41 protein-coding genes, 1 tRNA gene and 3 pseudogenes (1 of these 45 only partly in view) are annotated in these 57,671 nt (G+C 61.9%); 19 read left to right on the top strand and 26 right to left on the bottom strand.

Going from position 1 to position 57,671, the window contains the following annotated elements; translation table 11 throughout:
• The 13 genes from glgX to ACD590_RS18900 all read right to left on the bottom strand — a co-directional run.
• Positions 1-1,449: the 5' portion of a glycogen debranching protein GlgX gene (gene glgX / locus ACD590_RS18960; protein WP_439003162.1), read on the bottom strand. 531 nt of this gene lie to the left of the window's left edge; the window shows 1,449 of its 1,980 coding nt (coding positions 1-1,449); it begins with the start codon at positions 1,447-1,449; the stop codon falls past the left edge of the window.
• A gap of 13 nt (positions 1,450-1,462) precedes the next feature.
• Positions 1,463-3,094 carry an alpha-D-glucose phosphate-specific phosphoglucomutase gene (locus ACD590_RS18955; RefSeq protein ID WP_018446057.1) on the bottom strand — a complete coding sequence of 544 codons (1,632 nt, stop codon included), beginning with the start codon at positions 3,092-3,094 and terminating at the stop codon, positions 1,463-1,465.
• A gap of 6 nt (positions 3,095-3,100) precedes the next feature.
• Complete coding sequence (gene glgA / locus ACD590_RS18950; RefSeq protein ID WP_439003161.1) at positions 3,101-4,543, bottom strand: glycogen synthase GlgA; 1,443 nt, start codon at positions 4,541-4,543, stop codon at positions 3,101-3,103.
• A gap of 3 nt (positions 4,544-4,546) precedes the next feature.
• Positions 4,547-5,809: a glucose-1-phosphate adenylyltransferase gene (gene glgC / locus ACD590_RS18945; protein WP_018243568.1), complete on the bottom strand. Its 1,263-nt coding sequence runs from the start codon at positions 5,807-5,809 to the stop codon at positions 4,547-4,549.
• Positions 5,810-5,828: 19 nt separating this feature from the next.
• Positions 5,829-8,036, bottom strand: coding sequence for a 1,4-alpha-glucan branching protein GlgB (gene glgB, locus ACD590_RS18940; RefSeq protein ID WP_018446059.1), 2,208 nt, complete (start codon positions 8,034-8,036; stop codon positions 5,829-5,831).
• Entirely contained in the window at positions 8,033-10,495 is a 2,463-nt protein-coding gene (locus tag ACD590_RS18935; protein ID WP_439003160.1) for a glycogen/starch/alpha-glucan phosphorylase, read from the bottom strand. Before ACD590_RS18935 ends, glgB begins: the two co-directional genes overlap by 4 nt.
• 277 nt (positions 10,496-10,772) lie before the next feature.
• Positions 10,773-12,011 carry a vWA domain-containing protein gene (locus tag ACD590_RS18930; RefSeq protein ID WP_439003159.1) on the bottom strand — a complete coding sequence of 413 codons (1,239 nt, stop codon included), beginning with the start codon at positions 12,009-12,011 and terminating at the stop codon, positions 10,773-10,775.
• Between the two features lie 116 nt (positions 12,012-12,127).
• Positions 12,128-13,006 (bottom strand): transglutaminase family protein, encoded by an 879-nt coding sequence (locus ACD590_RS18925; protein WP_439003158.1) that lies wholly within the window; start codon positions 13,004-13,006, stop codon positions 12,128-12,130.
• Positions 13,007-13,011: 5 nt separating this feature from the next.
• Positions 13,012-15,429 carry a circularly permuted type 2 ATP-grasp protein gene (locus tag ACD590_RS18920; RefSeq protein WP_112906668.1) on the bottom strand — a complete coding sequence of 806 codons (2,418 nt, stop codon included), beginning with the start codon at positions 15,427-15,429 and terminating at the stop codon, positions 13,012-13,014.
• Positions 15,430-15,480: 51 nt separating this feature from the next.
• Positions 15,481-18,807 (bottom strand): DUF2126 domain-containing protein, encoded by a 3,327-nt coding sequence (locus ACD590_RS18915; RefSeq protein ID WP_439003157.1) that lies wholly within the window; start codon positions 18,805-18,807, stop codon positions 15,481-15,483.
• Between the two features lie 103 nt (positions 18,808-18,910).
• Positions 18,911-20,293 (bottom strand): sensor histidine kinase, encoded by a 1,383-nt coding sequence (locus tag ACD590_RS18910; protein WP_439003156.1) that lies wholly within the window; start codon positions 20,291-20,293, stop codon positions 18,911-18,913.
• Complete coding sequence (locus ACD590_RS18905; protein WP_017967883.1) at positions 20,290-20,967, bottom strand: response regulator; 678 nt, start codon at positions 20,965-20,967, stop codon at positions 20,290-20,292. Before ACD590_RS18905 ends, ACD590_RS18910 begins: the two co-directional genes overlap by 4 nt.
• Positions 20,968-21,064: 97 nt before the next feature.
• Positions 21,065-22,933 carry an adenylate/guanylate cyclase domain-containing protein gene (locus ACD590_RS18900; protein WP_439003155.1) on the bottom strand — a complete coding sequence of 623 codons (1,869 nt, stop codon included), beginning with the start codon at positions 22,931-22,933 and terminating at the stop codon, positions 21,065-21,067.
• Between the two features lie 434 nt (positions 22,934-23,367).
• Here ACD590_RS18900 and ACD590_RS18895 point away from each other — a divergent pair.
• The 8 genes and pseudogenes from ACD590_RS18895 to ACD590_RS18860 form a co-directional block, all read left to right on the top strand.
• Positions 23,368-23,679, top strand: a pseudogene (locus tag ACD590_RS18895) (ornithine carbamoyltransferase); the annotation flags it as partial.
• Positions 23,680-23,792: 113 nt separating this feature from the next.
• Positions 23,793-24,350 (top strand): annotated as a pseudogene (locus ACD590_RS18890) (ornithine carbamoyltransferase); the annotation flags it as partial.
• A 182-nt stretch (positions 24,351-24,532) separates the two neighbouring features.
• A pseudogene (locus ACD590_RS18885) lies at positions 24,533-25,054 on the top strand (GNAT family N-acetyltransferase); the annotation flags it as partial.
• Positions 25,055-25,148: 94 nt separating this feature from the next.
• Complete coding sequence (locus ACD590_RS18880; RefSeq protein ID WP_018446068.1) at positions 25,149-26,195, top strand: ABC transporter substrate-binding protein; 1,047 nt, start codon at positions 25,149-25,151, stop codon at positions 26,193-26,195.
• A 379-nt stretch (positions 26,196-26,574) separates the two neighbouring features.
• Positions 26,575-27,519, top strand: a complete 945-nt coding sequence (locus tag ACD590_RS18875; protein ID WP_018243556.1) for a Bug family tripartite tricarboxylate transporter substrate binding protein — start codon at positions 26,575-26,577, stop codon at positions 27,517-27,519.
• Positions 27,516-28,007, top strand: a complete 492-nt coding sequence (locus tag ACD590_RS18870) for a tripartite tricarboxylate transporter TctB family protein (protein ID WP_439003154.1) — start codon at positions 27,516-27,518, stop codon at positions 28,005-28,007. The genes ACD590_RS18875 and ACD590_RS18870 overlap by 4 nt, the downstream gene beginning before the upstream one ends.
• Positions 28,008-28,095: 88 nt before the next feature.
• Positions 28,096-29,613, top strand: coding sequence for a tripartite tricarboxylate transporter permease (locus ACD590_RS18865; protein WP_047622425.1), 1,518 nt, complete (start codon positions 28,096-28,098; stop codon positions 29,611-29,613).
• A 262-nt stretch (positions 29,614-29,875) separates the two neighbouring features.
• Positions 29,876-30,046: a hypothetical protein gene (locus ACD590_RS18860; protein WP_012758966.1), complete on the top strand. Its 171-nt coding sequence runs from the start codon at positions 29,876-29,878 to the stop codon at positions 30,044-30,046.
• A gap of 69 nt (positions 30,047-30,115) precedes the next feature.
• Here the strand turns inward: ACD590_RS18860 and ACD590_RS18855 are convergent, their stop codons facing one another.
• On the bottom strand, positions 30,116-31,207 hold the full coding sequence (locus ACD590_RS18855; protein ID WP_439003153.1) for a DUF475 domain-containing protein: 1,092 nt from the start codon (positions 31,205-31,207) through the stop codon (positions 30,116-30,118).
• Between the two features lie 352 nt (positions 31,208-31,559).
• Between ACD590_RS18855 and ACD590_RS18850 the strand changes: the two genes are divergently transcribed.
• Positions 31,560-31,790: a hypothetical protein gene (locus ACD590_RS18850; RefSeq protein ID WP_018243551.1), complete on the top strand. Its 231-nt coding sequence runs from the start codon at positions 31,560-31,562 to the stop codon at positions 31,788-31,790.
• 59 nt (positions 31,791-31,849) lie between these two features.
• A complete protein-coding gene (locus ACD590_RS18845; RefSeq protein ID WP_439020942.1) occupies positions 31,850-32,032 on the top strand; it encodes a hypothetical protein in 183 nt (60 codons plus the stop codon).
• A 57-nt stretch (positions 32,033-32,089) separates the two neighbouring features.
• Here the strand turns inward: ACD590_RS18845 and ACD590_RS18840 are convergent, their stop codons facing one another.
• Positions 32,090-32,602, bottom strand: coding sequence for an MgtC/SapB family protein (locus tag ACD590_RS18840; RefSeq protein WP_439003152.1), 513 nt, complete (start codon positions 32,600-32,602; stop codon positions 32,090-32,092).
• A 234-nt stretch (positions 32,603-32,836) separates the two neighbouring features.
• Between ACD590_RS18840 and ACD590_RS18835 the strand changes: the two genes are divergently transcribed.
• Complete coding sequence (locus tag ACD590_RS18835) at positions 32,837-33,562, top strand: hypothetical protein (protein WP_112906667.1); 726 nt, start codon at positions 32,837-32,839, stop codon at positions 33,560-33,562.
• A 156-nt stretch (positions 33,563-33,718) separates the two neighbouring features.
• Here the strand turns inward: ACD590_RS18835 and ACD590_RS18830 are convergent, their stop codons facing one another.
• From ACD590_RS18830 to cpdR1, 5 genes are all read right to left on the bottom strand, one after another.
• Entirely contained in the window at positions 33,719-34,213 is a 495-nt protein-coding gene (locus ACD590_RS18830; protein ID WP_026230610.1) for a hypothetical protein, read from the bottom strand.
• Between the two features lie 442 nt (positions 34,214-34,655).
• A complete protein-coding gene (locus ACD590_RS18825) occupies positions 34,656-35,699 on the bottom strand; it encodes a porin (RefSeq protein WP_112905131.1) in 1,044 nt (347 codons plus the stop codon).
• Positions 35,700-36,253: 554 nt separating this feature from the next.
• Positions 36,254-36,448, bottom strand: coding sequence for a hypothetical protein (locus ACD590_RS18820; protein WP_018446075.1), 195 nt, complete (start codon positions 36,446-36,448; stop codon positions 36,254-36,256).
• Positions 36,449-36,631: 183 nt separating this feature from the next.
• A tRNA-Val gene (locus ACD590_RS18815) sits at positions 36,632-36,706 on the bottom strand.
• A gap of 84 nt (positions 36,707-36,790) precedes the next feature.
• Positions 36,791-37,153 (bottom strand): response regulator CpdR1, encoded by a 363-nt coding sequence (gene cpdR1, locus ACD590_RS18810; protein WP_003542883.1) that lies wholly within the window; start codon positions 37,151-37,153, stop codon positions 36,791-36,793.
• A gap of 187 nt (positions 37,154-37,340) precedes the next feature.
• Here cpdR1 and ACD590_RS18805 point away from each other — a divergent pair, with 187 nt between their 5' ends.
• The gene (locus tag ACD590_RS18805) at positions 37,341-38,222 is read left to right on the top strand and encodes an N-formylglutamate amidohydrolase (RefSeq protein ID WP_011653502.1); all 882 of its coding nucleotides are present in this window, start codon (positions 37,341-37,343) and stop codon (positions 38,220-38,222) included.
• A 276-nt stretch (positions 38,223-38,498) separates the two neighbouring features.
• Entirely contained in the window at positions 38,499-39,272 is a 774-nt protein-coding gene (hisN, locus tag ACD590_RS18800; protein WP_018243544.1) for a histidinol-phosphatase, read from the top strand.
• A 39-nt stretch (positions 39,273-39,311) separates the two neighbouring features.
• Here hisN and ACD590_RS18795 read toward each other — a convergent pair whose 3' ends face one another.
• Positions 39,312-40,286 carry an alpha/beta fold hydrolase gene (locus tag ACD590_RS18795; RefSeq protein WP_018243543.1) on the bottom strand — a complete coding sequence of 325 codons (975 nt, stop codon included), beginning with the start codon at positions 40,284-40,286 and terminating at the stop codon, positions 39,312-39,314.
• A 426-nt stretch (positions 40,287-40,712) separates the two neighbouring features.
• On the opposite strand from ACD590_RS18795, the gene ACD590_RS18790 reads away from it, so the two are divergent.
• Positions 40,713-41,183 carry an Hsp20 family protein gene (locus ACD590_RS18790; RefSeq protein WP_018243541.1) on the top strand — a complete coding sequence of 157 codons (471 nt, stop codon included), beginning with the start codon at positions 40,713-40,715 and terminating at the stop codon, positions 41,181-41,183.
• A 163-nt stretch (positions 41,184-41,346) separates the two neighbouring features.
• Here the strand turns inward: ACD590_RS18790 and ACD590_RS18785 are convergent, their stop codons facing one another.
• A complete protein-coding gene (locus tag ACD590_RS18785) occupies positions 41,347-42,396 on the bottom strand; it encodes a bile acid:sodium symporter family protein (RefSeq protein WP_018243540.1) in 1,050 nt (349 codons plus the stop codon).
• Positions 42,397-42,441: 45 nt separating this feature from the next.
• Between ACD590_RS18785 and ACD590_RS18780 the strand changes: the two genes are divergently transcribed.
• Positions 42,442-43,296 (top strand): LysR substrate-binding domain-containing protein, encoded by an 855-nt coding sequence (locus ACD590_RS18780; RefSeq protein WP_028733984.1) that lies wholly within the window; start codon positions 42,442-42,444, stop codon positions 43,294-43,296.
• Positions 43,297-43,351: 55 nt separating this feature from the next.
• Here the strand turns inward: ACD590_RS18780 and ACD590_RS18775 are convergent, their stop codons facing one another.
• Positions 43,352-44,404: a threonine aldolase family protein gene (locus tag ACD590_RS18775; protein ID WP_130759011.1), complete on the bottom strand. Its 1,053-nt coding sequence runs from the start codon at positions 44,402-44,404 to the stop codon at positions 43,352-43,354.
• 538 nt (positions 44,405-44,942) lie between these two features.
• Between ACD590_RS18775 and gltB the strand changes: the two genes are divergently transcribed.
• The 3 genes from gltB (at position 44,943) to ACD590_RS18760 (ending at position 52,250) form a co-directional block, all read left to right on the top strand.
• Positions 44,943-49,667: a glutamate synthase large subunit gene (gene gltB / locus ACD590_RS18770; RefSeq protein WP_439020941.1), complete on the top strand. Its 4,725-nt coding sequence runs from the start codon at positions 44,943-44,945 to the stop codon at positions 49,665-49,667.
• Between the two features lie 227 nt (positions 49,668-49,894).
• Positions 49,895-51,349, top strand: a complete 1,455-nt coding sequence (locus ACD590_RS18765) for a glutamate synthase subunit beta (protein WP_026188524.1) — start codon at positions 49,895-49,897, stop codon at positions 51,347-51,349.
• Between the two features lie 268 nt (positions 51,350-51,617).
• Positions 51,618-52,250, top strand: coding sequence for a hypothetical protein (locus ACD590_RS18760; protein ID WP_018243535.1), 633 nt, complete (start codon positions 51,618-51,620; stop codon positions 52,248-52,250).
• Between the two features lie 37 nt (positions 52,251-52,287).
• Here the strand turns inward: ACD590_RS18760 and ACD590_RS18755 are convergent, their stop codons facing one another.
• Positions 52,288-53,520 (bottom strand): SGNH/GDSL hydrolase family protein, encoded by a 1,233-nt coding sequence (locus ACD590_RS18755; RefSeq protein WP_222284683.1) that lies wholly within the window; start codon positions 53,518-53,520, stop codon positions 52,288-52,290.
• A gap of 174 nt (positions 53,521-53,694) precedes the next feature.
• Positions 53,695-54,918, bottom strand: a complete 1,224-nt coding sequence (locus tag ACD590_RS18750; protein WP_247265487.1) for a lytic murein transglycosylase — start codon at positions 54,916-54,918, stop codon at positions 53,695-53,697.
• A 204-nt stretch (positions 54,919-55,122) separates the two neighbouring features.
• On the opposite strand from ACD590_RS18750, the gene galU reads away from it, so the two are divergent.
• A complete protein-coding gene (galU, locus tag ACD590_RS18745; protein WP_018072820.1) occupies positions 55,123-56,010 on the top strand; it encodes a UTP--glucose-1-phosphate uridylyltransferase GalU in 888 nt (295 codons plus the stop codon).
• A 71-nt stretch (positions 56,011-56,081) separates the two neighbouring features.
• Here galU and ACD590_RS18740 read toward each other — a convergent pair whose 3' ends face one another.
• Complete coding sequence (locus tag ACD590_RS18740; RefSeq protein WP_247265488.1) at positions 56,082-57,629, bottom strand: outer membrane beta-barrel protein; 1,548 nt, start codon at positions 57,627-57,629, stop codon at positions 56,082-56,084.
• Between the last annotated feature and the right edge of the window lie 42 nt (positions 57,630-57,671).

The following is a 57,671-nucleotide window of genomic DNA, read 5'->3' as shown; positions in this document are numbered from 1 at the left end:
GCGACGCTTGCGGATCGTCGGATAGACGGTTTCCCCCTCGACGCCGTTGTTCCAGGAGTGGTTCTCGTTATGGCCGTCACGATTGTGTTCGCCGTTGGCGTCGTTGTGCTTTCCGGCGTGGGAGACGAGATCGATCAGCGTGAAACCGTCATGGGCGGCGAGGAAATTGACGCTGCGTGTTTCCTTGCCGTCGTTGCGGGAGAAGATGTCGGAGGAGCCGGCGAGGGCGGTTGCCAGCGAGCCGGTCTTCCAATCGTCTCCGCGCCAGTAGCAGCGCAGGTCGTCGCGAACCCGGTCGTTCCATTCAAGGAAGGGCAGCGGGAAATTGCCGAGCTGGTAACCGCCCGGGCCGATATCCCAGGGTTCGGCGATCATGATCCGGTCGGCCAGCACTTCGTCGGCCAGGATCGCGGCAAGTGTTTCGCCGTCACGCTCGAAGCCTGTCGCGGTGCGTCCGAGCACTGGGGCGAGATCGAAGCGAAAACCGTCGATGCCGGCGTTGAGCACAAAGTGGCGCAGACTGTCGATGACGAGGCGGCGGACCTTAGGATGATCGCAGGCGAGCGTGTTGCCGGTGCCTGTGTCGTTGACGAGTTCGCCCGGCCAATTCTGGGCGTGGCGATAATAATGCAGGTTGTCGAGGCCGCGCAATGACAGCGTCGCGCCGTAGCGGTCGCTCTCGCCGGTATGGTTGAAGACGAGGTCGAGGATGACGCCGATGCCTTCGACATGGAGAGCCGCGACCGTCTCGCGCAGCTCGGTCATGCCGCCGGGGACGAGCCGCGGATCGAGCGCCATGAAGGCAACGGGATTGTAGCCCCAGCCGTTGGTAAGGCCGAGCGGCGGCAGGTGGCGTTCATCGATCCAGGCGGTTATCGGCATCAGTTCGACGGCATCGACCCCGATCCGCTTCAGATGCGCGACGACGGAGGGATGGGCAAGCGCTGCGACCGTGCCGCGCTGGGCCTCCGGCACGTCGGGATGGAGAATGGTGAAGGGCCGCACCGCCACCTCATAGATAAAGCCGCCCGGTTTGAAGAGCGGCTTGCTGATCGCGGCTGGGGTATCGGTGGTGACGATCGCCTTCGGCATCAGATCCTGGCTGTCCTCGCCATAGATGCCGAGGCGGGGATCATAGCGGAACGGCCTATCGATCTCCTTGGCGTAGGGATCGATCAGCAGTTTGGAAGGATCGTACCAGAGGCCGTTATCAGGGGCGTAGATACCGTCGGCGCGATAGCCGTAGCGAGCCCCGGCCTTCAGTCCATCGACAAACAGATGATGGATGTGGTTGCTGTCGCGCGCCATCGGCAGGCGCGCGAATTCCCTGTTGCCGTCATCCTCGAAGAGGCAGAGTTCGATCTGTGCGGCATGATGCGACCACACGGCAAATTCGACGCCGGTCTCGAAGACGATCGCGCCGGCTTGCGCCGAACTGCTTCCCCGCATGTTCCCCCCCGGATCAGGTGATCACGGTTGGCGCGTCGCGTCCCGTGCGTTCCTGAATGCTGGCAATGCTTTCGGCGGCGGCGATCAGATCGGCGAGCGCTTCCTGCGTTTCGATGTTGTGGCGAGTCGAATCCGGCTCGTAGCGCTCGATATAGACGCGCAAGGTTGCGCCAGACGTGCCGGTGCCGGACAGGCGGAAGACGACGCGGGAGCCGCCTTCGAAGAGCACGCGGATACCTTGATGCTCGCTCACCGATTTGTCGATCGGATCGTGGTAGGCGAAGTCGTCGGCCTTCTCGACCTTCAGGTTGCCGAAGCTCTTGCCGGGCAGGGTGGAAAGCTGGCTGCGCAGATTGTCCACCAGGCCGTTTGCGGCATCGGTGTCGAGGCCTTCGTAGTCGTGGCGCGAATAATAGTTGCGGCCGTAGGTCTGCCAGTGCTGGGTGACGATATCGGCGACGCTCTCGCCACGCACGGCAAGAATGTTCAGCCATAGCAGCACGGCCCAGAGGCCATCCTTTTCGCGGACGTGACTGGAGCCGGTGCCGGAGCTTTCCTCACCACAGATCGTCGCCATGCCGGCGTCGAGCAGGTTGCCGAAGAACTTCCAGCCGGTCGGCGTTTCATACATGCCGATGCCGCGCTTTTCGGCGACGCGGTCGGCCGCGCCTGATGTCGGCATCGAGCGGGCGATGCCGGCAAGGCCGCCCGAATAGCCGGGGGCGAGATTGGCATTGGCGGCAAGGATCGCCAGGCTGTCGGAAGGGGTGACAAAGATGCCGCGGCCGATGATGAGGTTGCGGTCGCCGTCGCCGTCGGAAGCGGCGCCAAAATCGGGCGCGTCATCGCCCATCATCTCATCGAAGAGTTCCTTGCAGTGAACCGGGTTCGGATCGGGATGATGGCCGCCGAAATCCGGCAGCGGCATGAAGTTGCGCACCGAGCCCGAGGGAGCGCCGAGACGATTTTCGAAGATTTCCTTGGCATAGGGACCGGTGACGGCGCTCATCCCGTCGAAGGCAATGCGGAAGCCGAGGCTGATCAGATTGCGGATGGCGCCGAAATCGAACAGCTCTTCCATCAGCGCAGCATAGTCCTCGACCGGGTCGATGACTGAGAGGATCGTGCCGCCGGGAAGCTCGTCCTTGCCGATGCGGTCGAGATTGACGTCCGCGAAATCAGCAATCTTGTAGCTGTCGATCGTCTTGGAGCGCGCATAGATCGCGTCGGTGATCTTTTCCGGCGCCGGGCCGCCATTGTTGATGTTGTATTTGATGCCGAAGTCTTCGGTCGGGCCGCCGGGATTGTGGCTGGCGGAGAGGATGATGCCGCCGAAAGCCTTGTATTTGCGGATGATGTGGGAAGCGGCCGGCGTCGACAGGATGCCGCCCTTGCCGACCATGACCTTGCCGAAGCCATTGGCGGCGGCCATCTTGACCGCCTTCTGGATGACCTCGCGATTGTAGTAGCGTCCGTCGCCGCCGATGACGAGGCACTTGCCCTGATAGCCTTCCAGCGAATCGAAGATCGACTGGATGAAGTTCTCCGCATAGTTCGGCTGTTGGAAGACCGGAACCTTCTTGCGCAGGCCCGACGTGCCGGGTTTCTGGTCCAGATAGGGCGTGGTGGGGACGGACTTGATCATTTTAGTTCACATGCCTTTCGAGACGAGGCTTGAATAGAGGGCAGCGTAGCGTTCGGCGCTCTTCTCCCAGGAGACATCCGATTTCATGCCCTGCTTTTGCAATTGGGTCCAGAGTTTTCGGTCCTGATAAAAATGCATCGCACGGCGGATTGCCTGTAGCATGCCTGTTTCGGTTACGGGCGCAAATTGTATGCCGGTTGCGACTTTCGCCGCAAGTGCGGCGTGATTGGCGTCGATCACCGTGTCATTCAAACCGCCGGTGCGGGCGACGATCGGCACGCAGCCGTAACGCAGGCCGTAAAGCTGGGTCAGGCCGCAGGGTTCGAAGCGCGAGGGGATGATGATCGCATCGCAGCCGGCCTGCATCAGGTGCGACATCGGCTCGTTATAGCCGATCGAGACGCCGATGCGGCCGGGATGGCGGCTGGCGGAGGCGAGCAGCGCGCCTTCAAGTGCAGCTTCGCCGGAGCCGAGCACGACGAGCTTGCCGCCCATGGCGACGATCTCATCGGCGACGTTGGCGACGATATCCATGCCCTTCTGCCAGGTGAGACGGCTGATGACACAGAAGATCGGGGCGTCGTCATTGTCGAGGCCGAAGAATTCGGCGATCGAGCGACGGTTCTCCTCGCGGTTCTTCAGCGTCATCGGGCCGTAATGAGTGTGGACGACAGGATCGGTCGCCGGGTTCCAGATATCGGTGTCGATGCCGTTGACGATGCCATGCAGATCGTCGATGCGGCTGGCGATGACGCCCTCCAGCCCCATGCCGAATTCCGACGTCAGGATCTCATCGGCATAGGTCGGGCTGACCGTCGTGATCGCATGCGCAGTCTTCAGGCCGCCTTTGAGGAAGCCGACAGTGCCGTAATATTCGATGCTTTCGGTGGCGAAGGCATGGGCAGGCAGGCGCAGGCCGGGAAAGATCTCGGAACCGAACTGGCCCTGGAAGGCGATGTTGTGGATGGTCAGTACGCTCGGAAGTTCCAGCGTCGGATAATAGCGCATATAGACCGACGTCAGCGCCGCCTGCCAGTCGTGGGTGTGGACGAGATCCGGCCGCCAGCCGGGCAGCAGGCCGGCGGCGATCTCGGAGGCAGCGAGCGACAGGGCGGCGAACCGACGCCAGTTATCGGGATAGTCCTTGCCGAGCGGATCGAGATAGGGCCCGCCCGGCCTGTCGTAATAGGCCGGCGCATCGAGGACGAGCAGATCGAGGCCCTCGTGCTGGACCTCGAGCACGGTCGCCCGCTCACCGAGCAGGTCGGGGAATTCGAGCCTGACGACCGGGTCGCGAATGACCTTCATGACGGCGGGATAGCCGGGTAGAAGGGTCTTGGTCTCGACCCCGAAGGCTTTCAGAGCAATCGGCAGGGCGCCGGACACATCGGCCAGACCCCCTGTCTTGATCAAAGGGAAGACTTCGGACGAAACCGAAAGAACTTTCATAAGTTAGATATCCAGCTTGTCGATCATCGGTTGGGTGATCAGGCAGATGCCGCTTTCCGTCCGCCGGAAGCGCTTGGCATCGAGTTCGGGATCCTCGCCGACGACCAGACCTTCCGGAATGACGACGCCATGGTCGATCACCACATTCTTGAGCTGCGCGCGCCGCCCGATCTTCACGTTCGGCAGGATGACCGCCCCTTCCATCTTGGAGAAGGAGTTGGCCCTGACACCCGTGAAGAGCAGGCTGTTGTTCAGCATGGCGCCCGAGATGATGCAATCGCCTGACACAACGGAGGAGGTGGCCGAGCCGCGGCGATCCTCGTCGTCATGGACGAATTTCGCCGGCGGGGTGATCTCGGCATAGGTCCAGATCGGCCAGGACTTGTCGTAGATATCAAGCTCCGGAACGATCGCCGTCAGGTCGATATTGGCTTGCCAATAGGCGTCGATCGTGCCGACGTCGCGCCAGTAGGGTTCGTGCTCGAAATCCGAACGGACGCAGGACTTGGCGAAACGGTGGGCGACCGCCTTACCGTTGTTGACGATATAGGGGATAATGTCCTTGCCGAAGTCGCGGCTCGAGGTCGGGTCGGCGGCGTCGCGGCGTAGCGCATCGAGCAGGAACTTGGTGTGGAAGACGTAGATGCCCATCGAGGCGAGAGCGAAATCCGGCTTGTCGGGAATGGGCGGCGGATCGGCCGGTTTCTCGACGAAGGCGATGATCTCGTCCTTGTCGTTGACATGCATGACGCCGAAGCCGACCGCTTCCATGCGCGGCACTTCCAGGCAGCCGATGGTGACGTCGGCGCCGGAATCGACGTGCTGCTGCAGCATCCATTCGTAGTCCATCTTGTAGACGTGGTCGCCCGCAAGAATGACCATGTATTCGACGCCGTAATCCTGGATGATGTCGATGTTCTGATAGACGGCGTCGGCCGTGCCCTCGTACCATTGCGTCTCGGAGACGCGCTGGCTGGCGGGCAGGATATCGAAGCTCTCGTTGCGCTCAGGGCGGAAGAAGTTCCAGCCGCGCTGCATGTGACGGATCAGCGAGTGCGCCTTGTATTGCGTCGCGACGCCGATGCGGCGGATGCCGGAATTCAGGGCGTTCGACAGGGCGAAATCGATGATGCGGGCCTTGCCGCCAAAATAGACGGCCGGCTTGGCACGCCGGTCGGTGAGTTCCTTGAGACGGCTTCCCCTACCGCCCGCCAGGACATAAGCCATTGCATCGCGGGCAAGTGGCTGAACGCGTTTTTCTACCATTTTCTCCTCCCACCAGTCACTAATTTTCAGGTTCAAGCATGATTGTCGCCAAGGGCGGCAAGGTAATCGAGCAGGTGATGTTGCCGCCGGCATCGACGGCCTGCACGCGCCCGCCGTTGCCCTTGCCGCTGCCGCCGTAAATGTCGGCATCGGTGTTCAGGATTTCCCGCCAGCGGCCTGCGGACGGCAGGCGGATCGAGTAGTTCTCGCGGTAGACAGGGGTGAAATTGGTGATGACGGCGACCGGTTTCTGGCCCGGCGCCTTGCGCAGCCAGGCAAAGACGGAATTCTGGTGGTCGTCGGCCACCAGCCATTCGAAACCTTCGCCCTCGCAGTCACGCTCATGCAGTGCCGGCTTGCTGCGATAGGTGAAATTGAGGTCGCGCACCAGACGCCGCATGCCCTCGTGCATGCGATACTGAAGCAGGTTCCAGTCGAGCGACTTCTCCTCGCTCCACTCGCTCCACTGGGCGAATTCCTGGCCCATGAACAGCAGCTTCTTGCCGGGATAGCCCCACATATAAGCGTAGTAGGCGCGCAGATTGGCGAATTTCTGCCAGTCGTCGCCCGGCATTTTGGCGATCAGCGAGCCTTTTCCGTGAACAACCTCGTCATGCGAGAGCGGCAAGACGAAATTTTCCGAATAGGCGTAGAGCAAGCCGAAGGTGAGCTCGTTGTGGTGGTGCCCGCGGTAGATCGGATCGCGGCTCATGTAGCTCAGCGTATCGTGCATGAAGCCCATGTTCCACTTGAAGCCGAAGCCGAGGCCGCCTTCATGGACGGGCTGCGAGACCTTCGGCCAGGAGGTCGATTCCTCGGCAATGGTCATGACGTTGGAATGATTGCCGTAGAGGCGGATGTTGAGATCCTGCAGAAAACGGACCGCTTCGAGGTTCTCGTTGCCGCCATATTCGTTCGGGATCCATTCGCCGTGCTTGCGGGAATAATCAAGGTAGAGCATTGAGGCGACGGCATCGACACGCAGACCGTCGAGATGGAATTTTTCGGCCCAGTAGAGCGCGTTGTTGACGAGATAGGAAACAACCTCGGTGCGGCCGAAATTGTAGATTGCCGTGCTCCAGTCCGGGTGGAAGCCCTTGCGCGGGTCTTCGTGCTCGTAGAGTGCCGTGCCGTCGAACCAGCCGAGGCCATGCTCGTCGGTCGGAAAATGCGCCGGCACCCAGTCGAGGATGACGCCGATGCCGACCTTGTGGCAGCCATTGACGAAACGGGCGAAACCTTCTGGCTCGCCGAAACGCGCGGTCGGCGCGTAGAGGCCGGTCGTCTGGTAACCCCAGGAGGGGTCATAGGGGTACTCGGTGATCGGCAGGAACTCGATATGGGTGAAGCCCATGTCGGCGCAATAGGGGATGAGGCTGGAGGCGAGCTCGTCCCAGGACAGCATCGTGCCGTCCTGCCGGCGTTGCCAGGAGGCGGCATGCACCTCGTAGATCGAGATCGGCTGGCGGCGCTTGTCGGTCTCGCGCCAGTGCTTCAGATGGGCCTCGTCTTCCCACTCCTGCACCAGTTCGGCGGCGGCGATGGAGGCGGTCTTCGGTCGGAGCTCGCTGCGGCGGGCAAAGGGGTCGGCCTTCAGCGGCAGCAATACGCCGTCCTGGCCGCGGATCTCGAACTTGTAGGCAACGCCGATCGGTACGTCAGGAGCAAAGATTTCCCAGATGCCGCTATCGGAGCGGAAGCGCATCACGTGGCGACGGCCGTCCCAATTGTTGAAATCACCAACGACGGAGACGCGCTGCGCATTCGGCGCCCAGACAGCGAAATGGATACCCTGGGCGCCGTCATGCTTGATGAGGTGGGCGCCCATCTTGTCGAACAGCCGCAGGTGCGAACCCTCGCGGGCGAAATAATCGTCCATCGGCCCGAGCACCGGACCGAAACTATAGGGATCGGTGACTGCCCATTCGGCATCGCCGCGCCGGGCGCGGTAACGCACCGGCTGGAGCTTTGTGAGGGAAACCGGGCCGGCAAAGACGCCGTCGGCATGAAGCTGTTTCAGCTCGCCGATGACGCTGCCGTCGAGCGTCATGGCGGTCACCTCCTCCGCGCCCGGAATAAAGCACCGGGCGACGAAGGCGTCGCCGGCCTGGTGCACACCTAGGACGGCAAAGGGATTGGAATGCGAACCGGCAAGGATCGCCGTGATTTCATCTGCCGAAATTTCCCAGGAAAGCTTTACTTCAGGGACGGTCTTCGGCGTTTTCATCCGGCTCTCCAGATTTCGTCTGCATATTGCCTGATGGTACGATCGGAAGAGAACCAGCCCATTCGCGCCGTATTGTTGATCGTCTTGGTGTACCAGGCGGACTGGTTGGTCCAGATCTGGTCGACTTCCCGCTGGGCCTGGGCATAGGCGTCGAAGTCGGCAGCGACCATGAACCAGTCATGCGAATAGATGCCGTCGATCAGCGCCGTGTAGCGATTGCGGTCATCGGGCGAGAAGACGCCGGAACCGATAGCGGCAAGCGCCTGGGCGAGTTCGCGCGATCCCTCGATGATGGCGCGAGGATTGTGGCCATCACTGCGGACCTTCGACACCTCGTCGGCCTTGAGGCCGAAGATGACGATGTTGTCCTCGCCGACATTGTCGCGCATCTCGACATTGGCGCCATCGAGCGTGCCGATCGTCAGCGCGCCGTTCAGGCCGAACTTCATGTTGCCCGTGCCGGAGGCTTCCATGCCGGCGGTCGAGATCTGCTCCGAGAGGTCGGCGGCCGGAACCATGACTTCGGCGAGCGAGACATTGTAGTTCGGCACGAAGACGACTTTCAGCAGGCCGCGTACCGACGGATCGTTGTTGATCGTGCGGGAGACGTCGTTGATCAGCTTGATGATGAGCTTGGCATTGTAATAACTCGGCGCCGCCTTGCCGGCGAAGAGTTTTACGCGCGGCACCCAGTCAAGCTCGGGATGCGAGCGGATCTGGTCGTAGAGCGCGACGGCCTCGATGATGTTCAGCAGCTGGCGCTTGTATTCGTGGATACGCTTGATCTGGATATCGAACATCGCCGACGGATCGAGCTTCACACCCATGCGGCTGGCGACGAGGTTGGAGAGTGCCACCTTGTTAGCGCGCTTTACCGCTGCGAACTTCTGCTGGAAAGCCGGATCGGATGAATGCACGTCGAGCGCGCGCAGCTTCTCGGCATCATCGAGGAATTCGTCGCCGATCGCCTCGCGGATCAGGCCGGTGAGGCCGGGATTGCACTGCTGCAGCCAGCGGCGCGGCGTGATGCCGTTGGTCTTGTTGTTGATGCGGTCGGGATAGAGCTTGTGCAGGTCGGCGAAGACGGTGACCTTCATCAGGTCGGTGTGCAGGGCCGAGACGCCGTTGATCGAATGCGAGCCAACGAAAGCGAGGTTGCCCATGCGCACACGGCGGTCGCCGCTTTCATCGATCAGCGAGATCGAGCGGATTTCCCCATCGGAGAAGTTCTTGCCCTTGCGGGCATCGATCAGGATCTTGGCATTGATCGCATAGATGATCTGCATGTGGCGCGGCAGCAGACGCTCGAACAGCGGTACTGCCCAGCTTTCCAGCGCTTCGGGCAGAAGCGTGTGGTTGGTGTAGGAGAAGGTATGGCGGGTGATTTCCCAGGCTTGATCGAAGTCCATGCCATGCACGTCACAGAGCAGGCGCACGAGTTCGGCAACCGAGACGGCGGGGTGGGTGTCGTTCAGCTGGATCGCCACCTTGTCCGGCAGCGAGGTGAAATCGTCATATTGCTGCAGATGGCGGCGCAGGATGTCCTGCAGCGAGGCCGACGAGAAGAAGAATTCCTGGCGCAGGCGCAGTTCCTGGCCGGCCGGGGTGGCGTCGGCAGGATAGAGAACCCGGGTCAGGCTTTCGGCCTTGTTGCTTTCGCGGAGCGCGCCAATGTGGTCGCCGGCGTTGAAGGCATCGAGCAGGATCGGATCGATCGGTTGCGCCGACCAGAGGCGCAGCGTGTTGACGCGCTTGCCGCGCCAGCCGACGGCCGGCGTGTCGAAGGCGGCGGCGATGACGCGCTCGGCCGGTTTCCAGACGTAGCGCGGCTGGTCGTCATGGGTCGTGATGAATTCGACGGCGCCGCCGAAGCCGATTTCATAGGAGCTTTCGCGGCGCTCGAATTCCCAGGGATTGCCATGGGCCAGCCAGTTTTCCGGCAGTTCCACCTGCCAGCCGTCGGCCAACTGCTGGCGGAAGAGGCCGTGAACATAGCGGATGCCGTAGCCATAGGCCGGAACGTCGACCGTCGCCATGCTCTCCATGAAACAGGCAGCCAGACGGCCGAGGCCGCCGTTGCCGAGTGCGGCATCCGGCTCCAGGCCGGCAATGACGTTGACGTCGACGCCGAGCGAGGCGAGCGCATCGCGCACCTCCTCCATCAGGCCGAGGTTGGAAACGGCGTCGCGCATCAGGCGGCCGATCAGGAATTCAAGAGAAAGATAATAGACGCGCTTGGCGCCGGTCGCATAAACCTCGCGAGTGGATGCCATCCACCTGTCGATGATGCGGTCGCGCACCACCAGGATCGTCGCCGTCAGCCAGTCATGCGGCTTTGCCACCTTGGCATCCTTGCCGATGCGGTAGGTCAGACGTTCGATGATTTCTTCAGCGAGAATTTCCGGCCTTGAACTGCGAGGGGCGGGGGAAGGGATGATCGGCTTGGAAACAGTGTTCATCGTTAGGTCTCGCCAATTTTAATTTTGTTTCAGGATGTTATGCCTGATTCAATCAATTTGTCGCTTGCGCAGCCGACAGTTTATGCATCGTTACTAAGCAGTTGCAACAAAGGATTTGGGCAAACGAAAAATTTGCGAAACCTTCATATTCACACGGGTTGAGGGGGTTGATTTCAATCGCTTTTCTCGATCTGATGGGCCGAACGAGGATAACGAAAAGCCGCTCCGGTTTGTTCCGGAGCGGCTATTTTGTTCGGCTTTTCGCCGGGACCGATCGTCAGTTCGTCAGGCGCGTCAGCTGTGCGGAGGCTTTCGCTCCGATCGCCTTGAAGGCGGCAAGCAGGTCTTCCATCTTTTCCGCCTGGAAATAATGGGCGTCATCGGAAGCGCAATAGTGCAGCAGCGCTTGCCCACCCTCGGGTGCCATGAAGGCAATGGTGTAGATTTCAATGCCCTTGGACTTGGCGGTGTCACATGTCGACTTGGTCAAGGTGTCGTATGAACGACCGCCACGGCTATCGTCGTTATTGTCGCCGTCGGTCATGAAGACGATGTACTTCTTCGGCACTTGCCCGGTTTTTTGCTTATGAATGGCATCCTCGGCGTCGTTTCCCGCAGCATTTTTGGCGGTCAGAGACGTGTAGGCCGTGCTCACTGCACCGCTTGAATTCGTCCCACCGCCAGACTGCAACGCGTTGACATAGCTCGAGACGGCCGCAGTTCCCCAGGCGAGACTGCTGGGCGTGTACTGGTTAATATCGTAGGACACTGCGCCGATGCGCGCATATTCCGCATTGGGATCGGCGCTGGTGATCTGGCCAAAGAGATTGCCGGCGGCGATCTTCAGCGCCTCTATCTTGGTGTAGTAGTTCGCGCGGCTGCCGGTGCATTTGTCGTAAACCCACTTATTATTCTTGCTGTTGTAGTGGAGGTTGCAGTCGTAGGTGAACGTTTCCGTTGGATCATCCGCGTTGACGGTCGCAGTCGGGTCTCCCATCGACCCCGATTTGTCGAGCGCGAGAAACATCGAAATGGAGCCCTGGGTTTGCGAATGGCCGCCGACCGTCGTGCTTGATGTCGAAAGATGCTGCGTGCTGAAGCCAACCGCCTGCATGAGCGGGTTAACCGCGAGGTCGTAACTGGGTGAAACCGTCACCTCATAGGACGTCGACTTGCCCGATGTCTTCGTCTGGACACCGACGCTCGTGGTGTTCTTGATATCGGCACCGCTCTGCAGGTAATTCGCCATTTGTCCGGCGACGAAATTCTGCGCGAAGGCCTCGGCCTGTGAGGTTTGGATCGTGCCGTTCGCCAGCGCGGTGGCGGTTGCGAGCGCCGCCGAATCGGCTGCTTCCTGCAACTGCTGTTTCGACAGCAGCATATCGCCCACCTGGATCGCCATGCCGGCCGCCCCAAAAAGGACGGGCAGCAGGATCGCCGTCATGATTCCGAAGTTACCGCCACGGTCGCCAAGCATGCGACGCAGGCAGGGAGTCTGTAGAAAGGAGGTGCTCATCATGTTCACCCGTATATGGAGGCCCTATGGGTGATATTAGGCACGCTCCTCCTTTCCGCTGTCCTTACGGCGTCAATAGAATTTTAACGAATCGTGGGATTTTTCCAGTTTTGGGATTATTTCAGGGGGATCACGTCGACCGCCTGGACGGCGCGTTGGCCGCCATAGCTTTTCAATACGCCGATGACGGGAACGACGTCGGAATAGTCGCGGCCGTAGGCGACGACGATGTGGTCCGTGCCGGCGGGGATGTTGTTGGTCGGATCGAGTTCGATCCAGCCGATCGTCTCACCGCACCAGATCCTGACCCAGGCATGCATGGCGTCCGCCCCTTCCAGCCGCTCCTTGCCGGGGGGTGGGATGGTGCGCAGGAAACCGGAGACGTAGCCGGCCGGAATACCGAGGCTTCTAAGCGCCAGGATCATGATGTGGGTGAAATCCTGGCAGACGCCGCGCTTCAACTTGAACGCCTCGAGCGGCGTCGTGTCCACCGTCGTCGCGTCGGGGTCGTAGGTGAAATCCTTGTTGATGCGGGCACAGAGCGCATGGGCGATCTGCATCGCCGTCAGATCAGGCATGGCGCAGCTTCGCGCATAGTCGGCGATCTCGCGCGCTTGGGTCAGGCGCGGGCTGTCGCCAAGGAAGTGGTGCGGCGAATCCGGCGCCAACGACCAGATGCCTGATATCTCATCCGGCAGGTCGGCAAGCAGCGGCGAGAAATCGGCGGCGATCGGCTGGCTTTCCACCTGCACGCGGGCTTGCATGCGAATGTCGAGCGTCTCGTGCGGCGCGCGCAGCATGAAGGAGGTGGTGGGATGATGGAAGAAATCGACGAAATGCGACTGCTCGTCCGGCGTCGGCGAGATGGTGATCGAGCCGGCGACCAGGCGCTGCCGGTTGGGCAGCGACAGCGGCATCAGGCGCATGACGTGGCGGGCGCCGGAGGCCGGCACGTCGTAGATGTAACCCATGTGGAGGGAGAGATCGTAGAGCATCGCCGTCACCCGAGATAGGTCTGGGCGAGCAGATCGGAAAGCTGCTCCAATTCGCGTTCGAGCCGCTGATAGACCTCGACCCCCATGCCCTCCGGCGTCATCACCGCCAGGCCGGAATGGAGCCGCATCGCCTCGCGGTAGAAGGGCGACATCTGGCCGTTGATAAGGGCATTCGGCAGCTGCTCGACCTCGTGGTGGATCTCGTTCACCTGGAAGAGGACCGAGCGGGGGTTAAGGGGGTCGAGAGCCAGCAAGTCGGTGACGGTCAGCCGCGCCGTGTTGACGTTGTAGCGGCGGCGGTGGGTCATGACGCTGTCGCCGATCTCGAGCAGCATGTCGAGGGCGCCGTCAGGCGCTTCCGGGCCGGACATGTGGCCGAGCAGGCGCGTCATGTGCAGGCCGCGCTCGATATAGCGTCCGAGCGAGAGGAAGCGCCAGCCGGTGAAGCGGTACATGTTCTCGTGCACGAGGCCGGCGAAGCCCGCGAGTTTACGCAGAAGGATCGTCATCGCATGGCTGGCATCGTCGCCGGCAGCGACGGTGACGTGAAAGCGGCGGGCGGTCTTGGCGAGATCGTTGAGTGCCAGCCAGCCGTCCGGCGAGAAACGGTCGCGGATGTTGCTCGCCGAATAGACGGCGCTGTCGATGTTGCGCAAAAGCGTTTCCGGCACGGCCTCGGCGGTATCGATATCGACGGCCGTGAGATACTCGGAGACATCGGCGAGCAGCGGCTGGTTCGGATCGGCAGCTTCGGCGTAACGCGCATGCCAGGCGCGCAGGATGCGCAGCGCCCCTTCGGCGCGTTCGATGTAGCGGCCGAGCCAGAACAGATTATCGGCTGCCCGACTCGGCAGGCTGCCCGGCATGTTGCGGGTAAAACTGCCCTCGGCCGGCAGCAGCGTGTGTCGCTCGACCGGCTTGTCGCTGACAATCCAGACGTCGGCGGCCGCTCCGCCGGACTGCATGGCGATTGCTGCGACATCGGCGCCGGAGCCGATGCGGGCAAAACCGCCGGGCATGATCTGCCAGCCGTTTGCTGTGCGGGCGGCGAAAACGCGCAGCGACATCGGCCGCGGCACGAGCTTGCCGTCCACCCAGGCGGGCGTCGTCGACAGCGTGACGACCTCCTGGCCGACCAGTTTAGGGCCGTCCGAACTCAGCCAGTCGGTGATGGAATCCCTGGCGGTCGCACGCAGCGACGAGCCGAGCACGGATTCGCCGTTGTCGTCGAAGAAGGGTGCCCGGGAATAGGCCGGGCCGATGACCATCTTCTCGATGTTCTTTGCGACGTGCTCGCGCTCTTCCTGCTGGCCGCACCACCAGGTGGCGATCGAGGGCAGTTGCAGATCCTCCCCCAGCAGACGGTGGCAGATGGTCGGCATGAAGGCCAGAAGCGCCCGGGTTTCGAGAACGCCGGTGCCGAGTGCATTGACGATGGTGACGCTTTCGGCGCGCAGCGCTTCCACCAGGCCGGGCGTGCCGATATGCGAATTCTGGTTCAGCTCCAGCGGATCGGCAAAGGCCGAATCGAGACGGCGCCAGAGTACGCCGATCGGCTTCAGACCGGCGACGGTGCGCACCATGACGCGGCCCTTGACGACGGTCAGGTCCTCGCCCTCGAGCAGCATGAAGCCGAGATAGCGGGCGATGTAAGCGTGCTCGTAATAGGTCTCGTTGGCGGGGCCGGGCGTCAGCACGGCGATGCGGTCGTCGCCCGAATGTTTCATGCCCTGAAGCGCGTCACGGAAGGCGCCGAAGAAGGAGGCGAGGCGGTGGACCGGGGTTTCGGCGTAGATATCCGAGAAGGCCCGGGTCGTCGCGACGCGGCTTTCCAGCGCGAAACCGGCGCCTGACGGTGCCTGCGTCCTGTCGGCCAGCACCCACCAGTTGCCGTCAGGTCCGCGGCCGATCTCGAAGGCGCAGAAATGCAGATAATGGCCGGAGCCTGGCCGGATGCCGGCGAGCGGGCGCTGGAATTCGGGATTGGCGGCCATCAGCGCCGGCGGCAGGACCCCTTCCTCCACCAGTCGGTTGTCGCCGTAGATATCGGCAACGATCGCCTCCAGCAGGTCGGCGCGCTGGACGAGGCCCGCCGACAGCGTCTTCCATTCGCGCTCGTCGATCAGCACCGGGATATGCGAGATCGGCCAGGCGCGTTCGCCGGTGCCTTTGCTGCCATAGGCGCGGTAGAAGACTCCCGCATCCCTGAGGTAGCGGTCGGCGCGGGCGAAACGCTCGGCGAGATCCTTTTCCGGCATCGTGCTCAGATGCGAGAGGAAACGCTGCCAGACGGGGCGAACCGCGCCTTTGTTGTCGACCATCTCGTCAGCGGTGCCAGGAAGCGGCGCATAGTCGAAGGCCGCATCCTTGACGATACGTTCCTCTGCCTCTCCCCTGCGCTCCGCTGCCGGCCTCTTACCCATCAAAACTGAAACCCTAACCCCCGGCCCTAATCCCGGCCTCAACCCTCGGCCTTAAATTCCGGCGGGCCGCCTCAGATCCAGCGTCAGCGGGAATTCAAGCGAACCCGTCTCGGCGCGCGGGATGTAACCGCCCGCCGTATGTCCCCATGGCTCGAAGCGGGCGAGCCGCCTTGCTTCCGCCTCGTTGCCGTTGACCGGGAAGGTGTCATAGGTCCGGCCGCCCGGATGGGCAACATGATAGATGCAGCCGCCGATCGAACGCTTCGACCATGTATCATAAATGTCAAACGTCAGAGGCGTGTTGATCGGCAGGACGGGATGCAGACCGGAGGACGGTTGCCATGCCTTGTAGCGGACGCCGGCGACCGACACGCCAGCGGTGCCGGTCGGCGTCAGCGGCAGGGTGCGGCCATTGCAGGTGACGGTGTAACGCGCGGTATTGCTGGTTTCGAGCCGCACCTGAAGGCGCTCGACGGAGCTGTCGACGTAGCGGACAGTACCGCCCGGCGCGCCTTCCTCGCCCATGACATGCCATGGCTCCAGCGCCTGGCGCAGTTCCAGCTTCGAGCCCTCATATTCGACTTCACCGCAGAAGGGGAAGCGGAATTCGAGCTGGGCCTTGAACCATTCCGGGCTGACGTCGAAGCCGTTTTCACGAAGGTCGGCAAGCACGTCGAGGAAATCGGCCCAGACGAAATGCGGCAGCATGAAGCGGTCATGCAGGGTCGTGCCCCAGCGGACGAATTTGCCGTCGACCGGGTTGACCCAGAAGCGGGCGATCAGCGCGCGCACCAGCAATTGCTGGGCAAGCGACATGCGTGCGTTCGGCGGCATCTCGAAGCCGCGGAACTCGATAAGGCCGAGCCGTCCGGTCGGGCCGTCGGGCGAGAACAGCTTGTCGATGCAGATCTCGGCACGGTGGGTGTTGCCGGTGACGTCGGTCAAGAGATTGCGGAACAGGCGGTCGACGAGCCAGGGCAGTGGTTGCTGGCCGCGGCCGGGGGCGGCGATCTGCGCCATGGCGATTTCCAGCTCATAGAGGCTGTCGTGACGAGCCTCGTCGATGCGCGGCGCCTGGCTGGTCGGGCCGATGAACATGCCGGAGAAGAGGTAGGAGAGCGAGGGATGGCGCTGCCAGTGGAGGACGACGCTCTTTAAGAGATCAGGACGGCGCAGGAAGGGGCTGTTGTTCGGATTGGCGCTGCCGACGACGACATGGTTGCCGCCGCCGGTGCCGGTATGACGGCCGTCGATCATGAACTTGTCGGCGCCGAGCCGGGTGGCGCGCGCCTCTTCGTAAATCGCCGTGGTGATGTCGACGCAGTCCTTCCAGTTCGAGGCTGGATGAATATTGACCTCGATGACGCCGGGATCCGGGGCGACACGAATGACGTTGATGCGCTCGTCCTGCGGCGGCGGGTAACCTTCGATATGGACCGGAAGCTTGAGTTCGGCGGCGGCGTTTTCGGCAGCCGCGATCAGCTCGAGATAATCCTCGATGCGCTCGACCGGCGGCATGAAGACGCAGAGCCTGCCATCGCGCGGCTCGACCGACATGGCGGTGCGCACGGCACCGCGGAGTTCACCGAGCGTCTGTTCGATCCGGCCGCGATTGCTCTCATCGGCATGGAAAGAGGCTTCCGGCATGGCTCGGCCGGCCGGTACGAAGACATCTGGCAGCGGTCCGCGCGGGATCGTCGGATCGGCGGGGTGGATATACGGGTAACGCGCCGGGGGGACATAGGGCAGCGTGCCGAGCGGCAGGCGATAACCGATCGGGCTGTCGCCCGGGACGAGGAAGATCTTGCCGCGGCGGGTGCGCCATTTCTCGCTGATCCAGACTCGGCTTTCCGCTGCCTTGGCGTTCCATGCCTGGACCGGAAGGACGTAACCGGTCGCGACGGTGAGGCCGCGGGCGAAAACGCGGGCGATGCGGTTGCGTTCCTCGGGATCCTTCAGCTTCGAATTTGCCGGATCGACATTTTCGGGAAGGTTGCCTTCCTTGATGATCCAGTCGGCCGGATCCTCATAGGCCGGCTGCACCATCTCAGGTTTGATCGCCAGTTCCTTTGCGATCGCCGTCAGGAGCTTCTCGGCATCTTCGGCGGTGACGCCGGTATCCTTGCCTTCGGCGGCGACAAGATCGAGGTTCTGCCAGACCGGCTTGCCGTCGCGACGCCAGTAGAGCGAGAAGGTCCAGCGCGGCAGGCTTTCGCCCGGATACCATTTGCCCTGGCCGTAATGTAGGAAGCCGCCGGGGGCGAAGCGTTCCTGCAGCTTGCGGATCAGGATGTCGGCCTTTTGGCGCTTGGTCGGGCCGACTGCGGCGGTGTTCCATTCCTCCGACTGGAAATCGTCGATCGAAACGAAGGTCGGCTCGCCGCCCATCGTCAGATGCACGTCCTCGGCTTCGAGGACACGATCGACCTTCTCGCCGAGTTCGTTGAGCTCCTCCCAGCTTTCATCGGAGAAGGGCTTGGTGATGCGCGGGTGTTCGGCGACGCGCGAGACCTTCATGTCAAAGGCGAACTCGGTTTCGGCCTCGCCGAAATAACCGCCGGAAATCGGGGCGGCGTTGCGGTAATGCGGCGTTGCGGCAAGCGGGATATGGCTTTCGCCGGTCAGCAGGCCGGACGTCGGATCGAGGCCAACCCAGCCAGCGCCCGGCAGATAGACCTCTGCCCAAGCGTGCAGATCGGTGAAATCGACTTCGGTGCCGGAGGGGCCGTCGAGCGCCTTCAGGTCCGGCGTCAGCTGAATGAGATAACCGGAGACGAAGCGGGCGGCGAGGCCGAGATGGCGAAGGATCTGGACGAGCAGCCAGCTGGTGTCGCGGCAGGAGCCCTTGGCGCTTTCCAGCGTTTCCTCCGGCGTCTGGACGCCGGTTTCCATGCGGATGACATAGCCGATCTGCCGTTGCAGGCGGGCATTGAGGCCGACGATCATATCAACCGTCGGCTGGTCGGGCGACCAGTCGAGCGTCGGCAGCAGCGCCTTCAGGCGCGGACCGGCCGGCTCCGGCGTCATGTAGATCGACAGATCCTCCTGGATCGTTTCAGGGTATCCGAAGGGCCACTTGGTCGCCTCTTCCTCGACGAAGAAGTCGAAGGGATTGTAGACCGTCATGTCGGCGACGAGATCGACCTCGATCTTGAATTCCGTCACCGGATCCGGAAAGACGTAACGGGCAAGGTAATTGCCGTAAGGGTCCTGCTGCAGGTTGACGAAATGATTGGAGGGCGTGACCTTCAGCGAATGGCTGAGCACCCGTGTCTTCGAATGCGAGGCAGGTTTCAGCCGGATGATCTGTGGGCCGAGGCGGACCGGCTTGTCATAGGTGTAATGCGTCAGATGATAGATGCTGGCTTTGATCGACATATTTCTCTTTTTATCCGGCGCGCATCGTCGTGCGGCTTGCTGTTCCCGAAAATCAGTGTGTGCAATGCAGCGAAAGAAAGCAAGGCGGAAAGGTCGACGGCTCTTACGCCGCCTTGGCAAAGGTGACGGCCGCTTTCAGGCCTTTGCCATCTGCGCCCGGTTCCAGTGTCAGGTCGGCGTTGAAAAGATTGGCGATTTCTTCGACGATCGGCAGGCCGAGGCCGGCACCGGGCGCACCGGACTCATTGCCGCGCGAAAAACGCTTGCGCACCGCCTCCAGCTTCTCGCGGGGAATACCGGGGCCATTGTCCTCGACTTCGAGGCGGATCGTCTCTGACGCGGCGATAATACGGACGGTGACCTCAGCTCCCTTGCCGGCATAGGCGATGGCATTGCCGGCAAGGTTGCGCAGCATTTCGCCGATCAGCAGCGGCTCGGCGCGGACCATCGCCGGGCTTTCGCCCTCGAAGCCGAGATCGATGCCGGCGACGGCGGCCGTCGGGATCTGCTCGCCGGTGATTTCCTGAGCGATGGCGGCAAGGTCGATGGCGGAGGCGGTCAGTGCCTCCTTGGCGGTGGCGGCGTCGATCTTGGCCATCAGCAGAAGCTGGGCGAGGATGCGTTCGGCATGTGCCACCGCCTGGTCGCCCTTCAGTGCCGCCGCCTGCGCCTCATCAAGCGAGCCGGCGCGGGCGGAAAGGGCAAGCTGGGTGCGGATGATCGCCAGCGGCGTGCGCAGCTGATGGCTGGCATTGCCGGTGAAATGGCGGAGCGCATCGAGCGCCGATTGCAGGCGGACCATGAAGGAATTCACCGTATCGACCAGCGGCTCGACCTCGCTCGGCACGGTCTGCTTAATCGGATGAAGGTCATCAGGGCTGCGTTCGCCGATGGCGTCGCCGAGCTTGTAGAGCGGGCGCAGAGCCACCGTGACCGAGATCCAGACGATGACGGCCGCGCCGGCGATCATGAAGGCGAGGCGGAGTGCGGAGCGGACGAGGATCGCCTGCGCCAACTGCCGGCGGCCGATGGTGGTTTCGGCGACCGTCACGGCGAAGGGCACGGAGCGGATGCCCGTCGAGGCGGAGCGCTCGAGGGTGGCGACGCGGATCGGCTCGCCGCGGAACGTGTCGTCGGCGAAAGCGGCCACACCGCCTGGCGTCTTCTTCAGCACCGGCAGGGACTGGTAGCCGGTGATGAATTGGCCCGGCGGGCCGTCGACGCGGTAGAAGACGCGATCCTGCGCGGCCGAGGTCAGCATTTCAAGCGCGACATAGGGGATATCGACCTGCAGCGTGCCGTCTTCGGCGACGACGACGCGCTCGGCGATCGCCAGCGCTGAGCCGGCGAGTACGCGGTCGGAGACGATGTTCGAGGTCTGGACCGCCTCGCGATAGGTATCGGCGAGCGCCAGCGTGCCGATGACGGCTGTCGAGACGAGCAGCCAGAAAAGCAGCCGGCGCCTGAGGGAATAGGCGGCTTTCATGAGGCCTCGGGCAGCTTGTCGAGATAATAGCCGATGCCTCGGGCGGTCTTCACGGTCAGGCCGTGCGGCGAGAGGCGCTTTCGCAGGCGGCTGACATATTGCTCGATGGCGTTTGCGGAAATGTCGTCGTCGAAGGCGGTCAGCGATTGAATGATCGCCTCTTTGGCGACGACCTTGCCGGCCCGCATGAAGAGGATTTCGAGCAGGCCGAGCTCGCGAGCGGGAATATCGAGGGGCGTGGCGCCCGATGAAAAGGTGCGGGAATTGAGATCGAAGGAGATGCCGCCGAAGCTGACCGTCGCCGAGCGCAGCCCGGCCTGGCGGCGCAGCAGCACGCGCACGCGGGCCTCGAATTCGGCAATATCGAAAGGCTTGATCAGATAGTCGTCGGCGCCGAGATCGAGGCCCTTCACCCGTTCTTCCGGCGTGCCGCGCGCGGTCAGGATGAGAACGGCCGCCTGGTTCTGCCGGGCGCGCATGGCGCGCAGCACGTCGAGCCCGTCCATCTCGGGCAGGTTGAGGTCGAGGATCACCAGATCGAAATTTTCCGCGGCGATGACCGCATTGGCAGACGCCCCATCATGGACGACATCGACGGCATGACCCGTGCCGCGCAAGATCGCCGACAGGCCGTCGGCCAGCGCGATATTGTCTTCGGTGAGCAGGATGCGCACGGATGTTTCCCCTGTTTTTCAAAGGAGATTACAGAGGTGGCGGAGCGATGTCACAGCGATTTTGAAGATTCGGTGAACGGCCGGGAAAACCTCGATTTCAGCTCCCGGTTCTTTCGATCCGCTCGCGCTGTGTCATCGCGGCGGCGAGGAGTTTCCGGAAGCGGGGATCGTCGCGGATGTTGTCGAGGTCGGAATCATTGTTGAACCATTTGATATGGTAGACGGAGCTGTTCGGCAGCAGCCTCTCAAGAAGGTCGATCGACTGGTCGACATCGCCGAGGACGGAATGGACGCAGGCGAGATTATACTGCGCGACGATGTCATCGGGATCGATGGCGATCGCGCGGGCAGCCCAGTCGCGTGCCCTCGCCGCGTCGCCGAGATGGGCAAGCGCCAGCGCGCCGCGATGGGCCGGGCCGGAATTTTCCGGATTGAGGTTCAGGGCGCGTTCGGCGCGCAGCAGGCCGAGGCTTGCCCAGTTTTCCGTGTCCACCATACGGCCGAGCGAGCGGTAGGCGGACATCAGATGGATCGGTGAGACATAGTCATCCGGACGGATTTCGGCAGCGCGGGTGAAATATTGAACGGATTCAGCAAAGTTACCCCGCATGAAGAAGAACCGGGCATAGTGGAAATTCGCCTCGAAGAGGTTCGGGTCGAGCGCCAGGGCACGTTCGAAGGCCGCCGCCGCCCTATCGTCATAACCGCTCTGATGTAGGGCCAGGCCGTGCGAGGCATGGGCCTCGGGGAGGTCGGGATCAAGCGCCAGGGCACGAGCGCTCATGTCGAGGATGCGCCGCAGCGGCACGTCATCAGGAGCCCAATCGCGGATCGCCGCGTCGCAATCGGCAATGCCGGCATAGGCGCGAGCATAATCCGGGTCGAGCTCGACCGCCTTGCAGAACATGCGCCTTGCGAGCTGGAGATAGGACTTGGTCCAGGTGTGGGAGAGCTGGCGGCCCCTGAGATAATAGGTGTAGGCCTCGACATTGGCGGTCGGCTCATTGGCGATCGCCTTCTTCTCTTCCGGTAACAGACGCACCTTCAACTGGCCGACGATCGCATGGGTGATCTCGTCCTGGATCGCGAAGATGTCGGTCATGTCGCGGTCGTAACGCTCGGCCCAGAGATGGTCGCCATTGGCGGTGTCGATCAGCTGGCCGGAAATGCGCACGCGATTGCCGGAGATGCGGACGCTTCCCTCGAGCACGTAGCGCACGCCAAGCTCCTGGGCGAGCCGCTTCACCTTCACCGATATGCCCTTGTAGGTGAAGATGGTATTGCGCGGCACGACGTGCAGGCTGGAGATCTTGGAGAGATCGGTGATGATGTCTTCGGTAATGCCGTCGGAGAAGTAATCCTGATCGGCATCACCGCTCATATTGGTGAAGGGCAGTACCGCGATGAAGCAGGTATTGCGGTTCTGCGCCACCAATCTGGCGGAGGTGGGCGGCGCCAAGCTGACGGTATAGACCTGAACGGGCTGCCTGATGTTCTTCAGCATATGTTCGCCGATGAATTCGAAGCCGAGATTGAGGCGTGAGCCGACCTGATCGCGCACCGAGGCCGACACGGCGATGCCGCCCGGCGCTGCGATACGCTCAAGCCTGGCGGCGAGATTGACGCCATCTCCGAATATGTCGCCGTTCTCAACCACGACGTCGCCGAGATTGATGCCGATGCGGAATTCGACGCGCTCGTCCTTGGGCACGTTCTCGTTGCGGGCGGCCATGCTGCGCTGGATTTCGGCGGCGCAGGCGACCGCGTTCACCACGCTCTGGAATTCGGCAAGAATGCCGTCGCCGGTGAGTTTGACGATCCGGCCCTTGTAGTCTGAAATACGAATATCGACCAGCTCGCAGCGATGGCGGTTCAGCGCCTGCAACGTGCCGGATTCATCGATTCCCATCAGTCGGCTGTAGCCGACGACATCCGCAGCGAGAATAGCGCTCAGTCGTCGTTCCATGACCCCTCCCATGGATCTTCCCAGATTAGTCTAGCTTTTTATAGAGTTTTTGTCGCGTAGAGTCGTCCCCCGAATAAGAAATTCGGGCGGTTTCGACGTTTTTAATACGGCAGCGCGACCATATAACGTCGTCGATCTTCATCAATACTCTAAATGGGTGAAGGATGGAGCCATCCTCTAATCCTTTGTGATGAAAAGGGGATTCTAATCGGAGAAAGCGGGAGTGTTCTGCTTTGGTCGATGCTTCCGGGATCGGCATCATACAACCGATCGCGGATCGATTTAAGGCTTGAGCCGGACCCAGGGGCATGGCTTGGAAGACGAATCGCGAGGTATCCAACGCGGTATGCAATGTGATTCGCGGTTGCTTCGGCGATTGCCGTGAGGCCAGCGAAGGGTATTGTGGCGACGTTTCATGCCTGACGGAGATTTTAATGACAGCTTCGGCCCGGAATTTTCTGGAGTTTCATGATATTCCGGAGGCCGGGCTTCGATCGATTGTCGCTCGCGCCGGCGAGCTCGCCGAAGCCTGGGATGAGCGTGCGATGCCGCAGAGCCTTGCGGGAAAACGCGTCGCGCTGATTGTCGACGACGGCGGCTGGCGCAATACGACCGCCTTCGATCTCGGCATCCAGGCGATGGGTGGTATCTGCGTGCATGTGCCGATCGGCTTCAATACCAGGGAGGAAACCGGCGATCTCTCGGGTTATCTCGGCAACTGGTTCGACATGCTGGTGATCCGCCCTAGAACAGGATGATTTTAGGCCCGATCGGCCTAAAATCTGAATCCTGTTCTAAATTAAATAGTTAGAGCATGATGTCGTCCGAAAACCGCCGACACTTTTCGGCATCATGCTCTAGGGAGCTTGCGACATTGAAGGCGGTGGCGGCAGCCTCGCCCGTGCCTGTCATCAATGCGCGCACACGCTCCAACCATCCCTGCGAGACGCTCGGCGACCTTGCCTATATCAAGAGCCGGCGCGGCTCGATCGACGGGCTGAAGGTCGTTGGCGTGGCGGCGGACGCAAATATCGTCCGCTCCTGGGCCGAAGCGTCGATCGTATTGCCGATCGAGGTGGTGCAGGTCTATCCCGAACGCTGGCACATCTGTGACGCCGCGCTGTTCAACGGGCGCTTCCGCGTGAGTAGCGATATGGGCGAGCTATCGGATGCCGATGTCGTCATCACCGATTCATGGCCGGGCGATGGCCCCTCGGACGCACTCGCCAGGTATCGGATCGGGACCGACGTGCTCGATCGTTTGCCGGAGGATGCGATCTTCCTGCCGTGCCCGCCGGTGACGCGCAGTCAGGAGGTGACGGCCGCGGGGATGGAGCATCCGCGCTGCCTGAGCCGCGCCGCCAAGACCTTTCTGCTGCATGCGCAGAATGCGCTGATGGAGTGGGTCGCCGCCTAGAGCGGTTCAGCTTTAAGGGAAGCGCAGAACCGCTCTAGCCTTTTGTTTTTACGCAATTCCCGGCAAAACCGCTTCGCGCTTTGCCTGGGAAAACCGCTTCACACTTTTCCTGGAATTGCTCTAATCCGGCCTTCGATCTCCACTGCGCAACAGGATCGTGATAGAAGGGCGGGGATCGGGAGGTTGGGCGGATGGGAGAGTTGACGATCGAACTCGCGGAAAGCCCGACGGAGGTTGCCGCGGTGCGGGATCTCTGCCGATCATTCCGGCAATGGCTCTATGACAACTACCCCCAGCATCGGCCGGTAGTCGATCTCTATTACAATCCGCAAAAATTCGAGGCGTTGCTCGCCGGCCTGCCGCAGATTCACGAAAGGCCGAAGGGTGCAATCTTCCTGGCGCGGCTTGATGGAGAGCCTGTTGGCTGCGTCATGCATCAAGAGCAGGCGCCGGGCATTGCAGAGATGAAAAGGCTTTTCGTCTCGGCGGCGGCACGCGGTCACGGTGTCGCTGCGGCACTCTGCGAGGCATCGATGGCAAAGGCAAAAGCCGATGGTTATCTCTCGATGCGGCTCGATACCGGCATTCTGCAGACGGCAGCGCAGGGGCTCTATCGCCGCCTCGGCTTTCGCGAACGGGATGCCTATTATCCGGTCCCGCCGGAACTCGAGCAGATCCTGCTCTTCTTCGAGTGCGATCTCTGATCCCGCAAAACAGGCACGGGGCCACCGTCTGGTCGGCGCCCTTGCTCCTCCCGGCGCGCTCGGGCATTGTTGCTGCATGAGGAGAGTTTTCATCTTGCTGCTGGCGCTCTGGCCGGGCTTTGCCCTGGCCGATCAGGTGTTCTATCCGGCAAAATCCGGCAATGCCGATGCGCCGGTACTGACGGTTTATTCCTCGCTCGACGAGCCGTTGGCGCAGCCGATGATCCGGGGTTTCCTGGAGGCCAATCCCGATGTCGCAGTCAAATACGAGGACATGCTGACTGGCGACATCTACGACCGGATCGTCAAGGAGACGGATGCCGGCAAGAAGACGGCGGATTTTGCCTTTTCCTCGGCGATGGACCTGCAAGTGAAGCTTTCCAACGACGGATATGCGCAGGTCAGCAACCTGCCGATGAGCGCTGCATGGCCGAAATGGGCGAACTGGCGCAACACCGCCTATGCGCTCACCTTCGAGCCGGCGGTGTTCGTCTATCACAAGCCGAGCTTTGCGCATGAGCCGGTGCCGAGCTCGCGGGCTGAATTCGTCGATTATCTGAAGCGCAAGGGCAACGAGGTCTATGGGCGGATCGGCACCTACGATATCGAGCGCTCCGGCGTCGGCTTTCTTTTCATGGCGCGCGACCAGGAACAGTTCGGCGACATCTGGTCGGTGATCGGGGCGATGGGGGCTGCCGGCGTCAAGCTTTATTCAACGAGTTCGGCGATTCTCGAACGCGTTGCCGACGGGCGCTTCGTGCTCGGCTACAATATTCTCGGTTCCTATGCCGCCGACTGGGCCTCGCGGTATCCCGATGTCGGCATCGTGCTGCCGAAGGATTATACCGTGGTGATGTCGCGGATCGGGCTGGTGCCGCAGGCGGCCGCCGAGCCGGAGCTCGGGCGACGCTATCTCACCTTCTTCATGTCGAGGGAAGGGCAGACGATCCTGGCGCGCGAGCTGCAGATTCCGGCCGTGAGCCCCGAGGTCGCGGGGGAGAATACCGCCAATACGCTGCAGGAACTGCTCGGCGCCCAACTTCGGCCGGTGCCGGTCAGTCCCGGGCTGATGGTCTATCTCGATCAGGTGAAGCGGGCACGGCTGATCGCGCACTGGAACGAGGTTCTGCGGATGCAGTGAAGGCGTCAGCTTTCGGCGGGCTGGCCCTCCTTAGAGAGCTTTGGGTCGCTGCGCCCGTAGCTCTTATCAGAAAGCCTCGCGGCCATGCTTCGCGGCGGCCAGTGGTGCTGGCCATGCGGCAGCGAAGAACCGGAATGAGACCGCCGTCCGCCAATTACGGCAAAAAAGTGTCCTGTCCTTCTGGATATCTCGCCGATGTCAGCTAAATGACAGCTTGTTGTGGTCGCTTTGGCTACTTCTTCTCCGTGGAGGCGGAGAGCTGAAGCCTTGGGAGGTATTCCGCTCGTCATTCAGGACCCTTGCGTCCGCTGGCCGGCCCATTCCTCCCGATTCCCAGAGAACAACAGGCGGTCTGCTCAGCCGCCACGGAGGACACATCGTGAAGCATACGTTCATCGCAACTCTTCTTGCCGCGACTATCGCGCTGCCGGCCTATGCGGCCGATTACACCATCATCGCGCCGGCCGCTCCCGGCGGCGGCTGGGACCAGACGGCTCGTTCGCTGCAGACCGCGCTGCAGCAGGAGAAGATCTCCGGCAACGTGCAGGTCCAGAACGTCCCCGGCGCCGGCGGCACCATCGGCCTTGCGCAGTTCAGCAGCCAGGCTGCCGGCAACCCGAATTCGCTGATCGTCGGCGGCTATGTCATGGTCGGCGCGATCCTCACCAACAAGTCGCCGGTGACGCTCAAGGATGTCACGCCGATTGCCCGTCTGACCGGCGAGTATGAGGCCGTCGTTGTTCCTGCCGCGTCCGAGATCAAGACGATGGCCGATCTGGTCGCGGCGCTGAAGAAGGATCCGGGTGCGGTTTCCTGGGGTGGCGGTTCTGCCGGCGGCACCGACCACATCACCGTCGGCTTGATCGCCAAGGCTTCCGGCGTCGATCCGACCAAGATCAACTATGTCGCCTTCTCCGGCGGCGGTGAAGCGCTCGCCGCCATTCTCGGTGGCCAGGTCACGGCCGGCGTGTCGAGCTATAGCGAGTTCGAATCGCAGGTGAAGTCAGGCACGCTCCGTCTTCTCGCCGTATCCAGCGACAAGCGTATCGACGGCGTCGATGCCCCGACGCTGAAGGAAGCCGGCACCGACGTCACCATCCAGAACTGGCGCATGGTCGCCGCAGCCCCCGGCCTGTCGGCCGAGCAGGTGGCAAGCGTCACTGCCGATTTCGAGAAGCTGCACAGCTCCGCAACCTGGCAGGAAACCCTGAAGACCAAGGGCTGGGCCGACACCTATCTCTCCGGCGATGCCTTCAAGGCGCAGCTCGAGAAGGATGTCTCCGCCACTGAAGGCATTCTCAAAGATATCGGACTTGTTCAATGAGCGAGGACAACACCTCCTCGGCGACCGAGCGCCGCCCTGATTGGGCGGCGTTCATCATTGCCGTTTTCCTGTTCGTCGTCGCCGGCGTGATGGGCTGGGATGCCTTGCATCTGAAAACGATCGCGCAGTACGACCGCATCGGCCCGGCAACAGTGCCTCAAGTGGTGGCGTTCGGCCTCTTCTGTCTCGGGATCTGGACTGCCTTCGAAGCCTGGCGCGGCGATTTTCCCGAACGTGACCGGCAGGAAGTCGCACCCGTCATCTGGATCGTCGCCGGTCTTGCCGGCCAGATGCTGCTTTTGCGCGTCGCCGGCTTCTCGATCGCGACCGGCATCCTCTTCGCGCTGACGGCACGCGGCTTCGGCAAACGCAAGCTATGGATCTCGCTGCCGCTTGGCATAGTCCTCAGCTTCGTCGTCTGGGCGATCTTCTCGCAGCTGCTGCAACTGACGCTGCCGGCCGGCCCGCTCGAACATCTGTTCTTCTGACCGCGCGGACGCGCTGTCAGCTCTTTTGATTTTGCGCGGCGCCTGACCCCGAAATCGGATGGTCGGGAACGCCGCTTGGGACACCAAGATGAGCACATTCGAATTCCTATGGCAGGGTATCCTGGTTGCGATGCAGCCGATGAACCTGGTTTATGCGCTGGTCGGCGTGACGCTCGGCACCGCCGTCGGCGTGCTTCCCGGCATCGGCCCGGCCCTCACCGTGGCGCTGCTATTGCCCGTCACCTACAAACTCGATCCCGGCGGCTCGCTGATCATGTTCGCCGGCATCTATTACGGCGGCATGTATGGCGGTTCGACGACCTCGATCCTGCTCAACACGCCGGGTGAAAGCGCCTCGATCGTCACCGCGCTCGAGGGCAACAAGATGGCGCGCGCCGGGCGCGGCGGACCGGCGCTGGCGACGGCGGCGATCGGCTCCTTCGTCGCCGGCCTGATTGCGACGCTCGGGCTTGCCTTCATCGCTCCCTATATCGTCAAACTGGCGCTGGTCTTCGGGCCGCGCGAATATTTCGCGTTGATGGTGCTTGCCTTCGTCACCGTCTCCTCGGCCTTCGGCGACTCCGCCTTGCGGGGCCTGACCTCGCTGTTCATCGGCTTTGCGCTCGCCATGGTCGGCATCGACCAGCAGACCGGGCAGGCGCGACTTTCCTTCGGCATCCCCGACCTGCTCGACGGTGTCGAGGTGACGACGCTGGCGGTGGCGATGTTTGCGATCGGCGAGACGCTTTATATCGCCGCGCAGGGCAACCGGATCGCGGAGAAGGTCGAGGCGGTCAAGGGTTCGCTCTGGATGACCGCTGAGGACTGGTCGCGCTCGTGGAAGCCGTGGCTGCGCGGCACGTTGATCGGTTTCCCGATCGGTGCGATGCCGGCTGGCGGCGCCGAAATCGGCACCTTCCTCTCCTATGCCACCGAAAAGCGGCTGGCGAAGAACCCGGAAGAGTTCGGCCATGGCGCAATCGAAGGCGTGGCCGGTCCTGAGGCGGCGAACAACGCCTCGGCCGCCGGCACATTGGTGCCGCTTCTGACACTCGGCCTGCCGACGACGGCGACGGCGGCGATCATGCTCGCCGGCTTCCAGCAATACGGCCTGCAGCCGGGGCCGTTGCTGTTTGCCACCAATCCGCAGCTCGTCTGGGGACTGATCGCCAGCCTGCTCATCGCCAATGCGATGCTTTTGGTGCTGAACCTGCCGATGATCGGGCTCTGGGTGCGGTTGCTGACCATTCCAAAGCCGTGGCTCTATGCCGGCATCCTGCTGTTTGCGACGCTTGGGACAATCGGCGCCAATCCATCGGTGTTCGAGCTCGGCATGCTGCTCACTTTTGGCCTGCTCGGCTATGTGATGCGGCTCTTCGGCTATCCGATTGCGCCTACCGTCGTCGGCCTGATCCTCGGGCCGCTTGCCGAACAGCAGCTGCGCCGGGCGCTGGCGATCAGCCAGGGCGATGTGACGACGCTGGTGATGTCGCCGATCGCGGCGGGTCTGCTCATCGTTGCAGCCGCCGCCTTCCTCATCCCGCTGATTCTGCGGCTGCGCGGCAGGGGCCAGGTGCTGTCGCAGCTGGCGGCAAACGAAGACTAGCGCATCGGCCCGAAATCGGAATCGATTTTCGGAAAGCACGATGCGCAGATTTCAAAGTGTTAGAGCGTCCTTTGTGCGTCCGAAAGGACGCACGGCGGTCTAAGAAGAAAAAGACGACCCACCCCCTCCCTCGAGGCCGGCCATGGAGACATGTGCCGGCCTGCTGTTTTTTGCATGGCTGAGGTGATTTTCTGAGCATTGTGGAGGTCTGTGCGCGATGCCATCTATGAGTGGTCAATCATAGAGCAAAAGGAAAAGGACAATGTCCGCACTCCGCAATTCAATCCGTACGGGTTTCTTTGGCCGCGCATTCGCCGTCCTTGGTGCTGCAAATGCTGTCAGCGCTGCTGTCGAAGCTGGTCGCCGCCCGCGCGCCAACGATCTGACGAAACTCGGTATCGACCCAGCCTCCTTCGGTCAGGTCTCCCGCTAACACCTTCAAGCCATGCATGAATGAATTAGCCCGCAACCGGATGGTCGCGGGCTTTATTTTTGTCCGTAATCAGGCGTGAAGCTCCTCCTGCCGGGCGACGTGACCCTCGACCTTTTCGCGCCTGTTGTGGCGGATGGATGACCAGAGGGACAGGCCGATCAGTGCCGCGCCGCCGAGGCCGGTGATGACTTCGGGGATGTGCACCATGGTCTGCGCATACATGATCACCGAGAGGATCAGGATGGCGTAGAAGGCGCCATGTTCGAGATAGCGGTATTCGGCAAGCGTTCCCTTCTCCACCAGCATGATCGTCATCGAGCGCACGTACATGGCGCCGATGCCGAGGCCGATGGCGATGACGAAGAGGTTCTGCGTCAGCGCAAAGGCGCCGATGACGCCATCGAAGGAGAAGCTGGCGTCCAGCACCTCCAGATAGATGAAGGCGCCGAGGCCGCCCTTGGCGGCCGCACTCATCGTCTGCTGCGAGGCATCGAGCAGCCCGCCGACCACCTCGACCGCGAGGAAGGTGAGCAGGCCGTAGATGGCGCAATGGACGAAGACGGTAGCTTCCTCACCGCCGATCAGCCAGGAGAAAACTAGCATCAGCGCCAGCACGAAGGCGATCTCGATACCCTTGATGGTGGCGGAACGCGCCATCATCTTTTCAAGACCGCCTATCCAGTGCACCTGCTTCTCGTGATTGAAGAAGTAGTTGAGCCCGACCATCATCAAGAAGGTGCCGCCGAAGGCTGCGATCGGCAGGTGCGCGTCGTTCATGATGCGGGCATATGCGGCCGGCTCGCGGGCGGCAAGCACCAGAGCATCCCAGGGGCCGATCTGTGCCGCGATCGCGACGATCGCCAGCGGGAAGACGATGCGCATGCCGAAGACGGCGATGATGATGCCCCAGGTGAGGAAGCGCTTCTGCCAGACTGGCGTCATCTCCTTCAGCTTGTTGGCGTTGACGATGGCATTGTCGAAGGAAAGCGATATCTCCAGCACTGCAAGCACCGTGCAGATGAAGAAGACGGTCGCCATGCCGCCGATCGTGCCGGTCGTCTGCCAGCCGAGCACGGCGCCGAGAACGAGGCCGAGGGCAGTAACGATGAAAGCCCAGCGGAAATAGCTGAGCGAAGATTTATGGGTCACGGACTGGTTCATGGCCGCACCTCGCGGCCGCAAATCGCATTCAAGAGGGGTGATATATTGGAAAAACGCGACATGCCATAACGGGCATGCGGGTCAGGCATGGTGAGCTTGTTCATCGATGTAAAATCCGCCGGCTTAGCTGCAGGCGGTACCGACATCACGAGAGCGCCGTAAAACTCTCGCCAGAGGGGCCCGGCACCAAAGTTCCCCCGTCAGCCGATGTCTGGAAGGCTGCAGGATAGGCTCTAGGTAATGAGCTTCCCGGGCCAGTCAAGGCCGACAGGCATATCGAGATTGGGTAATTTTTTTGGAACCATCCTGATGCCCGTCCGTTAGGCACTGTTGAGCTTAAAAAAGGAGGCCGATGATGCACACTTCGACCCATGTTCCCGACAAGCGCACGGAGGCGTCCGACCGCATGAAGCGGGCGAAGCCAAACCGCATGCAGAAGGCGCAGGTGCTGCCGCCGCATCATGTCGATCTGACCCTGACGCCCGGCGTCTATCACGACATTCACGTGCCGGCCCATGTTACCGGCGCAGACCTTTCCAAGGGTGGTCCCGACATCAAAGGCAATGCTGACACCAAGAAATAACGGATATTCCGGAGGCCTCTTTGGCGCTGACGGTAGATTTGAAACAGGGTGAGGAACATATGACGATCGACTTTGTGCCCCGCGAGATCTTCATCCGGCACGAAAGTGAATGGCAGGCCGTACGCGAGGCGGCGGACGAGCGCATCAATATCGGCATCGGCGAACGCCAGAAGCCGCTTTCGTCCATCGGCGGTACGGCATCGGTTGGGAAAAACGATCCTTCGGCCGCACGCTCCGAATGACCAGCAGACAGTCACACTGATACGAACGCCCGGCATGATGCCGGGCGTTTTGTTTTTCTATTGATGGTCATCCCGATCGATACGCTGTCCGGAGTTAAAGCCGAACCGTTGCTCGAGCTTACCGAAAGCGAAGAGCACACAGATGGCGGCGAGCGTCGTGAAGAAGGCGATCGGCCAATAGCCGAAGCCCATGGCGAGGCCGATCGCGCCGGAGAGCCACATGCCGGCGCCCGTCGTCAGCCCGTGCACCCGACCTCTGGCAAAGACGATCATGCCGGCGGCGAGGAAAGCGACGCCGGCGGTTACGGCTTCGATGACACGCAGCGGATCGATACGCACCTGCTCGTCATCGGCGAAACCCGGCATGTGCACTGCCTCGATCGAGATGATGGCAAAGAGGGCCGCAGCAAGACTGATCAGAATATGGGTGCGGAAGCCTGCCGGGCGGTCGCGTGCCTCGCGCTCGAATCCAATCAGTGCGCCGAAGACGATGGCGCCGAGCAGACGAGCGAAGATGACCGGATAGTGGATGCGCGACGCCGGTATCATGTCGGCGATGATGAGTTCCATGGATTTTTCCCCTAGAATAGATGGAATTTTTCGCTGGCTAACGTGTAAGCGCGGAATTTGTTCAGCTTTTTCCTCGTCGTGTGTTTCAGGCGCCGCACGGGCCCCGCCGGTGCGCCCCGGCGCTTTCCTGTCATTGGAGGAAAAGATCGCCGAACCAGGCATCATCCTGTCGCCGCGCCAACCTTTCGGAAAGGATTGGGCAGCGATAATCCCGGCCTCACGGGAATCGGACAGATGGCCAAGACAGCGACACGCGGCCGCCGCAAGGCGCCGGCCAGAGGAAAGAGCAAAGCGCGCAGCAGCGGTGGCGGATTGCTGCCCTGGGCGGTGATCGGCATTGCCGCGATCGGCGGCATCGTCGCTCACGACCATTGGAAGAGCATCCAGCCGATGCTTGCAAGGCAATCGGCGCCGATCACGCGGGAAACGGCGGAGCCGAAACCCCTCGTCAGGAAGGACGTGCCGCCGAAGCAGGTGGCGCTTGCCGCACCCACGCCGGAAGCCGTATCGCCGGTGCCACAGTCGCAGCCGCTGCCGCCGGCCGCGATCCCGACGCCGATGATCCAGCCGATAAAGGCAGTGCCGTCCCCGGCCTCTCCCGCCGTTTCGGAAACCGGGAGGGTCGCTTTCGGTTATTGCGGGCAGGGCGCCCATATCAATTGCGTCGGCGATGGCGGCGTCTTCTGGTACAAGGGCGAGAAGATCGTGATCGCCGACATGGCAAGCCCTGTCGTCGACCAGGCCCGCTGTGACGGCGAACGCAGGGTGGCCTTTGCCGCCAAGTCACGGCTGCTGGCACTTCTGAACGCCGGACCGTTCACCATGAATGCCGCAGGCAAGACCGAGTCCTCAGGCGCACCGCGCGTCGTCTCGCGCGACGGGCGCTCTTTCGGCGCGCAGCTGATCAATGAGGGACTGGCACGCAAGCCGGGGGCTGCCGGCAGCGCCTGGTGCGCCTGACGGCAATTGAAAATGCTACAGCGTCCTTTGCGCGTCTGAAAAGACGCGCGGCGCTGTAGAGCATTTCCATTCTCGAATGCACGGAAAAGCTCTCGCTTTGTTTTCAGGCGATTCCCGACGCAAAACCGCTGCGCACTTTTGCTGGAGTTGCTCTGGCTATTTGCCTTTTTTCACCAGCTTGCCGCCGGTACGGAAGCTGCCGGTGAAGGAGGAGTCCTTGCTTTCTGCGGTGCATTCGATCGCAATCGGCTTGCCGGCATAGGGATTGCCGAAGGTGCAGAAGCCGGCAACCTTGACCTCCCCGGTCATCTTGTTACCGACACCCGTGGTGACGAGGCTGAGCGGCAGGCGGGCATTGCCGTTGGAGGCGGGCTTGATGCCGCCGCCGTCGCCCTGGAAGCCGAGCGCCTTGCCGTCCGAAGTGAAGATGAAGGTCACCAGGCCATTGACCAGGGTGACGCTGGCAAGCTCGTTCTTGCAGCCCTTGGTGGCGTCGAACTTGGCGACAACAAGCTTGGCGCATTTGCCGGAAAGCGTGATGACGCCAGGCGCGCCGGGAAAGGTCTCGGCGGGTGCGGCCGGCGCGGCAGAGGCCGGCAAGGCGAAGGCAGCGGAAAAAATTGCGGCGGCGGCAAGCGCGGATAACTTCATTTCGATCTCAAAACCCCATGTCCTGTCGAGGCGAATCACCACCTCATCCTCGGTTCGCCATGGCATGGCTCTGTGTCCGAATTTGGCTCCATTATTCCAGGGGGACAAAAATTCGTCGGCTGCCGGGCTCGCTCGGCGATCGGCGGCAGGTGAGTCAAAAGTTGGTTGAGCCTGCTGGTTACAGGGTCCAGCAATGACATAGGCTGCCGGACATCGGCAACGAACCGATGTGACGCGACAGTAGCAAGGCGCTCATCGCGCGCCTGCCATCTTGGACGCACTTCTGGTCAAGGGGAATGGGCCCAGGCAGGGAAGTCCAGGCCCATTCTTTCCCGATCGGAGGTCAGTCAGATCAGGAATTTGTAGCTGCCGGTCCAGAGCATGATGCCGAAAAGTGTGAGCGGTTTTCGGACGACATCCTGTTCTAGCCGGCAGCCTTTTATCAGAACGCGCGCTGCAGGCGGAAGTAGCCCGAGGTTACGTCTTCAGCATTGTCCGGATCGAGGTACTGAACCGAAACCTTTGCCGAGAGGTTTTCAACGATCTGGTAGTCGATCGTTACGCCGGCCTTCCAGGCGTTAACGTCGTCGTTGAACTCGCCAGCAGTGATGCCGTAGTTGTCGTAGTACTGAACGGCCGGGGTGATCTTCAGCTTGTCGGTCGCCTTGATGGCGTATTCTGCAGCGATGGCCCATTCAGCCTTGTTGTAATAGGCGTTCGGGTTGGTCGCGTAGACGACTGCGAGGCCGAGCGTGCCCGGACCGACAGCAACCGTACCCATGGCGCGGACGGCACCTTCTTCGTTGTCGGTGTCGTAACCAGCAGTGATCTGGTAGCTGAATGCTCCAGCCTTGCCGCCGAGGCCGACTGCAACGCCGAAGTTGTTGGCGGTTTCGCCATCATAGAACGGGCTGTCTTCCAGCTCGTCAACGCTGATGCCAGCGTAGAAGGCGTCGGTTTCGTACTGATAACGGATAGAGTTGTGCAGCGTTACCGGAGAACCGATATCGTCCGTTTCGCCGGAGAGACCATCGTCCCACCAGGAGTAAAAGAGACCAGCGCGGAAACCTGCGATGTCGATGTAAGCAGAGTCCAGCTGGGCCTTCTGGGCAGAAGCGTTGTCAGCATTGAACTGCATGACGATGACGCCGGTCAGCGGACCATATTCAGTGTCGCTCTTGGCCGTAAACTGAACCTGACCGCGCGTACGGGCATCCCAGTCCGAGTCGTTGGGGACAGAACCACCGCCGGCGGCGCCGATCGAGCTGGCGTTCGGAGCAACGTCAACCTGGAAACGGACGTAGCCGTTGATCTTGAGGCAGGTTTCGGTGCCGGGGATGTAGAAGTAGCCGGTGCCGTAAGCGTCGCAGACGCGAACGTATTCAACCGGTTCCGGCTCGGCAGCAACGATAGCGTCGGCAGCCTGAGCGCCGGATACTGCTGCAAGTGCAGCAGCGGAGCCGAGAAGAAGGCTCTTGATGTTCATGGAATAACCTCCAGTTCAGATGCAAGAGGATGAAGACCGTCTGCGCTCGGCAGTCCCTACGTGTCTTCACCCCGTGTGACCGAAGCGGCACCTTTTTGGCTCGGTGCCTGCCTCGCCGCGGAAATTACATAAGGGATGTTGCGCCGCAATAACGATATCAATCATGACAGAAGGCTGTCGTGGCTATGTTGCTGAAATCACACGCATTTTGTCATAATCCCGTCATCTGTCCGTCACAAAGCTCGCGCTTCCGAATGCTTGAGCAACGAGGGGCTGAACTTCGGCAACGGTATGCAATTGATGATCGCGTGAGCACGTCCTCATATGCGAAAACGCCATCGCTGCAATCTGCACGAATCGGACAAAGCCGAACAATGCCCCGGGACATACCGATGTCGGGCCACAGCTTCTCACCGGCAGTGATCGGTGACTGGCGAATGTCGCCTCGACGGGAAGCAACGAAGACGCGCTTTTGCTGGAACTGCTCAATTTGCCCTCTTTCACCAGCTTGCCGCCGGTCGCTCGGGCGTCGAACGGGGAGAGCAGTCGTCTCGCTAGGGATTTTTGAAATCGTCCCAGAGGATCGCTACCCCAGCCGCGAAGATCGTGATCGGAATCAGCCAAAACTTGATGCTAATGGGTTCGACGACATGAAACTGCATATAACCGAAACCGAGGAGGCCAGCCGCAACCAGGGCGAGGCCGAGGATTATGGATATCGCTTTCCGTGTCCGCGTCCTTTGCGTCATATGTCCCCCTATTTCCCCGTGTGGGGCTATCCCACAGCCATTGAATCCGGCCCGGATCATGGTCGAGGACCAATCACGCGCAAGCCCTCGCTCCGCAAAGCGCTGGATCTGGAGCGCCTGCCAGGCTCAGGAAGCAGAAAATCCCCAAAGCGGGGATTTGTCAACAATGTCAGGGAGATCGGATGGTGGGCGTGACAGGGATTGAACCTGTGACCCCTACGATGTCAACGTAGTGCTCTCCCGCTGAGCTACACGCCCATCCGATGGCGGCGCATAGATCACAAAACCTTCGGAGCCGTCAATAGGCTTTTTTCAGTTTTGTGACGCGCCGCCCGGCAAGCCTTACGCGGCAAGCATCTTGTTGACCTCATCGACGAGATCGCGCAGGTGAAAAGGCTTCGAAAGGACCTTGGCATCCTTCGGCGCCTTCGAATCAGGGTTGAGCGCCACCGCGGCAAAACCGGTGATGAACATCACCTTCAGGTCGGGGTCGAGCTCGGTGGCGCGTCGCGCCAGCTCGATGCCGTCCATCTCGGGCATGACGATATCGGTCAGCAGCAGGGAAAACGGCTCCTCGCGCAGCCGGTCATAGGCGCTGGCGCCATTGTCATAGGAAAGGACCTTGTAGCCGGCCTTTTCGAGCGCTTTCACCAGGAAGCGGCGCATGTCGTTGTCGTCTTCGGCGAGAAGTATCTTCTGAGTCATCAATCCAGACCGCGATCCATAGGTTTTTGGTGGGCTGCCAGCCGTTTACACTAGTCTTTACCCGGTAAACAACCGGTGAATTGTCTGTGCGTGACCGCCATCCCTCCTACATAGTATGGACTTGCGGCCGGGCAACTGGCAACATGGGCCAAGCAGTCAGTTCATGACATGGTAAAGAGGGCCGAAAGTGCCGGAAATACGCGAATACGAGCTTTTTGAGGTCCATGAGCCCGTGTCGCAGACCATTCCTTTCGTCTACAACTCCCCCCATAGCGGCCGCATTTATCCACCGGAATTTATCGCTCAGTCCAGGCTTGAGGGCATCGCCATCCGCCGTTCCGAGGATCACTATGTCGACGAGCTCTTCGGCTCGGCCGTCGCACTCGGCGCGCCGCTGCTGGCAGCCAACTTTCCGCGCGCCTATCTCGACGTCAATCGCGAGCCTTATGAGCTCGATCCGCGGATGTTCGACGGGTTGCTGCCGCCCTATGCCAATGTCAATTCGCTCAGGGTCGCCGGCGGGCTCGGCACCATTCCGCGCATCGTCGCCGAGAACATGGAGATCTATGCGCGGCGCCTGCCGGTGCAGGAGGGGCTCGACCGCGTCGAAGCGGTCTACAAGCCCTATCATGCGGCGCTTCGACGGCTGATCGCGCGAACGCATGTGCAGTTCGGTTTCGGCGTGCTGATCGACTGCCACTCGATGCCCGGCAATGTGCGCGTCGCCGGCAGCACTGCGCGACCTGATTTCATCATCGGTGATCGCTACGGCACCAGCGCTTCGGCCGAACTTTCGCGCGCTGCCATCGCCATCCTGGAGGAAATGGGTTTTGCTGCGATCCGCAACAAGCCCTATGCCGGCGGCTTCATCACGGAACATTACGGCCGCCCCTCGCGCGGCCTTCACGCGCTGCAGATCGAGGTGAACCGGGCGATCTACGTCGATGAGCTGACTCTGGAGAAACGCGAGGATTTCGCTGCGGTGGCTGATGCGGTCACGGACTTCATGCAGCAGATGGCGGAATATGTTGAGAAATTTGCCGGTGAGCGGGCGCTGGCCGCCGAATAGATCTCTTTTTCGATGTCGCTGACGTCTGGCCTTCGTCTTCCCGGCCAAAAAAAACCGCGCTTGTGAGCGCGGCTAAGTCTAGGGAGGAAACACCCAAGGAGGGTATTTACAGTCAGAAGACTGTATGGAGACGCTACTATTGCATTGCACAAATGTCAAGCAATATATTGCGCTGCGATATCTTTGGGCAGTTAGAGCCAAATTGCCTGCTGCGTTTGCATTCCCATTGCTTTTCGCTATGAAAAGCGCCACTCCCGCCAGCCAAACGGATCCATCATGTTTCCTGACCGTTCGTTTTTCAACCGCCTGGCGGAAGCCGCCCGAGCCGAGACGCTGCCGCGCTTCCGCTCCGGCCTCGATGTCACGAACAAGCTTTCCTCCGGTTTCGATCCGGTGACGGAAGGTGACCGGGCGGCCGAACTCGCCATCCGGGCGCTGATCGAGGAGAGTTTCCCCGGCCACGGCATTCTCGGCGAGGAACATGGCAATGTCGGGCTCGACCGCGAATATGTCTGGGTGATCGATCCGATCGACGGCACTCGTGCCTTCATCTCCGGTGTGCCGGTGTGGGGAACGCTGATCGGCCTGCAGAGGGATGGCAGGGCGATCATGGGCATGATCGAGCAACCCTTTACCGGCGAGCGCTATTTCGCCGACCAGAACGGCTCGATCTATACCGGGCCGGAGGGCGAGCGGCGGCTGGCGACGCGCCAGTGTGATGCGCTTTCGAACGCCATCCTGTTCACCACCTCGCCGCATCTCTTTGTCGGCGAGGAGATGGAGAAATACCGCGAGATCGAGAGCCAGGTGCGGCTCTTCCGCTACGGCTGCGACTGCTATGCCTATGCGTTGCTTGCCGCCGGCCATATCGATCTCGTCATCGAAAACAGTCTGAAACCCTATGACGTCGGCGGCATCATTCCCGTCATCGAGGGGGCAGGCGGCATCATCACCACCTGGGACGGCGGACGGCCTGAGAACGGCGGCTCGATCATCGCCGCCGGCAGCCGGGCGGTCTACGAACAGGCGATCGCCGTTCTGCAGCGGTGATCCCGCCGTGCTGATTCCGCGGTCAGCAATGCTGGCCGGTCATGTGCCGAGGGCGGCGACTTCTTGGTTTTCTTCGGCATCGCTGCCGGGAATGAAGGCGTGGAAGGCCGCAAGGGCGGCAGCGCGGTAGATATCGCGCTCCTGGAAGATCTCGTGGCGGGCGCCGTTGATCGGCACCAGCTGGCCGGCGCGGAAATAACGCGAAAGCCGCTCCTGCGCCGTGTAGGGCACGACACCGTCACGCGTCGGGGCGATGACGATGGTCGGGATGGTGATGGAAAAGAGATGGTAGGGCGAGGTGACCCGGTCCATCGTGCGAAAGGCCTCGATCAGCCAGCGGGCCGTCGGCGGCCCGAGCGTCAGTTCCGGATGAGCCCTCATCATCGCAACATTGCGCTCGAACCGGTGTTCGTCCGAGGTCAGCGGATTGTCGCTGAAGTTCGGCTCCTTCAGTTTCGAGGTCAGCGGCAGAAAACCAAGGCCGAGGGCCGTCAGCGTGCCTGCAAGAGCGCGGATGACGCGAGGCGAGACCGATTGGCCGGTCAGGCCGATAAAGGGCGCCGACAGCACCATGCGATCGATACGGGTGGTGAGATAGGGCGCGGCCGACAGCGCAATCAGGCCGCCTGTGGAATGCGCGAGCAGATAGAAGGGCAGGCGGGTATCCGGCAACACCACCCTTTCGAGGAAGGTGTCGAGATCACGCTCGTAATCGACGAAGCGGCGAATGTGGCCGTGGTTGCGGCTCTTCAGCAGCCGCGGCGAACCGCCCTGGCCGCGCATATCGAAGGTCGCGACCCAGAGGCCTTTGGCCGTCAGGTCGCGGATCGTCTCGAAATATTTCTCGATATATTCGTTGCGGCCATGCAGGATGACGACCGTGCCCTTGGCGACCAGAGCGCTCGAGCGGAAGACGGCGTAACGCAGCTGGTGGCCGTCATGGGTTTCGAAGAACCCCTCCGTGCGGTTTTCCGGGGCGGGATTGTCGGGCGTCGAATAGAGAACCTGATCCATGACTTTGCCAATGCGCCGCTGCTGACTGCTTCGCCTTCAGGGATAGCGCACGGCATCCGGATTGGAAAGCGGTGGCGCTCGCAAGGCCGGCTGGAGGAAAAGGGCCGGCAGGAGCATGAGGGTGCTCGCGGCCGGCCGAAGTTGAGGCTGAAGAAGAAGGGACGGATGCACTTCAGCCATCGGGACCAGATTCACCCGACGCGGAAATTTCTAGGCGAATGTGCCTGAACGCGCTCCGAACCGGTCGTTCATGCGGGGTTCACGGGCTGATCAAGGCGATTCCGAAAAGGTCTTGAACTCCTCGAATCCCATCACCATCTCCTTTCTGCGGGTGCCGAACAGGGCCCGCGCAACCGTCCCAAGGCCGCCAAAGATGGGGTCTCAGGGGCACTTCATCGCAACACGTCGCTTCCACAGGAGGACATCATGCGTCACGTAGACTTCTCTCCCCTTTATCGTTCGACCGTCGGTTTCGACCGGCTCTTCACCATGCTCGACAGCCTTGCCCAGCCGGAGCAGGCGCAGACCTATCCGCCCTATAATATCGAGCGCACCGGTGAAAACACCTATCGCATCACCATGGCGGTTGCCGGTTTCGACGAGACCGAACTTTCGATCGAAGCCCATGCCCATGTCCTGTCCGTGAAGGGTGAAAAGAACGAGGAACCTGCCGAAAGCGGCGAATTCCTCTACCGCGGCATTGCCAAGCGCGCCTTCGAGCGCCGCTTCCAGCTTGCCGACCATGTCGAGGTGATCGCCGCTTCGCTGAAGAACGGCCTGCTGCACATCGACCTTCTGCGAAATATTCCCGAGGCCATGAAGCCCCGCAAGATTACGATTGCTGCAGAACCGGTCGAGGCTCCGAAAGCCATCGAAGCGCAGATCATCAACGGCTAATCAGATCCTTATCGGATAAAATGAACGGCGCTCCTATGGGGCGCCGTTTTTTGTTTCGGCTTGAAGCGCGTCGCGATCTTTCAGATTCGCTCATCGCGCTTTAGCTCTTATTTTTACGCATGTCGTTGTCGCAAAACCGCTGCACAGTTTTGCGCGACATGCTTCATGCCGGGCTGGCGGCTTCGTCGATTTCCTTGTCCGTTGCACGGCGGGCCGCGGCGGCGGCGTATTTCTGGGCGATGACGGCGCAGACCATCAGCTGGATCTGGTGGAACAGCATCAGCGGCAGCACGATCGCGCCGATCGACTGGCCGGCGAAGATGACGTTCGCCATCGGTACGCCGCTCGCGAGGCTCTTCTTCGAGCCGCAGAAGGTGATGGTGATCTCGTCGGCCTTGTTGAAGCCCAGCCAGCGGCTGCCGAACATCGTCAGCACCAGGACAATCGCCAGCAAAACCATGTCGGCGACGATGACGACGGCGATATCGGCGATCGAAAAGGTGTGCCACAGGCCCTCGACGACCGCCGTGCTGAAGGCGAGATAGACGACCATCAGGATCGAGCCGCGGTCGACAGGCATCAGGATCTTCTTCTTGGCGCGGATCCAGTCGCCGATCCAGGGCTGCAGGATCTGGCCGACAATGAAGGGGGCAAGCAGCTGCAGCAGGATCTGCTCTAATGCATCGAAGGAGAAGCCGCCATGGCCGCCGACGGAAAACAGCAGGCCGACGAGCAGCGGTGTCAGGAACATGCCGAAAATGTTGGATGCCGAGGCCGAGCAGATGGCGGCCGGTACGTTGCCGCCCGCCATCGAGGTGAAGGCAATCGACGACTGCACCGTCGACGGCAGCACGCAGAGGAAGAGGATGCCGAGATAAAGCGGCTGCGGCAGGATCGTGTCGGGGATCAGCCCGAGCGCCATGCCGAGCAGCGGGAAAATGCCGAAGGTGGTCAGCAGGATGACGAGATGCAGGCGCCAGTGCAGCAGGCCTGATATGACGACGTCGCGCGACAGGCGCGCGCCATGCAGGAAGAACAGCAGCGCGATGGCAAGGTCAGTGGCGATACCGAAATAATCCGCGAATGTGCCGCTTGCCGGCAGCAACGACGCGAGGATGACGGTGCAGACGAGCAGGATGGTGAATGTATCGGGCAGAAAGCGGCGCATGGCGATCTCGCGGCGTGATAAAACAGTCATTGTTCTGTCGTCCATTATGATCCAGGATGCAAGGAATAACAGTTATCGAGAATATGGATCATGCTGGACCTTTCGCAATTGCGCAGTTTCGTCGCCGTCGAGCAGATGGGCAGTTTCACGCTCGCCGCAGAAAGGCTCGGCCTCGGGCAGTCGACGGTCAGCCAGCACATCCAGCGGCTGGAGACGGCGCTCGGGCGCAGGCTGCTGGCGCGCGACACCCATAAGGTGATGTTGACCGGCGATGGCGAGGCACTGCTGTCGCATGCGCGCGCCATGCTTTCGATCGAGGGGCAGGTGCAGTCGCTGTTTAAGAGCAACAGCCTGCGCGGCAGTCTGCGGCTCGGCGTATCGGAGGATTTCGTCACCAGTCAGCTGCCGGCGGTGCTGGAGGATTTCGTGCGTTCGCATCCATCGGTCGACCTGGAGTTGACGGTTGCGCTTTCCGGTGTGCTTTACGAGATGCAGGACAATGGCGAGATCGATCTGGTGCTCGCCAAGCGTCGGCTCGGCGATGCGCGCGGAAAACTCGTATATCGCGAGCCGCTCGTCTGGCTGGCGCGCGATCCCGAGCGCGTGCTCGCCTCAGGGCCTCTGCCGCTGATCGCCTTTCCGCCGCCGAGCGTCACACGGGTGATCGCGCTCGAAGCGCTCGGGCGAAACAGGGTGCCGTGGCGGATCGTCTGCACCTGCGGCAGCCTGAGCGGGTTGACGGCAGCGGCGCGAGCCGGGATGGGCGTGCTGGTGCAGCCGCGCAGCATGGCACCATCAGGCCTGAAGGAGATCGCTGCGGGAAGACTTCCGGTGCTGGAGGACGTGGAATTCGTGCTGGTGCCGCGTAAGGGAGCCGACCAGGCACTGGTTTCAGCACTGTCGGAGGATATTCTGCAAAAGGTGAGGGGACTGAGGTCGGCGTGAATCCTTGCCCGTCACCGAACGGCCTGCCAAGCCGGCAGGCCTTTCGAGCAGGCGATCAGGCGGCCAGGCACTTCAAGAAGCCATCGACATCCGCTTCGGTGGTCGCGAAGCTGGTGACGAGACGGATCAGGGTTTCGCTTTCGGAAACGAGTTCGGGCGTTGCCGCCGGGACCGGCCACTCGTAAAATTTGGCCCCCTTTTCCTCCGCAATTTTTGCGGCACTTTTGCTGACCACAGCAAAGACTTCGTTGGATGCGGTCGGCCAGGCGAGGCGAGCCGAGTTGCTCGTGCCGATACCGGCGCGCAGCCGGTCGGCCATGCCGTTCGAATGACGGGCGAGATCGAGCCAGAGACCGTCTTCGAAATAGGCATCGAACTGGGCGGCGATGAAACGCGACTTGGAGAAGAGCTGGGCGGCGCGCTTGCGGATGAACGGCATTTCCCGGGCTTGATCCGGATTGAAGAAGATGATCGCTTCGGCACACCAGCAGCCGTTCTTGGTGCCGCCGAAGGACAGCATGTCGACGCCGCGCTTCCAGGTCATTTCGGCCGGGGTGGCGCCGAGTGCAACCAGGGCGTTGGCGAAGCGGGCGCCATCCATGTGGAGCGGCAGATTACGCTTCCTTGATATGGCGGCGATCTCACCGATCTCCGGCAGGGAATAGACGGTGCCGATCTCGGTCGCCTGGGTGATGGTCACGGCGCTGGCGCGGCCGTGATGGACGGCGTCCTCGGGAAAGCTTGCGATCTTCGCCGAAAGTTTCGCCGGGTCGATCTTGCCGGCTTCGCCGTCAACGGCAACGAGGCGGGCGGCGCCGGAGAAAAATTCCGGCGCACCGCATTCATCCTCGATCACATGGGCCTCGGAATGGCAGAAGGTGATGCCGCCGGGGCGCTGGACGCTTGCCAGCGACAGCGAGTTGGCGGCCGTGCCGGTGGCGACGAAGAAGATCGAAACCTCACGCTCGAAGATCTCGGAAAAACGGGCTTCGACCTTTCTGTCGAGATCACCGGCGCCATAGGCGGCGGCAAAGCCGGTCGATTCCGTCAGCAGACGTTCGGCAATGGATTTGTGGGCGCCGGCCCAGTTATCGGAAGCAAAGAACATGTGGGGAAACCGTGAGAAAGGAAGGGGGTGGCAAGTCCGCAGCGGACATTACGCCAAAGCTTCGCAGGATCAAGGTTGTCGCCTGCGACACATCACGGAAATTGAACTACGCAATCAATAAAAAAAATAAGACGGCGCAACGTAATTTTCTTTCGTCATCGCCACTACCCAGGCAATCTTCCGTCGCAAATTGACGTTTTTTGACGGAGCGCTCTTGCAGAGCCGAATGCTTTCTGGCATAGAACTGATGAATTAGGACAGTGTTGCTGTCCTATTTTGGCCTTTATGACCGAAGAGGCGCCGAAAGCCCTGGAACAGACCGGCTTTCACGCTATAGTTCTTCCGAGCGTCAAGCCTCAAGGGCGGCGCGCGGAGGCGAATGGCAGGCGCGGAACGCGACGGTTTGCTTTCCTTTAAAGCAGATGTCTGCGGCCGATCTTCACAATGCAACAGCGCTGTCATGCGCCGAACCTATCTTCGGGTTGCGGCGCGGGACGAAAAGCCGCCCGCGGCCCCGCGGGCTTCGACAGGAGGAAAGATGATGACGAAGACGCCATCCATGGAAGTTGACCGGTTTGCTGCTGCAGAGCTGCGCGCGACGGCCAATATGTCCAAATCCGCCTCCGGCCTGCCGAAGAAACAGGGCCTCTACGATCCGCGCAACGAACATGATGCCTGCGGCGTCGGCTTCGTCGCGCATATGAAGGGCCAGAAGTCACACCAGATCGTCAAGGATGGCCTGTTCATCCTTGAAAACCTGACGCATCGCGGCGCCGTCGGCGCCGATCCGCTGATGGGTGACGGCGCCGGCATCCTGGTGCAGATCCCCGACCGTTTCTTCCGCGAGGAGATGGCCGAGCAGGGCATCACCCTGCCGCCGGTCGGCGCATATGGCGTCGGCCATATCTTCATGCCGCGCGATGAAAAGCAGATCGAGCACTTCAAGAAGGTGATCAAGGACGTCATCACCGAGGAAGGTCAGGTCTTCATCGGCTTCCGCGACGTGCCCGTCGACAATTCCTCGCTCTCCAAGGCGCCGGCCATTGCCGCAACCGAGCCGCATCATGTGCAGGTCTTCATCGGCGCCGGCGAGGATGCCGAAAACAACGACGAGTTCGAGCGTCGGCTGTTCACGCTGCGCAAGGTCATCTCCAACCGCATCTATGACGAGTTCGACGGCGAGGAGAGCAATTTCTATCCGGTGTCGCTGTCGTCGGCGACGGTGGTCTACAAGGGCATGTTCCTGGCCTATCAGGTCGGCGTCTATTACAAGGACCTGTCGGATCCGCGGTTCGAAAGCGCGGTCGCCCTGGTGCACCAGCGCTTCTCGACCAACACCTTCCCGTCGTGGAAGCTCGCGCATCCTTACCGCATGGTCGCCCATAACGGCGAGATCAACACGCTGCGCGGCAACGTCAACTGGATGGCGGCGCGCCAGGCCTCGGTCTCCTCGCCGCTGTTCGGCGAGGACATCTCCAAGCTCTGGCCGATCTCCTACGAGGGGCAGTCAGACACGGCCTGCTTCGACAACGCGCTCGAATTCCTGGTGCGCGGCGGTTATTCGATGGCGCATGCCGTGATGATGCTGATCCCGGAGGCCTGGGCCGGCAATCAGTCGATGGCGGCAGAACGCAAGGCCTTCTACGAATATCATGCCGCGCTGATGGAGCCCTGGGATGGGCCGGCTGCCGTCGCCTTCACCGACGGCAAGCAGATCGGTGCGACGCTCGACCGCAACGGCTTGCGGCCGGCGCGCTACCTCGTCACCGATGACGACCGAGTCATCATGGCGTCCGAAGCCGGCGTGTTGCCGGTTCCGGAGGAGAAGATCATCCAGAAGTGGCGACTGCAGCCGGGCAAGATGCTGCTGATCGATATGGAAGAAGGCCGCATCATCTCCGACGACGAGGTGAAGTCGCAGCTTGCGACGGCGCATCCCTATCGCAGCTGGCTCAACCGCACCCAGCTGATCCTCGAAGACCTGAAGCCGGTGGAGCCGCGGGCGTTGCGCCGCGACGTGTCGCTGCTCGACCGCCAGCAGGCCTTCGGCTACACGCTCGAGGATACACGCATCCTGATGTCGCCGATGGCGACGACCGGCCAGGAGGCGATCGGCTCGATGGGCACGGATACGCCGATCTCGGCGATGTCGGAAAAGCCGAAGCTGCTCTACACCTATTTCAAGCAGAACTTCGCGCAGGTGACCAATCCGCCGATCGACCCGATCCGCGAGGAACTGGTCATGAGCCTGGTTTCCTTCATCGGGCCGCGGCCGAATATTCTCGACCACGAGGGCGCGGCGAACGCCAAGCGGCTCGAGGTTCGCCAGCCGATCCTGACCAATGGCGATCTCGAGAAAATCCGTTCGATCGGCCATACGGAAGACCGTTTCGACACCAAGACGCTCGATTTCACCTATGATATCGAGCGTGGCGCCGAAGGCATGCCCGAGATGCTCGACCGGCTCTGCGAGCGCGCGGAAGCGGCCGACAAGGGCGGCTACAACATCATCGTGCTCTCCGATCGTCAGATCGGGCCGGACCGGATCGCCATTCCGGCACTGCTGGCGACGGCTGCCGTGCACCATCACCTGATCCGCAAGGGGCTTCGCACCTCGGTGGGTCTCGTTGTCGAGACCGGCGAACCGCGCGAGGTCCATCATTTCTGCCTGCTCGCCGGCTACGGCGCCGAGGCGATCAACCCCTATCTCGCCTTCGACACGCTGCTCGACATGCATGCCAAGGGCGAATTCCCGAAGGAAGTGGATGCTTCCGAAGTTGTCTACCGCTACATCAAGGCAGTCGGCAAAGGCATCCTCAAGGTCATGTCGAAGATGGGCATCTCGACCTACCAGTCCTATTGCGGCGCGCAGATCTTCGATGCGATCGGCCTGCAGTCGGAACTGATCGACAAGTATTTCTTCGGAACCGCGACGATGATCGAAGGCGTCGGCCTCGAGGCGATCGCCGCAGAAACCGTCGCCCGCCATAACGCTGCCTTCGGCACCGATCCGCTTCTTGCCACGACGCTCGACATCGGCGGCGAATATGCCTACCGCATGCGCGGCGAAAGCCATGCCTGGACGCCGGATGCGGTCGCCGCCCTTCAGCATGCCGTGCGTGGCAATGCCGAGGATCGCTACCGCGAATTCGCCGATATGGTGAACAATTCGGCGCTGCGCATGAACACGATCCGCGGGCTCTTCAAGATGAAGAGCGCCGAGGCGCTCGGCCGCAAGCCGATATCGATCGACGAGGTCGAGCCGGCCGCCGATATCGTCAGGCGTTTCTCGACGGGGGCGATGTCCTTCGGCTCGATTTCCAGGGAGGCGCATACGACGCTGGCGATCGCCATGAACCGGATCGGCGGCAAGTCGAACACCGGCGAGGGCGGCGAGGAATCCGACCGCTACATGCCGCTGGCCGATGGTTCGATGAACCCGGAACGTTCGGCGATCAAGCAGATTGCGTCGGGCCGCTTCGGGGTGACCACCGAATATCTCGTCAATGCCGACGTGCTGCAGATCAAGGTGGCGCAAGGCGCCAAGCCTGGCGAAGGCGGTCAGCTGCCGGGTCACAAGGTTGACGCGACCGTTGCCAAGACCCGCCATTCGACACCGGGTGTCGGCCTGATTTCGCCGCCGCCGCACCACGACATCTATTCCATCGAAGATCTGGCGCAGCTGATCTACGATCTGAAGAACGTCAACCCGACCGCCGATGTTTCGGTCAAGCTCGTCTCTGAAGTCGGCGTCGGCACGGTTGCCGCCGGTGTCGCCAAGGCACGCGCCGACCACATCACGGTCGCCGGCTTCGACGGCGGCACGGGTGCGTCGCCGCTGACGTCGCTCAAACATGCCGGCAGCCCTTGGGAAATCGGCCTTGCCGAGACCCAGCAGACGCTGGTGCTGAACGGGCTGCGCTCGCGCGTCGCCCTGCAGGTGGATGGCGGGCTGAAGACCGGCCGCGACGTCATCATCGGGGCGCTGCTTGGAGCCGACGAGTTCGGCTTTGCCACCGCGCCGCTGATTGCCGCCGGCTGCATCATGATGCGCAAGTGCCATCTCAACACCTGTCCGGTGGGTGTGGCGACCCAGGATCCGGTGCTGCGCAAGCGCTTCAAGGGCGCGCCGGAGCACGTCATCAACTATTTCTTCTTCGTCGCCAACGAAGTGCGCGAAATCCTCGCCTCACTCGGGTTCACCCGGCTTGACGAGATCATCGGCGCCTCGGAGCTTCTGGAGAAGGACGAGATGCTGAACCACTGGAAGGCGAAGGGCCTCGATTTCAGCCGTATCTTCCACAAGGTCGACGCTCCCAAGGAAGAGACCTTCTGGACGAGCCGGCAGAAGCACCCGATCGACGACATTCTCGACCGCGTGCTGATCGAGCAGGCGCAGCCGGCATTGACGGCCAAGACGCCCGTCGCCTTCGAGGTCGGCATCAAGAACGTCGACCGGTCGGCGGGAGCAATGCTTTCCGGCGAGGTCGCCAAGCGCTTCCGCCATCGCGGACTGAAGGAAGACACGATCAATGTGACGCTTCGCGGCACGGCGGGGCAGAGCTTCGGCGCCTTCTTGGCGCGCGGCGTCACCTTCAACCTGATCGGCGACGGCAACGACTATGTCGGCAAGGGCCTTTCAGGCGGCAAGATCATCATCCGGCCGCCGGAGAATTCGAGGATCGTGGCCGAGGACTCGATCATCGTCGGCAACACCGTGCTTTATGGTGCGACCGAGGGCGAATGCTATTTCCGCGGTGTGGCAGGCGAACGTTTCGCCGTGCGCAATTCGGGCGCGATCGCCATCGTCGAGGGTGTCGGCGACCATGGCTGCGAATACATGACCGGTGGCGTTGTCGTCGTGCTTGGCGCCACGGGCCGCAACTTCGCGGCCGGCATGTCCGGCGGTGTCGCCTACGTGCTCGATGAGACCGGCGATTTCGCCAGCCGCTGCAACATGGCGATGGTCGAGCTCGAGCCGGTGCCCGAGGAGGACGACATGCTGGAGAAGCTGCATCATCACGGTGGTGACCTCATGCACAAGGGACGCGTCGACGTCTCTGGCGACATGACGCGCCATGACGAGGAGCGCCTCTACCAACTGATCTCCAACCATCTGCACTATACGGGCTCGGCCCGCGCCACGCAGATCCTCGACAACTGGGCCGACTACCGTCCGAAGTTCCGCAAGGTCATGCCGGTCGAATACCGTCGGGCGCTCGAGGAAATGGAGCGCAGCCGGATGGGCATCGCCGCAGAATGAATTGCACCGGGACATCCGTCACCAGCTGACTGCAGGTGACGGATGACGAAAATATCTCAATGACCCGTGACGATCATACCGACGGCGAAGGCTGTTCAGATCGCACGGATGTCTTGCAGGGGATATGGTCCAATGACGGTCAAGACAAGCAACTTGCCCCGGGTACCGGGACTGACGATAGACAGATTGGCTGCGGTGAGGCGGTCATGAGGGTAAGGGACGAAAACATGGGTAAGGTAACAGGGTTTCTGGAAATCGACCGGCAGGTGGCGAAATACCAGCCGGCGTCGGATCGTATCCGCCATTTCCGCGAGTTCACGATCCCGATGTCGGACCCGGAAGTGCAGAAACAGGCCGCGCGCTGCATGGACTGTGGCATCCCCTATTGCCACGGCCCGACCGGTTGCCCTGTTCACAACCAGATTCCCGATTGGAACGACCTCGTCTACAACAACAACTGGGAAGCGGCGATCCAGAACCTGCATTCCACCAACAACTTCCCCGAGTTTACCGGTCGCGTCTGCCCGGCGCCCTGCGAGGAAGCCTGCACGTTGAATCTCGAGGATGCGCCGGTTGCCATCAAGACGGTCGAACAGGCGATCGCCGACAAGGCCTATGAGCTCGGCTTCATCCGGCCGCAGCCGGCGACGGTCCATACCGGCAAGAAGGTCGCCGTCATCGGCTCCGGCCCCGCCGGCATGGCGGCTGCCCAGCAGCTCGGCCGCGCCGGCCATGAGGTGCATCTCTATGAGCGCGAGACCAAGCCGGGCGGCCTGCTGCGCTACGGCATTCCCGATTTCAAGATGGAGAAGAACTTCATCGACCGCCGCGTCGAGCAGATGAAGGGCGAGGGCGTCACCTTCCATTGCGGCGTCAATGTCGGCGTCGATGTCAAGGTCGAGCAGTTGCTTGCCGATCACGACGCCGTTCTTTACTGCGGTGGCTCCGAGACGCCGCGTGAGGCGGGCATTCCGGGCACCGACCTTGCGGGCGTGCATGATGCGATGCCCTATCTGGTGCAGCAAAACCGCCGCGTCGGGCGGGAGAACATCGACAGCGTCGGCTGGCCGTCGGACCCGATCCTTGCCGGCGCCAAACATATCGTCGTCGTCGGCGGCGGCGATACGGCTTCGGACTGCGTCGGCACGGCCTTCCGCCAGGGAGCCGTCAAGGTCACACAGCTCGACATTCGGCCGCAGCCGCCGGAGAAGGAAGACAAGCTTGCCGTCTGGCCCTTCTGGGCGACGAAGATGCGAACCTCCTCCTCACAGGCCGAGGGTGCCGTCCGTGAATTCCAGGTGGCGACTCTTGAATTTGTCGGCGAAGACGGTGTGCTCACCGGCGTCAAGTGCTGCGAGGTCGACGAACGCCGGCGGCCGGTTCCAGGTACGGAATTCGTCATCCGGGCCGATCTCGCCTTCATCGCCATCGGTTTCCGCGGGCCGTTCACCGGTAGCGTGCTGAAGGAGCTGGAGGGCAAGCTGACGCTCAACACCGACAAGCGCGGCTCGACCAACGTCGTCGCCAACGATCGCGACTACAAGACTTCGGTCGACAAGTTCTGGACGGCGGGTGACGTGCGCCGCGGCCAGTCGCTGGTGGTCTGGGCGATCCGTGAAGGCCGCCAGGCAGCGCGCGCCATCGACGAGGAATTGATGGGTTCGACCGTTCTGCCGAACTGACCGTCGGCCGCACACCTTCCCGAAGACCACGAACTCCGCCCCTCCGGCGGAGTTTTTTCATGGTGCGCCGCGCTGTAGTGCGACCGCTTGACGCGGAGGCTGTGCGCCGCAAGCCTCAGGCAATGCCTGGAAGCGAGATTTTTCGCCGGACGCGGGCTCAGGAGGAGCCGGCGGCGACCGAAGCGGAGATGCCCCGCCGTTTTGGCCGTAACGCATTTCACCATCGGCCGCGGCGTGAGACCGCGAATGATCGACAAGGACATTTCCAATGGTTTCCGCACTTGACAGCACGCGGCTGGTTTCGGCCCAATATGCTCTGAAAAACCTCCGCGGCTCCGACGACAGCTCGCAGGACACGCAGAGTTCGTCGGCCGCCAGCATTCTGAGCAGCTACGGGCTCGATCCGAGTTCTGCCTCGCTTCTTTCCAACCAGGCCCTTTCCGGGCTGCTCGACACGCTTTCGGCCCAGAGCGACACGTCTGATGAGTCCGACACGACGGGTGATAGCGCCGACGTAACCAGCGCCTCCTTCATGTCGATGCTGAAGCAGCAGCTGCAGGATGCGGCTGCGGCCGAAGGCGAGAGCGGCAAGGCGCACGACATGCTGGCTGCCCTGGAAGCGGGCACGCTCACCATCACCGATCCGACGCAGGGTGTGTCGGTCAACGCCTGGGATGTCGATGATCCCGATGAGGCGGACACTGAGAGCAAGGCCGGCAAGGAGATTGATGTCAGCGGCTGGAGCGACTTCCTCGATGCGCATCTGGAGCGCGGCTCCGACGGCGCCTTCGTCAAGGAAAACGGCAGCTATGTCGACCAGACGAACGACAGCAACGCCTTCTTCGGCCTGATCGGACAGAACTACTATTATCTGAGCTGGCCGCAGGCGACGGCGAAGTAGACGGGACAAAGCGGAGGGCCGCCTCGCGCGGTCTCTTTTATTTGACCGAGACTTCGGCCGGCGCCTTTGCCACAGGCAGGCGGTAATCATCGACGCGGCCGGGAGGTGCGGGCGTCATTTCGCCCTGCTCGACCAGGAGGTCGCGCGGCGACCGCGTCAAAGCCATAGGCGGCGGCCTGGCGCCGAGAAGCTCGGCGCCGCCATCGAGATTGGGATCGGAGAGGCTGATCGGCACGGTATGTTCGACCGGATTGTCGGGAAGGCCGAGACCGGGCAGATTGCTGGAGTCGAGGCGGACCAGATCGGGACTAGCCTGCGTGCCGAGAAGACGCCGGGCCGGCTTCTCCACATAGAAGGCCAGCTTGCGCCGGCCGGCCTGGGTAAGGTTGATGCCATCAGAAGTGCGCAGGCGTACCTGCTGGCCGTTCACATCCGAGCCGGTGACGATGAAGTTGCCGTTTTCGTCGACGAAACCATCCCAGATATCGACGAATTCGCCGCCGATGCTTTCGACCTGGTTGCGGTAGAGCTGGTTCATCTGGACGGCATCGGCCGTCATCGAATCGGATTCGAAGGCAGGAAGGCCGACCCAAAGCAGCGGGATCTTGCGGCCGGTGACCTCCTTGCCGAAAGAAAGGACACGGCGGCGGTATTCGGTGAACCAGCCATCGGTGCGGAATTTCTCCTTGGCGGTGTCGGTCACCATCTGCTGGCGGTCGTTGGCGCCGATCATGACGACGACCATTGCCGGCTTCAGCTCGTCGATCATCTTCGGCAGCTGTTCCGGCCAGTCGTAATAATCGTCGCGGACAAGGCCTGAGGAGACGTTGCCGCGGGTTTCGACGACGACGCCGGGCGAGGTCTCGAAGGCGGCGGTGAGGCCGTCGCCGAGGCCGCTGGCCAGGAAATCGCCGACGATCAGGATCGTTCGGGCGTCACCGAGCTTCTGCACCGCCGGCTCCTCTTCGACGGTCCGCAAGGGTGGCGCGGTGCGGGTATTGACCACGGCCTTCGGTGGCGGTGGGCGCTTGCGCTGCTGGCGCCTCGGCTGCTGGACATCAGGGGCTTGCGGCGCATCGTCGAGATAGCGTCGGCCGAGGAAAAAATCGAGGATCGACCGGCGCTGATAGCGCTGCTCCTGGGCTTCAGCGACATGCACCGGCGCAAGAGCGCCAAGGCATAGCGAAGCCGCCGCCAAGGCGAGCACGAGCCAACGGATTGGGGTGCGATCAGTTTTCTTCGTCATGGGCAGTTCCGCATCTGCCGGCATCTTGCACGCAGGGTAGGCCAGCGTCTACTCCCGCTACTATCTAGGTCACGGTTCGGCCTGTTGTAGAGCATCATGCCGAAAAGTGTGTGGGGTTTTCGGGCAGTATCATGCCCTGCTTCGTTGATCGAAATGCGGGTTGAGATTTCCGGCCGGTCCGGCCGGGATCATCCCGATCTAGCGGCGCAGTGCGTTCAGAAGCGGCAACGAGGGCTCACCGTCCGGCTGCATGCCGATGCGCGACTGGACGGCTGATATTGCCGCCTTCGAACCCGACCCGAAATTGCCGTCGACCTCGCCATTGTAATAGCCGAGCGTCTTCAGACGGGTCTGCAGCTCGAATTTCTCGGTAATGTCGAGTGCGCCGTCCGGGCGCGGCCAGCGCTGTTGCATGCCGCCGTAGCCGGCGATCTGGTCGGCCAGCAGCCCGACGGCAAGCGCGTAGCTATCCGAGGCATTGTAGTTCTTGATGGTGAAGAAGTTGGCGGTCATCAGGAAGCCTGGGCCACTGGCCCCGGCCGGCATCTTCAGCATGGCTTTGGTGGCGCTCTCGCGGAAGGCCTTGCCGTTCGGGCGTGTCAGGCCGAGTGCCGCCCATTGGGCCAACGTATGGGTCTTGCCGGCCTGCTTGGCGACTGCGGCGGGAACGACGACCTCGTAGCCCCAGGTCTTGCCGGTGTCCCAGCCGTTCTTCATCAGGAGATTGGCCGAGGTCGCCAGCGCGTCGGGGACGGAATTCCAGATGTCGCGGTGGCCGTTGCCGTCGGCATCGACGGCATAAAGCAGGTAGCTTGTCGGAATGAACTGGGTGTGGCCCATGGCGCCGGCCCAGGAGCCGGTCATCTCGCGTGCCGGCACATCGCCGTTCTGCAGGATCTTCAGTGCCGCGACCAACTGCTTCTTGGCGAATTTGGCGCGGCTCGGATCGGCGTAGGCAAGCGTTGCCAGGGCGCGTGGCACGTAGTGCAGCCGGTCGTCCTTGTCGAGAACCGCGCCATAATTCGATTCCATCGACCAGATGGCCAGCAAAATGGTCTTGTCGACGCCGAAACGCTGCTCGATCGCAGCGAGCGTCCTTGCGTGTTTGGCAGCCATCTCGCGGCCGATCTTGACGGTATAGGGGTTGACGCGGGAATCGACATAGTCCCAGATCTTCGAGGTGAATTCCGGCTGGTAGGCCGCCTTTTCGAGGACGGTCGGATCGGGCTCGGTCACCCCGGAAAAGGCCTTTTGATAAGTTGCCTTACTGATGCCACTCTGAGCGGCAGTTTGGTAAAAATCCGCGATCCATTTCTGGAAGCGGGAATCAGCTTTCGCGTTGTCGGGGACCAGTGCCACCTGGGCAGCGACAATGAGGGCGAGAGCAAGACCACGAAGGGAGTTTTTGTGATTCTGGGTCATCGACAGTCGTATCCGTCATCTTCAGTTTCTGGTGCAGCGGGGCATCCTATCCGCCCAGACCCGAGACTACAGGAACGGAGTCAACAAAATCTTTACCATGGCGATCCGCTGCGGTCACCATTTGCAAAACAGTAGCAATTCTATACTAGTTAAAGCTAAAAAGCTCTATTTCCAAAGCGATGTGATCGAAGCAGGAGGCCGGGTGTGGCTCAACACAACAAAGTTCGTAAAGCAGTATTTCCGGTTGCCGGGTTGGGAACGCGATTCCTGCCGGCGACAAAGGCTGTTCCGAAGGAAATGTTGACCGTCGTCGACAAGCCAATCATTCAATATGTCGTCGATGAGGCGATCGAGGCCGGGATCGAACATCTGGTCTTCGTCACCGGACGCAACAAGCACGTCATTGAAGATTATTTCGACATCCATTTCGAGTTGGAACAGACGCTGCGCGAGCGCGCCAAGAAGGCTGAAATCACCCTTCTCGCCCAGCAATTGCCGAAGGCCGGCACGGTGAGCTTCACCCGTCAGCAGGAGCCGCTCGGCCTCGGCCATGCCGTCTGGTGCGCCCGCGAGATCGTCGGCGACGAGCCCTTCGCGCTGTTGCTGCCCGATATGATCATGAAGGGCGACAAGGGCTGCATGAAGGGCATGATCGACCTCTACGGCCAGAGCGGCGGCAATATCATCGCCGTCGAGGAATGCGCGCCAGACCAAGCGCATAAATACGGCATCGTCGGCGTCGGCGAGGCGATCGGCGACGGCTTCCGCATCACCGGCATGGTGGAAAAGCCCGCCAAGGGGACTGCGCCTTCCAACTTCTTCATCAACGGCCGCTACATCCTGCAGCCGGAGATCTTCAAGATCCTCGAAACCCAGGAGCGCGGCGCCGGCAACGAGATCCAGCTTACCGACGGCATGCTAAAGCTGCTGAAGGAACAGGATTTCGCCGGTTACCACTTCCGCGGCGCGACCTACGACTGCGGCGCCAAGGACGGTTTCATCCTGGCAAACGTCGCCTTCGCCCTCGAACGCGCCGATATCCGCCCCTCCGTCGAAGGCGGCTTCAGGGAACTGCTTGCCGGCCTGAAATAAGTTGTAGATTCAATGTAATAGAGCGCCGCGTGTCCTAACAGATACGCGGCGCTCTATTTTGGTCGTCATTCTTAGCGTTTCAGCTTGAGACCGACGCCGGCTCGCCATTGCTGCGAATCGCTGCCTTCCTTGCGCGTTGTCAGCTCGTAGCCGAGTGTGCTGGTGAGATCGAGATAGCGGTTGATGTTCCAGGTAAGGCCGGTCGCAGCGGTATAGACGAGCTCGTCGTTGATGGTGCTATCCGTCGGATAATCGCGCCATATTACGCCACCGATCATCGTGCCGACCAGATTGTCGCGCAACTGGTGGGTGACCGTCGTCGTCAGCGCGTGCGAAACGTAGCCGCTTTCGCCCGCCGTGGTCGAGGGCTGGATGCTCGTCTGCAGGTCGAGATTGACATCGGTGCCGCGGATCGGCGACCAGAGCAGGCTTGCATCGAGTGTGGCCGTATCGATCGAGGATAGCCGGCTGTCTTCGAAATCCGCCATCTCGTAGCCGACACCGACTTCGCCCTTCAGCTTTTCACCGAGATCGACCTCGACGCCGGCCTTGGCGCCGTAGCTATGGCCCGAACGCTCGTAACCGGCGGAGTCTTGCGTTTCGTCATAGACCGTGCGGCCGATGTTGGCCTCAATGAAGGGGATGAGCGCGGGTGACAGTTCGTAGCCGACACGGCCACGCAACGTGCCCGTCGTCTGATTGCGGTCGCTGAGGGAGACGGTCGTGCCGTTCGAGAGTTTAGCGTCCGAATAGATCGAGCGTGTCAGCGCAAGTGCAGTCGTGCCGCGCAGGATGCCAAAATCGCGCTGGACGGAGGCGCCGGCCGAAAATTCCTGGACGTCCGACTGCTGAGCGGCGTTGGCGATGGCGTCGGGATCGTCCGTATCCTCGCGGTAGAAATTGTAGCCAGCGGTCAGATGCGCGGTCGTATCGTCGGGAAGATCCAGCCTGAGGTCGCTGTTGATCTTGAAGGAAGGCTGTTCCTCACCCTCGCCGCTGACATTCTTCTGCCAGGCGCCTTCCGAGGTCACGGTCAACTGATGCCGGCCCCAGTCCGAGGTCAGGGTCGCTGCCGCATCCGTTTCGAGAAAGGCGCGCCGCTGCGTCGTATTGCCGTCCTTGGTAGTCTCGGTGTTGATGCTCTGGGTGACGCTCGGGCGGAGCACAAACGTGCCGATCGGGATTCCCGGCGTTTCCTCTGTCGAGGCGCCTTCGGCAGCCCTGCGGCGCGGCAGTGCCTCATCGACCGGCGCTTCACGGGTGTTCAGCCGGCGGATGTCCTCGTCGAGGATGGAGCCGGTAATGTCGTCGCCGGCTTGGGCATCCGGTATGGCGGGCCGCTGCTGGGCATCGTCCGCGTTCGCAGTCGCGCCGTTTGCCGCAGGAGTGGCGGTATCGTCGGTCTCGTCATCGAAACCGGCGGCGGATGCCGCATTGTTGGTGGCGCCGTTGTCCTGGGAGGCGGCGGAGCGGCTGTTTGCCGTGCCTGCCGGCTGTGAGGCGGACTGTGCGAAGGCAGCCGTCTGGCTGAGAAGCAGGCCAGTGAGCACGGCAAAAGAGACGGCACAGCTCATGGCGCGGAGCGGCGTCACACTGCTCGTCTGTTTTGGCTGGCCCATGCAATTCGCGCCTGACATGCTTTCGGTTCTTACCCAAAGGTA

Source organism: Rhizobium sp. 862_C5_N1_2, from assembly GCF_051811205.1.
GTDB lineage: Bacteria > Pseudomonadota > Alphaproteobacteria > Rhizobiales > Rhizobiaceae > Rhizobium > Rhizobium leguminosarum.
This window is presented reverse-complemented; position numbering and strand designations above follow the sequence as displayed.

Coding starts and splice junctions, on each gene's coding strand:
- ACD590_RS18955 (WP_018446057.1), bottom strand. CDS start 3,094: ATGATCAAGTCCGTCCCCACCACGCCCTATCTGGACCAGAAACCCGGC.
- glgA (WP_439003161.1), bottom strand. CDS start 4,543: ATGAAAGTTCTTTCGGTTTCGTCCGAAGTCTTCCCTTTGATCAAGACA.
- glgC (WP_018243568.1), bottom strand. CDS start 5,809: ATGGTAGAAAAACGCGTTCAGCCACTTGCCCGCGATGCAATGGCTTAT.
- glgB (WP_018446059.1), bottom strand. CDS start 8,036: ATGAAAACGCCGAAGACCGTCCCTGAAGTAAAGCTTTCCTGGGAAATT.
- ACD590_RS18935 (WP_439003160.1), bottom strand. CDS start 10,495: ATGAACACTGTTTCCAAGCCGATCATCCCTTCCCCCGCCCCTCGCAGT.
- ACD590_RS18930 (WP_439003159.1), bottom strand. CDS start 12,011: ATGAGCACCTCCTTTCTACAGACTCCCTGCCTGCGTCGCATGCTTGGC.
- ACD590_RS18925 (WP_439003158.1), bottom strand. CDS start 13,006: ATGCTCTACGATCTCTCCCTCCACATGGGTTACATCTACGACGTGCCG.
- ACD590_RS18920 (WP_112906668.1), bottom strand. CDS start 15,429: ATGGGTAAGAGGCCGGCAGCGGAGCGCAGGGGAGAGGCAGAGGAACGT.
- ACD590_RS18915 (WP_439003157.1), bottom strand. CDS start 18,807: ATGTCGATCAAAGCCAGCATCTATCATCTGACGCATTACACCTATGAC.
- ACD590_RS18910 (WP_439003156.1), bottom strand. CDS start 20,293: ATGAAAGCCGCCTATTCCCTCAGGCGCCGGCTGCTTTTCTGGCTGCTC.
- ACD590_RS18900 (WP_439003155.1), bottom strand. CDS start 22,933: ATGGAACGACGACTGAGCGCTATTCTCGCTGCGGATGTCGTCGGCTAC.
- ACD590_RS18870 (WP_439003154.1), top strand. CDS start 27,516: ATGAGCGAGGACAACACCTCCTCGGCGACCGAGCGCCGCCCTGATTGG.
- ACD590_RS18865 (WP_047622425.1), top strand. CDS start 28,096: ATGAGCACATTCGAATTCCTATGGCAGGGTATCCTGGTTGCGATGCAG.
- ACD590_RS18860 (WP_012758966.1), top strand. CDS start 29,876: ATGTCCGCACTCCGCAATTCAATCCGTACGGGTTTCTTTGGCCGCGCA.
- ACD590_RS18855 (WP_439003153.1), bottom strand. CDS start 31,207: ATGAACCAGTCCGTGACCCATAAATCTTCGCTCAGCTATTTCCGCTGG.
- ACD590_RS18850 (WP_018243551.1), top strand. CDS start 31,560: ATGATGCACACTTCGACCCATGTTCCCGACAAGCGCACGGAGGCGTCC.
- ACD590_RS18845 (WP_439020942.1), top strand. CDS start 31,850: ATGACGATCGACTTTGTGCCCCGCGAGATCTTCATCCGGCACGAAAGT.
- ACD590_RS18840 (WP_439003152.1), bottom strand. CDS start 32,602: ATGGAACTCATCATCGCCGACATGATACCGGCGTCGCGCATCCACTAT.
- ACD590_RS18835 (WP_112906667.1), top strand. CDS start 32,837: ATGGCCAAGACAGCGACACGCGGCCGCCGCAAGGCGCCGGCCAGAGGA.
- ACD590_RS18830 (WP_026230610.1), bottom strand. CDS start 34,213: ATGAAGTTATCCGCGCTTGCCGCCGCCGCAATTTTTTCCGCTGCCTTC.
- ACD590_RS18825 (WP_112905131.1), bottom strand. CDS start 35,699: ATGAACATCAAGAGCCTTCTTCTCGGCTCCGCTGCTGCACTTGCAGCA.
- ACD590_RS18820 (WP_018446075.1), bottom strand. CDS start 36,448: ATGACGCAAAGGACGCGGACACGGAAAGCGATATCCATAATCCTCGGC.
- cpdR1 (WP_003542883.1), bottom strand. CDS start 37,153: ATGACTCAGAAGATACTTCTCGCCGAAGACGACAACGACATGCGCCGC.
- hisN (WP_018243544.1), top strand. CDS start 38,499: ATGTTTCCTGACCGTTCGTTTTTCAACCGCCTGGCGGAAGCCGCCCGA.
- ACD590_RS18795 (WP_018243543.1), bottom strand. CDS start 40,286: ATGGATCAGGTTCTCTATTCGACGCCCGACAATCCCGCCCCGGAAAAC.
- ACD590_RS18790 (WP_018243541.1), top strand. CDS start 40,713: ATGCGTCACGTAGACTTCTCTCCCCTTTATCGTTCGACCGTCGGTTTC.
- ACD590_RS18785 (WP_018243540.1), bottom strand. CDS start 42,396: ATGGACGACAGAACAATGACTGTTTTATCACGCCGCGAGATCGCCATG.
- ACD590_RS18780 (WP_028733984.1), top strand. CDS start 42,442: ATGCTGGACCTTTCGCAATTGCGCAGTTTCGTCGCCGTCGAGCAGATG.
- ACD590_RS18775 (WP_130759011.1), bottom strand. CDS start 44,404: ATGTTCTTTGCTTCCGATAACTGGGCCGGCGCCCACAAATCCATTGCC.
- gltB (WP_439020941.1), top strand. CDS start 44,943: ATGATGACGAAGACGCCATCCATGGAAGTTGACCGGTTTGCTGCTGCA.
- ACD590_RS18765 (WP_026188524.1), top strand. CDS start 49,895: ATGGGTAAGGTAACAGGGTTTCTGGAAATCGACCGGCAGGTGGCGAAA.
- ACD590_RS18760 (WP_018243535.1), top strand. CDS start 51,618: ATGGTTTCCGCACTTGACAGCACGCGGCTGGTTTCGGCCCAATATGCT.
- ACD590_RS18755 (WP_222284683.1), bottom strand. CDS start 53,520: ATGCCGGCAGATGCGGAACTGCCCATGACGAAGAAAACTGATCGCACC.
- ACD590_RS18750 (WP_247265487.1), bottom strand. CDS start 54,918: ATGACCCAGAATCACAAAAACTCCCTTCGTGGTCTTGCTCTCGCCCTC.
- ACD590_RS18740 (WP_247265488.1), bottom strand. CDS start 57,629: ATGGGCCAGCCAAAACAGACGAGCAGTGTGACGCCGCTCCGCGCCATG.